At 64.9% G+C, this 53,331-nt stretch carries 61 protein-coding genes and 1 pseudogene (1 of these 62 only partly in view); 31 read left to right on the top strand and 31 right to left on the bottom strand.

What is annotated here, in order from left to right; all coding sequences use genetic code 11:
• Positions 1-1,017, top strand: partial view of a TRAP transporter substrate-binding protein gene (locus tag AB4Z51_RS25910; RefSeq protein ID WP_028151794.1) — the 3' portion only. 75 nt of this gene lie to the left of the window's left edge; 1,017 of the gene's 1,092 nt are visible here — the last part of the coding sequence; its start codon lies beyond the left edge, outside the window; its stop codon occupies positions 1,015-1,017.
• A 129-nt stretch (positions 1,018-1,146) separates the two neighbouring features.
• Here AB4Z51_RS25910 and AB4Z51_RS25905 read toward each other — a convergent pair whose 3' ends face one another.
• The 6 genes from AB4Z51_RS25905 to AB4Z51_RS25880 form a co-directional block, all read right to left on the bottom strand.
• Positions 1,147-1,929 (bottom strand): ABC transporter ATP-binding protein, encoded by a 783-nt coding sequence (locus AB4Z51_RS25905; RefSeq protein ID WP_135216128.1) that lies wholly within the window; start codon positions 1,927-1,929, stop codon positions 1,147-1,149.
• On the bottom strand, positions 1,917-2,972 hold the full coding sequence (locus AB4Z51_RS25900) for a dihydrodipicolinate synthase family protein (RefSeq protein WP_441498264.1): 1,056 nt from the start codon (positions 2,970-2,972) through the stop codon (positions 1,917-1,919). The genes AB4Z51_RS25905 and AB4Z51_RS25900 overlap by 13 nt, the downstream gene beginning before the upstream one ends.
• 6 nt (positions 2,973-2,978) lie before the next feature.
• Entirely contained in the window at positions 2,979-3,800 is an 822-nt protein-coding gene (locus AB4Z51_RS25895; RefSeq protein ID WP_135216130.1) for a GNAT family N-acetyltransferase, read from the bottom strand.
• Positions 3,787-4,824, bottom strand: a complete 1,038-nt coding sequence (locus AB4Z51_RS25890; RefSeq protein WP_135216131.1) for an NAD-dependent epimerase/dehydratase family protein — start codon at positions 4,822-4,824, stop codon at positions 3,787-3,789. The genes AB4Z51_RS25895 and AB4Z51_RS25890 overlap by 14 nt, the downstream gene beginning before the upstream one ends.
• A 30-nt stretch (positions 4,825-4,854) precedes the next feature.
• A complete protein-coding gene (locus AB4Z51_RS25885; RefSeq protein ID WP_441498263.1) occupies positions 4,855-5,625 on the bottom strand; it encodes an ABC transporter permease in 771 nt (256 codons plus the stop codon).
• An 84-nt stretch (positions 5,626-5,709) separates the two neighbouring features.
• Positions 5,710-6,357 carry a TetR/AcrR family transcriptional regulator gene (locus tag AB4Z51_RS25880; protein WP_063983595.1) on the bottom strand — a complete coding sequence of 216 codons (648 nt, stop codon included), beginning with the start codon at positions 6,355-6,357 and terminating at the stop codon, positions 5,710-5,712.
• 99 nt (positions 6,358-6,456) lie between these two features.
• On the opposite strand from AB4Z51_RS25880, the gene AB4Z51_RS25875 reads away from it, so the two are divergent.
• Positions 6,457-7,473 (top strand): ABC transporter substrate-binding protein, encoded by a 1,017-nt coding sequence (locus AB4Z51_RS25875; RefSeq protein ID WP_167768225.1) that lies wholly within the window; start codon positions 6,457-6,459, stop codon positions 7,471-7,473.
• 119 nt (positions 7,474-7,592) lie between these two features.
• On the opposite strand, the gene panB is transcribed toward AB4Z51_RS25875, so the two are convergent.
• Positions 7,593-8,414, bottom strand: coding sequence for a 3-methyl-2-oxobutanoate hydroxymethyltransferase (gene panB / locus AB4Z51_RS25870; RefSeq protein ID WP_135216169.1), 822 nt, complete (start codon positions 8,412-8,414; stop codon positions 7,593-7,595).
• A gap of 371 nt (positions 8,415-8,785) precedes the next feature.
• Between panB and minC the strand changes: the two genes are divergently transcribed.
• From minC to AB4Z51_RS25850, 4 genes are all read left to right on the top strand, one after another.
• Complete coding sequence (minC, locus tag AB4Z51_RS25865) at positions 8,786-9,484, top strand: septum site-determining protein MinC (protein ID WP_063983592.1); 699 nt, start codon at positions 8,786-8,788, stop codon at positions 9,482-9,484.
• Between the two features lie 21 nt (positions 9,485-9,505).
• Complete coding sequence (gene minD / locus AB4Z51_RS25860) at positions 9,506-10,321, top strand: septum site-determining protein MinD (protein WP_441498262.1); 816 nt, start codon at positions 9,506-9,508, stop codon at positions 10,319-10,321.
• Complete coding sequence (gene minE / locus AB4Z51_RS25855) at positions 10,318-10,599, top strand: cell division topological specificity factor MinE (RefSeq protein ID WP_071914453.1); 282 nt, start codon at positions 10,318-10,320, stop codon at positions 10,597-10,599. Before minD ends, minE begins: the two co-directional genes overlap by 4 nt.
• A 212-nt stretch (positions 10,600-10,811) precedes the next feature.
• A complete protein-coding gene (locus AB4Z51_RS25850) occupies positions 10,812-10,997 on the top strand; it encodes a hypothetical protein (protein WP_014495656.1) in 186 nt (61 codons plus the stop codon).
• A 16-nt stretch (positions 10,998-11,013) separates the two neighbouring features.
• Here the strand turns inward: AB4Z51_RS25850 and AB4Z51_RS25845 are convergent, their stop codons facing one another.
• Together AB4Z51_RS25845 and AB4Z51_RS25840 are read right to left on the bottom strand one after the other, a co-directional pair.
• The gene (locus AB4Z51_RS25845) at positions 11,014-11,262 is read right to left on the bottom strand and encodes a hypothetical protein (RefSeq protein WP_208086552.1); all 249 of its coding nucleotides are present in this window, start codon (positions 11,260-11,262) and stop codon (positions 11,014-11,016) included.
• Between the two features lie 111 nt (positions 11,263-11,373).
• Positions 11,374-11,763, bottom strand: coding sequence for a hypothetical protein (locus AB4Z51_RS25840; RefSeq protein ID WP_135216134.1), 390 nt, complete (start codon positions 11,761-11,763; stop codon positions 11,374-11,376).
• Positions 11,764-11,890: 127 nt separating this feature from the next.
• Between AB4Z51_RS25840 and AB4Z51_RS25835 the strand changes: the two genes are divergently transcribed.
• On the top strand, positions 11,891-12,673 hold the full coding sequence (locus AB4Z51_RS25835; RefSeq protein WP_441498261.1) for an SDR family NAD(P)-dependent oxidoreductase: 783 nt from the start codon (positions 11,891-11,893) through the stop codon (positions 12,671-12,673).
• Positions 12,674-12,769: 96 nt separating this feature from the next.
• On the opposite strand, the gene AB4Z51_RS25830 is transcribed toward AB4Z51_RS25835, so the two are convergent.
• Entirely contained in the window at positions 12,770-13,000 is a 231-nt protein-coding gene (locus tag AB4Z51_RS25830) for a DUF6894 family protein (RefSeq protein WP_027530842.1), read from the bottom strand.
• A gap of 360 nt (positions 13,001-13,360) precedes the next feature.
• The gene (locus AB4Z51_RS25825) at positions 13,361-14,386 is read right to left on the bottom strand and encodes a hypothetical protein (RefSeq protein ID WP_441498260.1); all 1,026 of its coding nucleotides are present in this window, start codon (positions 14,384-14,386) and stop codon (positions 13,361-13,363) included.
• Positions 14,387-14,721: 335 nt separating this feature from the next.
• Between AB4Z51_RS25825 and AB4Z51_RS25820 the strand changes: the two genes are divergently transcribed.
• Complete coding sequence (locus AB4Z51_RS25820; protein WP_166105773.1) at positions 14,722-15,339, top strand: L,D-transpeptidase; 618 nt, start codon at positions 14,722-14,724, stop codon at positions 15,337-15,339.
• A gap of 67 nt (positions 15,340-15,406) precedes the next feature.
• On the opposite strand, the gene AB4Z51_RS25815 is transcribed toward AB4Z51_RS25820, so the two are convergent.
• Both AB4Z51_RS25815 and AB4Z51_RS25810 read right to left on the bottom strand, forming a co-directional pair.
• A complete protein-coding gene (locus AB4Z51_RS25815) occupies positions 15,407-15,838 on the bottom strand; it encodes a COG4315 family predicted lipoprotein (protein ID WP_085399034.1) in 432 nt (143 codons plus the stop codon).
• A 121-nt stretch (positions 15,839-15,959) separates the two neighbouring features.
• A complete protein-coding gene (locus tag AB4Z51_RS25810; RefSeq protein ID WP_014495648.1) occupies positions 15,960-16,424 on the bottom strand; it encodes a MarR family winged helix-turn-helix transcriptional regulator in 465 nt (154 codons plus the stop codon).
• Positions 16,425-16,526: 102 nt separating this feature from the next.
• Between AB4Z51_RS25810 and AB4Z51_RS25805 the strand changes: the two genes are divergently transcribed.
• Together AB4Z51_RS25805 and AB4Z51_RS25800 are read left to right on the top strand one after the other, a co-directional pair.
• Positions 16,527-18,449 (top strand): FAD-binding monooxygenase, encoded by a 1,923-nt coding sequence (locus AB4Z51_RS25805; RefSeq protein WP_167768226.1) that lies wholly within the window; start codon positions 16,527-16,529, stop codon positions 18,447-18,449.
• Positions 18,450-18,688: 239 nt separating this feature from the next.
• Positions 18,689-18,916, top strand: coding sequence for a hypothetical protein (locus AB4Z51_RS25800; protein WP_224580733.1), 228 nt, complete (start codon positions 18,689-18,691; stop codon positions 18,914-18,916).
• 15 nt (positions 18,917-18,931) lie between these two features.
• Here the strand turns inward: AB4Z51_RS25800 and AB4Z51_RS25795 are convergent, their stop codons facing one another.
• Positions 18,932-19,210: a DUF3551 domain-containing protein gene (locus tag AB4Z51_RS25795; protein ID WP_193560920.1), complete on the bottom strand. Its 279-nt coding sequence runs from the start codon at positions 19,208-19,210 to the stop codon at positions 18,932-18,934.
• 111 nt (positions 19,211-19,321) lie between these two features.
• Between AB4Z51_RS25795 and AB4Z51_RS25790 the strand changes: the two genes are divergently transcribed.
• Positions 19,322-19,528: a hypothetical protein gene (locus AB4Z51_RS25790; protein WP_167768232.1), complete on the top strand. Its 207-nt coding sequence runs from the start codon at positions 19,322-19,324 to the stop codon at positions 19,526-19,528.
• 118 nt (positions 19,529-19,646) lie between these two features.
• Complete coding sequence (locus tag AB4Z51_RS25785) at positions 19,647-19,979, top strand: hypothetical protein (protein WP_244623323.1); 333 nt, start codon at positions 19,647-19,649, stop codon at positions 19,977-19,979.
• Between the two features lie 12 nt (positions 19,980-19,991).
• Here the strand turns inward: AB4Z51_RS25785 and AB4Z51_RS25780 are convergent, their stop codons facing one another.
• From AB4Z51_RS25780 to AB4Z51_RS25770, 3 genes are all read right to left on the bottom strand, one after another.
• Positions 19,992-20,561, bottom strand: coding sequence for a TetR/AcrR family transcriptional regulator (locus AB4Z51_RS25780; protein ID WP_135216139.1), 570 nt, complete (start codon positions 20,559-20,561; stop codon positions 19,992-19,994).
• Positions 20,561-20,905, bottom strand: coding sequence for a DMT family transporter (locus AB4Z51_RS25775; RefSeq protein ID WP_441498259.1), 345 nt, complete (start codon positions 20,903-20,905; stop codon positions 20,561-20,563). The genes AB4Z51_RS25780 and AB4Z51_RS25775 overlap by 1 nt, the downstream gene beginning before the upstream one ends.
• A 222-nt stretch (positions 20,906-21,127) precedes the next feature.
• On the bottom strand, positions 21,128-21,793 hold the full coding sequence (locus AB4Z51_RS25770; RefSeq protein WP_135216140.1) for an O-methyltransferase: 666 nt from the start codon (positions 21,791-21,793) through the stop codon (positions 21,128-21,130).
• Positions 21,794-21,890: 97 nt separating this feature from the next.
• Here AB4Z51_RS25770 and AB4Z51_RS25765 point away from each other — a divergent pair, with 97 nt between their 5' ends.
• The 3 genes from AB4Z51_RS25765 (at position 21,891) to pdxY (ending at position 24,247) form a co-directional block, all read left to right on the top strand.
• Positions 21,891-22,523 carry a TetR family transcriptional regulator gene (locus AB4Z51_RS25765; RefSeq protein ID WP_208071681.1) on the top strand — a complete coding sequence of 211 codons (633 nt, stop codon included), beginning with the start codon at positions 21,891-21,893 and terminating at the stop codon, positions 22,521-22,523.
• 107 nt (positions 22,524-22,630) lie between these two features.
• Positions 22,631-23,275: an FMN-binding negative transcriptional regulator gene (locus tag AB4Z51_RS25760; RefSeq protein WP_135216141.1), complete on the top strand. Its 645-nt coding sequence runs from the start codon at positions 22,631-22,633 to the stop codon at positions 23,273-23,275.
• A 153-nt stretch (positions 23,276-23,428) separates the two neighbouring features.
• A complete protein-coding gene (gene pdxY, locus AB4Z51_RS25755) occupies positions 23,429-24,247 on the top strand; it encodes a pyridoxal kinase (RefSeq protein WP_135216142.1) in 819 nt (272 codons plus the stop codon).
• Positions 24,248-24,252: 5 nt separating this feature from the next.
• On the opposite strand, the gene AB4Z51_RS25750 is transcribed toward pdxY, so the two are convergent.
• Positions 24,253-25,575, bottom strand: a complete 1,323-nt coding sequence (locus tag AB4Z51_RS25750) for a hypothetical protein (protein ID WP_135216143.1) — start codon at positions 25,573-25,575, stop codon at positions 24,253-24,255.
• A gap of 307 nt (positions 25,576-25,882) precedes the next feature.
• Between AB4Z51_RS25750 and AB4Z51_RS25745 the strand changes: the two genes are divergently transcribed.
• From AB4Z51_RS25745 to AB4Z51_RS25735, 3 genes are all read left to right on the top strand, one after another.
• Positions 25,883-26,047 carry a Flp family type IVb pilin gene (locus AB4Z51_RS25745; RefSeq protein ID WP_166105775.1) on the top strand — a complete coding sequence of 55 codons (165 nt, stop codon included), beginning with the start codon at positions 25,883-25,885 and terminating at the stop codon, positions 26,045-26,047.
• Positions 26,048-26,254: 207 nt separating this feature from the next.
• Positions 26,255-26,509: a hypothetical protein gene (locus AB4Z51_RS25740; protein ID WP_028161188.1), complete on the top strand. Its 255-nt coding sequence runs from the start codon at positions 26,255-26,257 to the stop codon at positions 26,507-26,509.
• Positions 26,510-26,792: 283 nt separating this feature from the next.
• Positions 26,793-26,939: a hypothetical protein gene (locus AB4Z51_RS25735; RefSeq protein ID WP_166096368.1), complete on the top strand. Its 147-nt coding sequence runs from the start codon at positions 26,793-26,795 to the stop codon at positions 26,937-26,939.
• A 25-nt stretch (positions 26,940-26,964) separates the two neighbouring features.
• Here the strand turns inward: AB4Z51_RS25735 and AB4Z51_RS25730 are convergent, their stop codons facing one another.
• Positions 26,965-27,546 carry a bifunctional transcriptional activator/DNA repair enzyme AdaA gene (locus tag AB4Z51_RS25730; protein WP_028151760.1) on the bottom strand — a complete coding sequence of 194 codons (582 nt, stop codon included), beginning with the start codon at positions 27,544-27,546 and terminating at the stop codon, positions 26,965-26,967.
• 122 nt (positions 27,547-27,668) lie between these two features.
• On the opposite strand from AB4Z51_RS25730, the gene AB4Z51_RS25725 reads away from it, so the two are divergent.
• From AB4Z51_RS25725 to AB4Z51_RS25715, 3 genes are all read left to right on the top strand, one after another.
• Positions 27,669-28,085: a nuclear transport factor 2 family protein gene (locus tag AB4Z51_RS25725; protein ID WP_224580735.1), complete on the top strand. Its 417-nt coding sequence runs from the start codon at positions 27,669-27,671 to the stop codon at positions 28,083-28,085.
• A gap of 76 nt (positions 28,086-28,161) precedes the next feature.
• Complete coding sequence (locus tag AB4Z51_RS25720) at positions 28,162-29,082, top strand: DMT family transporter (protein ID WP_135216145.1); 921 nt, start codon at positions 28,162-28,164, stop codon at positions 29,080-29,082.
• Positions 29,083-29,155: 73 nt separating this feature from the next.
• Positions 29,156-29,557 carry a VOC family protein gene (locus tag AB4Z51_RS25715; RefSeq protein WP_028161191.1) on the top strand — a complete coding sequence of 134 codons (402 nt, stop codon included), beginning with the start codon at positions 29,156-29,158 and terminating at the stop codon, positions 29,555-29,557.
• Between the two features lie 20 nt (positions 29,558-29,577).
• Here the strand turns inward: AB4Z51_RS25715 and AB4Z51_RS25710 are convergent, their stop codons facing one another.
• Positions 29,578-29,928, bottom strand: a complete 351-nt coding sequence (locus AB4Z51_RS25710) for a zinc ribbon domain-containing protein YjdM (RefSeq protein WP_135216146.1) — start codon at positions 29,926-29,928, stop codon at positions 29,578-29,580.
• Positions 29,929-30,244: 316 nt separating this feature from the next.
• On the opposite strand from AB4Z51_RS25710, the gene AB4Z51_RS25705 reads away from it, so the two are divergent.
• The 4 genes from AB4Z51_RS25705 (at position 30,245) to AB4Z51_RS25690 (ending at position 32,514) form a co-directional block, all read left to right on the top strand.
• A complete protein-coding gene (locus AB4Z51_RS25705) occupies positions 30,245-30,781 on the top strand; it encodes a helix-turn-helix domain-containing protein (RefSeq protein WP_166353057.1) in 537 nt (178 codons plus the stop codon).
• A gap of 252 nt (positions 30,782-31,033) precedes the next feature.
• Complete coding sequence (locus AB4Z51_RS25700) at positions 31,034-31,723, top strand: cell envelope biogenesis protein TolA (protein WP_135216148.1); 690 nt, start codon at positions 31,034-31,036, stop codon at positions 31,721-31,723.
• A gap of 66 nt (positions 31,724-31,789) precedes the next feature.
• Positions 31,790-32,071 carry a hypothetical protein gene (locus AB4Z51_RS25695; protein WP_071914421.1) on the top strand — a complete coding sequence of 94 codons (282 nt, stop codon included), beginning with the start codon at positions 31,790-31,792 and terminating at the stop codon, positions 32,069-32,071.
• Between the two features lie 155 nt (positions 32,072-32,226).
• Positions 32,227-32,514 carry a hypothetical protein gene (locus tag AB4Z51_RS25690; protein WP_063983572.1) on the top strand — a complete coding sequence of 96 codons (288 nt, stop codon included), beginning with the start codon at positions 32,227-32,229 and terminating at the stop codon, positions 32,512-32,514.
• 259 nt (positions 32,515-32,773) lie between these two features.
• On the opposite strand, the gene AB4Z51_RS25685 is transcribed toward AB4Z51_RS25690, so the two are convergent.
• Positions 32,774-33,568 carry a transglycosylase SLT domain-containing protein gene (locus tag AB4Z51_RS25685; RefSeq protein ID WP_441498258.1) on the bottom strand — a complete coding sequence of 265 codons (795 nt, stop codon included), beginning with the start codon at positions 33,566-33,568 and terminating at the stop codon, positions 32,774-32,776.
• 345 nt (positions 33,569-33,913) lie between these two features.
• On the opposite strand from AB4Z51_RS25685, the gene AB4Z51_RS25680 reads away from it, so the two are divergent.
• Positions 33,914-34,420: a hypothetical protein gene (locus tag AB4Z51_RS25680; protein ID WP_071914417.1), complete on the top strand. Its 507-nt coding sequence runs from the start codon at positions 33,914-33,916 to the stop codon at positions 34,418-34,420.
• A gap of 68 nt (positions 34,421-34,488) precedes the next feature.
• Here the strand turns inward: AB4Z51_RS25680 and AB4Z51_RS25675 are convergent, their stop codons facing one another.
• Positions 34,489-34,713 (bottom strand): GCG_CRPN prefix-to-repeats domain-containing protein, encoded by a 225-nt coding sequence (locus AB4Z51_RS25675; RefSeq protein ID WP_371498184.1) that lies wholly within the window; start codon positions 34,711-34,713, stop codon positions 34,489-34,491.
• Between the two features lie 215 nt (positions 34,714-34,928).
• Positions 34,929-35,975, bottom strand: a complete 1,047-nt coding sequence (locus tag AB4Z51_RS25670; RefSeq protein WP_135216175.1) for a hypothetical protein — start codon at positions 35,973-35,975, stop codon at positions 34,929-34,931.
• A gap of 490 nt (positions 35,976-36,465) precedes the next feature.
• On the opposite strand from AB4Z51_RS25670, the gene AB4Z51_RS25665 reads away from it, so the two are divergent.
• Both AB4Z51_RS25665 and AB4Z51_RS25660 read left to right on the top strand, forming a co-directional pair.
• Positions 36,466-36,762: a hypothetical protein gene (locus AB4Z51_RS25665; RefSeq protein WP_014495618.1), complete on the top strand. Its 297-nt coding sequence runs from the start codon at positions 36,466-36,468 to the stop codon at positions 36,760-36,762.
• 100 nt (positions 36,763-36,862) lie between these two features.
• The gene (locus AB4Z51_RS25660; RefSeq protein ID WP_014495617.1) at positions 36,863-37,060 is read left to right on the top strand and encodes a hypothetical protein; all 198 of its coding nucleotides are present in this window, start codon (positions 36,863-36,865) and stop codon (positions 37,058-37,060) included.
• A 231-nt stretch (positions 37,061-37,291) separates the two neighbouring features.
• Here the strand turns inward: AB4Z51_RS25660 and AB4Z51_RS25655 are convergent, their stop codons facing one another.
• The 6 genes from AB4Z51_RS25655 to AB4Z51_RS25630 form a co-directional block, all read right to left on the bottom strand.
• Positions 37,292-37,984, bottom strand: coding sequence for a phasin family protein (locus tag AB4Z51_RS25655; protein WP_244623327.1), 693 nt, complete (start codon positions 37,982-37,984; stop codon positions 37,292-37,294).
• A gap of 143 nt (positions 37,985-38,127) precedes the next feature.
• Positions 38,128-38,301, bottom strand: a complete 174-nt coding sequence (locus AB4Z51_RS25650; RefSeq protein WP_166096372.1) for a hypothetical protein — start codon at positions 38,299-38,301, stop codon at positions 38,128-38,130.
• 98 nt (positions 38,302-38,399) lie between these two features.
• Positions 38,400-38,633 carry a hypothetical protein gene (locus AB4Z51_RS25645; protein ID WP_441498257.1) on the bottom strand — a complete coding sequence of 78 codons (234 nt, stop codon included), beginning with the start codon at positions 38,631-38,633 and terminating at the stop codon, positions 38,400-38,402.
• Between the two features lie 425 nt (positions 38,634-39,058).
• Complete coding sequence (locus AB4Z51_RS25640) at positions 39,059-39,574, bottom strand: ParB N-terminal domain-containing protein (protein WP_071914406.1); 516 nt, start codon at positions 39,572-39,574, stop codon at positions 39,059-39,061.
• Between the two features lie 216 nt (positions 39,575-39,790).
• Complete coding sequence (locus tag AB4Z51_RS25635) at positions 39,791-40,423, bottom strand: Abi-alpha family protein (RefSeq protein WP_441498256.1); 633 nt, start codon at positions 40,421-40,423, stop codon at positions 39,791-39,793.
• Positions 40,424-40,509: 86 nt separating this feature from the next.
• The gene (locus tag AB4Z51_RS25630) at positions 40,510-44,277 is read right to left on the bottom strand and encodes a vitamin B12-dependent ribonucleotide reductase (protein WP_441498255.1); all 3,768 of its coding nucleotides are present in this window, start codon (positions 44,275-44,277) and stop codon (positions 40,510-40,512) included.
• 745 nt (positions 44,278-45,022) lie between these two features.
• Between AB4Z51_RS25630 and AB4Z51_RS25625 the strand changes: the two genes are divergently transcribed.
• Positions 45,023-45,919 carry a DMT family transporter gene (locus AB4Z51_RS25625; RefSeq protein WP_135216155.1) on the top strand — a complete coding sequence of 299 codons (897 nt, stop codon included), beginning with the start codon at positions 45,023-45,025 and terminating at the stop codon, positions 45,917-45,919.
• A gap of 15 nt (positions 45,920-45,934) precedes the next feature.
• Here the strand turns inward: AB4Z51_RS25625 and AB4Z51_RS25620 are convergent, their stop codons facing one another.
• Positions 45,935-50,296, bottom strand: coding sequence for an autotransporter domain-containing protein (locus tag AB4Z51_RS25620; protein ID WP_441498254.1), 4,362 nt, complete (start codon positions 50,294-50,296; stop codon positions 45,935-45,937).
• A gap of 363 nt (positions 50,297-50,659) precedes the next feature.
• Between AB4Z51_RS25620 and AB4Z51_RS25615 the strand changes: the two are divergent.
• Together AB4Z51_RS25615 and AB4Z51_RS25610 are read left to right on the top strand one after the other, a co-directional pair.
• A pseudogene (locus tag AB4Z51_RS25615) lies at positions 50,660-50,881 on the top strand (EamA family transporter); the annotation flags it as partial.
• A 100-nt stretch (positions 50,882-50,981) separates the two neighbouring features.
• The gene (locus tag AB4Z51_RS25610; RefSeq protein WP_167768229.1) at positions 50,982-52,133 is read left to right on the top strand and encodes a tetratricopeptide repeat protein; all 1,152 of its coding nucleotides are present in this window, start codon (positions 50,982-50,984) and stop codon (positions 52,131-52,133) included.
• Position 52,134: 1 nt separating this feature from the next.
• Here the strand turns inward: AB4Z51_RS25610 and AB4Z51_RS25605 are convergent.
• Positions 52,135-53,331: ATP-binding protein (locus AB4Z51_RS25605; RefSeq protein ID WP_441498253.1), on the bottom strand; the 1,197-nt coding region annotated here is incomplete at its 5' end.

The following is a 53,331-nucleotide window of genomic DNA, read 5'->3' as shown; positions in this document are numbered from 1 at the left end:
CAAGGCGCGCCGGAGATCAAATGGCGCCTGACCTCGAGCTTCCCGAAGTCGCTCGACACCATCTACGGCACGGCGCAGACCTTTGCGAAATACGTTGCGGAAGCCACCGACAACAAATTCCAGATCCAGACCTTTGCGGCCGGCGAGCTCGTCCCCGGCCTCCAGGCGCTCGATGCCGTCAGCGTCGCGTCCGTCGAGATGGCGCAGACGCCGCTGTATTTCTACATCGGCAAGGAGCCGGCGCTGGCCTACGCCACCGGCGCGCCGTTCGGCATGAACCATCGCCACCAGGAATCCTGGTGGTATTTCGGCGGCGGCGCCGACCTCACCAACGAGGCGCTGAAGCCGTTCAAGACGCACGCCATCCTCTGCGGCAATTCCGGCACCCAGATGGGCGGCTGGTTCCGCAAGGAGATCAAGACCGTCGACGATCTCAAGGGCCTCAAATTCCGCATCGCCGGCATGGGCGGCCACGTGCTGGCCAGGCTCGGCATCGTGCCGCAGCAGCTCGCCGGCGGCGACGTCTATGCGGCGCTGGAGAAGGGCTCGATCGACGCCGCTGAATTCGTCGGTCCCTATGACGACGAGAAGCTCGGTTTCCAGAAGGTCGCCAAGTACTATTACTTCCCCGGCTGGTGGGAAGGCGGTGCGATGCTGCACATGATCGTCAATGACGAGAAGTGGGCGAGCTTGCCGAAGCAGTACCAGGCGATCGTCAATCAGGCCGCCTCGGCGGCCGGCGCCTGGATGYTGGAGAAATACGACAGCGTGAATCCGGCGGCGCTGAAGCGCCTGATCGCCAACGGCGCGGAGCTGAAGGCGTTCCCGCAGCCGGTGCTGGAGGCCTGCTACAACGCCACCCAGGAGCACCTGAACGAGCTCGCCGCCAAGAGCGACCTGTTCAAGCGCACCAAGGAGAGCCACGACGCCTATATGAAGGAGCTGCTGTTCTACACGCAGATCGCGGAAAACTTCTACGACAACTATCTGCTCAGCAAGATGCGGAACAAGACCTGAGTGTGAAGGGGGCGCGGTGGTTACGCCGCGCCCCGCTTCCGTAGCCCGGATGGAGCGGAGCGAAATCCGGGATCTCGCACGTCAACGGCACCGCCCCGGATTACGCTTCGCTCCATCCGGGCTACGGACTCAAGCCGCGCCCAGCCCCAGCTTCGCATAGATCCGCCTTGCATAGGCGCCGAACGCGTCGGTCGTCTTCAGCGGCAGGTCGCGCGGGAAGGGCAGGTCGATCGGGAAGTAGTCGGCCATCTTCGCCGGTCCCGCCGTCAGCACGGCGCAGTGCGAGGACAGGAACACGGCTTCCTGGATCGAGTGCGTGACGAAGATGATGGTCTTGCCGCTCTCGCGCCAGATCCGCAGCATCTCCAAATTCATCTGCTCGCGCGTCAAGGCGTCCAGCGCCCCGAACGGCTCGTCCATCAGGATCAGTTTTGGATCGTGAATGAAGGCCCGCGCGATTGCGGTGCGCTGCTGCATGCCGCCCGAGAGCTCTCGCGGATATTTCTGCTCGTAGCCGGCAAGCCCGACCAGGTTGAGCAGATCGCGCGCCCGATCGCGCGCGGCCTTGATCGGCAGGCCAACGATCTCGGCCGGCAACAGCACGTTGTCCAGGATGGTGCGCCACTTCAGCAGCAGCGCCTGCTGGAACACCATGCCGATGTCGCGGGTCGGATCGAACGGGCTCTTGGCATTGCCAATTCTGACGGTGCCGCCGTCGGCGCCGTGCAGGCCGGCCAAAATCTTCATCACCGTGGTCTTGCCGCAGCCGGAGGGGCCGACCAGCGAGACGAGCTCACCTTCCTGCACGTCCATCGTGACGTCGGACACCGCCAGGAACTCGGCGCCGCCGCTGCGATAGACCTTTCGGACGCCGCTCAGGCTGATGAAGGGCTCGGCGCTCATGCCAGCCATTTGCTCAGATTGGCGGCGACGAACGCATCGTCGCCGAGGTCGGCGTGCTCGCGATAGACGCGGTCGATCTCCTCTTTCTGGCCGGGGCTGAGGCCCTCGTTCGGGTCGAGGCACCACAGGCCCTGCATCAGGCCCTGACGCCGCAGCACTTCGTGGCAACCGGCGATGCAGCCGTGAAAATTGTTGGCGACGTCGAAGAAGGCGCTGTTGCAGTCGGTGACGCGGGCATCGAGGGCGAGCAGATCGGCCGGCACGGTCTCCTTGTGCCGCGCCGCCTTGCAGCGCTCGAACTGTTTGATGGCGCTCGCGGTCCACACCGACCAATGGCCGAGCAGGCCGCCTTTGAAGTAGGTGCGCGTGGTGATGCCGTTGTCGCGCAGATCGAACGGCAGCATCAGGTCGAGCAGGATGTGGTCGTCGTTGCCGGTGTAGAGCGCGACGCGGTCGAGCGCACCGGCCGCCGCGACGCCGCGCAGCACGTCGAGTGTGCGATAGCGGTTGAACGGCGCGATCTTGATCGCGATTACATTGTCGATCGCGGCGAAGCGTTGCCAGAACCGGCTCGACAGGACGAGCCCGCCGACGGCCGGCTGGAGATAGAAGCCGACCAGCGGGATCTCGGCGGCGACCGCCGTGCAATGTGCAATGATCTCATCCTCGGAGGCGCTCTTCATCGCGGCGAGGCTGAGGAGCCCTGCGTGATAGCCGATATCGCGCGCGGTGCGGGCCTCAGCCGTTGCCTGCCGGGTCGGGCCGGYGAGGCCCGCGACCATCGCCAGCGGACGCTTGGTCCAGTTCGCAGCGGTCTCGGCGGCGAGCTCGAGCACCGGGCGATAGAGACCGACGTCGCGGATCGCGAATTGCGTGGTGTGGACGCCGACCGCAAGGCCGCCCGAGCCGGCGTCGATGTAGTAGCGCGTCAGCGCGCGCTGATGCGTTTTGTCGAGCTGGCGCTCCGCCGTGAGCGCGAGGGGGTGCGCCGGCAGCACGGTGCCGTCGGCGATCAGCTTGCGGACGTCGCTGTTGATCTGGCTGTGGTGCATGATGTCCTATCCGAATTCAGGGCCGGCGACGGCGAACGGCGTATCCTTGGCAGCGGTGGTGGCGGGGCCGAACCGCATGCGCTGGAACGGCCGCTCGATGGTCCAGCCCGAGGCGGTCAATCCGTCCAGGAACGCGGCTTGCGGCGCAACGGCATCGATCAGAATCGGGCCGGTCTCGGAGCGCACGATCGCATGAACCAGGGCCAGCGCTGGCGCGGCATTGTTGGCAAGCAACGGTCCGATATGGCGCGCGGTTCGGCCGTCGCGAACCAGCGCGATGGCGCCATGCGCGGCGACGATGCGCGAGCCGGAGCGCAGGGCGATGGCGGCGAGGAGTGCGGTGCGGTCGAAACCGGTGGCGCGCCGGTCCCGCGCTCGCAGCGCATCGATGGTCGCCGATGAAGGCGGTGGGGCTTCGGCTCGCCCGGATTTCACCAGCTTCAGCCGACGCAATTGCAGCGTCGGCGTGAAGCCGAGCGGGCCGTAGACGGCGGCGCCGTCGGGCGTCGCGTCGAGCCAACTCGTCAGCCCGTTCTTGCGCGCGGTTTCCAGGCAGGCATCGACGAGACGGGTGGCGAGGCCGCGGCGGCGATGCGTGCCCGATACCAGCACCATGCTGATCCAGGCGTTGTTGCCGGAATAGGGCAGCAGCGCCGCGGTCGCGACCAGCCGTAGGCCGTCGCGAATACCGAACACCACGCCCTCGTGCAGGAAGATTCGCCAGTCCTCCTCGGTCTGGTTCCAGTGCGCTTCCGTCGACAGCACCAGCCCGGCGATCGCGTCGTCGACGCCGAGCTTGAGGATGGGCGAACCGTCAGTAGCGTCCATCGCGCACCTCGTATTTGGTGGGCTTGCCGAGGCTTGGCATGGCGCGGGACACCCAGTCCGCGGTCCAGGCGATCAACTGCTCGGTGTCGACCACCGGCAGGCCGAACAGCTCCACGGCTTTCGACGTGTCGGTCAGCCAGGCCGTCGGCTCTTCCTTGCCTGTCAGCACCGGCGCGCGGCCGAAGCGCGCGCCGAATTTTGCTGCGAGATCTCGCACCGCCAAAATCTCGTGGCCGCTGACGTTGATCGGCGAGGTCGGCGCGGTGCAATGCGAAAGGCACCGCAGCGCCTGCGCGGATGCATCGCCCTGCCAGATGAAATTGACGTGGCCGAGACTGACATCGATCGGCGTTCCCGTGAGCACCTTTGTGGCGATGTCGTGCAGCACGCCATAGCGCATGTCGATCGCGTAATTGAGCCGGAACAGGCGGCCCGGCGTTTCAAACTTGCGCGAAAAATACTCGAACATGCGCTCGCGGCCGACGCAGGACTGGGCGTATTCGCCGGGCGGGTTCGGTGCCATGTCCTCGGTCGCGCCTTTGCCGTCGACGGGGACGAAGGGATAGATGCAGCCAGTCGAGAACGCCACCATGCGCGACGTCGGGAAGGCCTGCGCGACGAGGGCCGGCACATGCGCGTTCATCGCCCAGGTCAGCGACAGGTCACCCTCGGCGCCGAACTTGCGGCCGGCCATGAAGACTATGTTGGATGCCTTCGGCAGGGCCTGAATCGCGCTCTCGTCCATCAGGTCGCAACTGATCGTCTCGACGCCGCGCGCGTGCAGCCAGTCCTTGACGCTCGCGTCGCTGAAGCGGGCGACGCCGATGACGCGGCGATCAGGTGCGGCGGCTTTCGCGAGCCCCGCCAGCGTCGGTCCCATCTTGCCGGCGACGCCGAGGATCATGATGTCGCCCTCGACCTTCTTGAGGTCGTCGATCAGCGCCTGGGTCGGCCGGCACAGGAGATCGTCGAGGGCCGCGATATCCGGGATCGTCTTCGGCAGCGTCTGGCGGGTGAGCAGCATGGATCGGTCCTTGTCGTTAGTTCTGCCGTTTCAAGTTTGCCTCGCATCGCCGACCACGAACATGCGCTCGAGGGCGAGGACCAGGCCGTAGAGAGCGACGCCGAGCAGGGTCAGCAGCACGACGGCCATCACCATCGCGGGCGTGTCGAGCGACGACTGCACCTGGATCATGAGATAGCCGAGCCCGCGCTCGGAGGCGATGAACTCGCCGACGATGGCGCCGGCCACCGCGAGGATCGCGCCGACCTTCATGCCGGAGAACACGTAAGGCAGCGATCCCGGCAACTGGATCTTGCGGAACAGCGTCCAGCGCGAACCCCGCAGCGATTTGACGAGGTCGAGCAGGTCAGGCTCGACCTCGCGCAGGCCGCGCGCGGTGGTCAGCAGGATCGGGAAGAAGCAGATGCTGAAGGCGATCAAGATGTTCGGCACGATGCCGTAGGAGAACCAGACGATGAGGAGCGGGCCGAGCGCGACCTTCGGGATCATGTTCATCGTCACGAACAGCGGCAGCAGCACGAGGCTCAGCAGCGGTGCCCAGCTGAAGATCACGGCCAGCGCGACGCCGACGAACGCGCCGAGGGCGAAGCCGCCGAGGATTTCGATCGCCGTGACCAGCGTGTTGGCGCCCCAGGCATAGCTCGCGGTGCCCAGCGTCTGCACCGTCGCGAGCGGGGAGGGCAGGATGAATTTCGGCACGTGGAAGGCATCGACCGCGACCTGCCAGAGCACGAGCACGGCGAGATGCACGATCAGGATGATCGCAAAGCTGCGCGAGGTGCGTGCGCCGTCTCCGGTCACCGGTTGCTCCCTGTCACTGCGGCGACGATGCCGCTGGAAGTTAAGCCTAGCCGGCCTTTCGGAAAGTTTCAACCAGTTGGTTGATTAGGGCCGGAGCGAATGCAGCAAGAGGTCCACGACATGCCTGCGGCGGGCGCGCCTTGCCGCCCGGCTCGACAGGTCCTTGCCGAAGATCGCCGACAGCGTCGGCGTGTTGGAGAGATAGAAATAGCTGAGGCCGGCGATGGAGATATAGAGCTGGATCGGATCGATCCCCTTGCGGAACACGCCGGTGCGAACGCCCTCGTGGAGGATGTGGGAGACGCTCTTCACCAGCGGCGAATGCATCGCCTCCAGCCGGGTCGAGCCCCGGACGTGGCGGGCGCCACCGCGGTTCTCGTCGTTCAGGAGCACGATAAAATCGGGGTTTGTTGCGAGGTAATCGAACGAGGCCTCGATCAGCTTCCGGATCGCCTTTTCCGGCGGCAGGCCTTCGAGGTTGAGCTGGCGCTCCTGCTCGCGGATGTCGGCGTAGACCCATTCGAGCACAGCGAGATAGAGCGCGTCCTTGTCGCCGAAGTAGTGGTAGACGAGCTGCTTGTTGACGCCGGCGCGCTCCGCGATCTCGTCGACGCGGGCGCCGGCAAAGCCGTGCCGGGCGAACTCCAGGCGCGCCGCGGTGAGCAGCTTCTTGCGGGTGGCGACGGGATCGCGCCGCTGCGGCACGGTGTCGCCTGAACGTTTTGCGGGCATTTCCAACCAGACAGTTGACAAGTCGAGGGCGGCTTGTTGCATTGGTATCCTCACATGGGGAGAGCGACAAGCCGGGTCGCGGCAATGAGGAGGGATGCGATGAAGCGTTTGCAGGCTGCGGGCTCGGCTTTGGCTTTGGCCCTGATGCTCGGTGTGCCGGCGGTGCCGGCGAGCGCGGGCGAGGCGGTCAATCTGATCCTGAACTGGACGCCGACGGCCGACCATTCGCCGTTCTATTACGCCAAGGCGCAGGGCTGGTTCGAGAAGGCCGGCATCGACCTCACCATCGAGGTCGGCAAGGGCTCCGGCGTCTCCGCCGCCAAGGTCGGCTCGGGCGGCTCAGCCTTCGGCGTCGCCGATCTCGCCACGATGCTGGTCGCGAAAAGCAAGGGCGCGGACGATGTCGCGCTGATGAGCATCTACGCCAACACCGGCCAGACGTTTTATTGGCTGAAGAGCTACGGCGTGAATGGCGTCAAGGATTTTCCGAGCCACAAGATCGGCAACCCGCCCGGCGACGCCTCGCGCGTGATGTGGCCGGCCTTTGCCAAGGCCGCAGGCATCGCGCCTGATGCCGTCAGCTTCGTCAATATCGGCCCGACCGCGAAGATCGCCGCGCTGAAGAGCCATACCGTCGACATCATCAGCGATTTCTACAACGAGCACGATCTGAAGGTGACGGAGTTCGGAAGCGATCTCGGCTTCGTCAACTGGAAGGACATCGGGCTCAACCCCTACGGCAATTCGCTGATCGTCAACGGCGCCTATCTGCAGAAGAACCCGAAGCTGGTCGAGGAGTTCGTCCGCATCTCGCAGAAGGCCTTTGCGGCCTGTGTCGCCGACGTCACGCCGTGCCTGAAGGCGCTGCTCGACCAGGTCTCCGGCCACGACAGGGAGAACCAGGAGCGGCAGTGGGAGCGCATCAAGTATTTGATGACCGACGAGTTCACGACCACCAAGGGTCTCGGCTGGATCGACGGCGAGCGGATGAAGAAGGACTATGAGCTGGTCCAGACCTATCTCGGTATGGAGAAGCCGTTCGACGTGACGACGGCGTTCACGACGAAGATGCTGGATCCCGCCGTCAAGATGGATGCGAGCAAGGTGAAGAAGTAGGGGGAGCGGTACGCTTCCGCTTGTAGCCCGGATGGAGCGAAGCGCAATCCGGGAAACCTGCCGCTGAGGATGCGCTGTCCCGGATTTCGCTGCGCTCCATCCGGGCTACGGTGCCACCCTCAGCTCTTTTTCATCTCGTAGACGTGTTCGGGCCCGGGAAAGGTGCGTGACCGCACGTCGGCGGCATAGCCTTCGATCGCCGCTTCGATGGCCGGACCAAGATTGCCGTACCGCCGGACGAATTTCGGGGTTCGCGGCGACAGCCCGAGCATGTCCTCGAGCACGAGCACCTGACCGTCGCAGGCAGCGCTCGCGCCGATGCCTATGGTGGGGATCGCAATCGTCTCCGTAATCCTGCGCGCCAACGGTTCGGCCACGGCTTCGACGACGACCGAGAATGCACCGGCATCGGCGACGGCCTTCGCATCGTCCTCGATCGGGCCCCAGTCCACCTCGTTGCGCCCCTGGGCACGAAACGAACCGAGCGTGTTGATGGATTGCGGTGTCAGACCAATGTGGCCCATCACCGGGATGCCGCGCCCGGACAGGAATGCAATCGTCTCCGCCATGCGAACGCCGCCTTCGAGCTTCACCGCGCCGCATTGCGTTTCCTTCATGATCCGCACCGCGGAGTTGAACGCCTGCTCCCTGGAAGCTTCATACGAGCCGAACGGCATGTCGACGACGACCAGCGCCTGCTTCGAGCCCCGCATCACCGCGGCGCCCTGAAGGATCATCATGTCGAGCGTAACAGGCACCGTCGTCTCGAAGCCGTGCATGACGTTACCAAGGGAATCGCCGACCAGAATGACGTCGCAATGCCGATCCACCAGTGCGGCCGTATGCGCGTGATAGGAGGTCAGCATCACGATCGGTTCGCCCCGCTTGCGTGCACGGATGTCCGGCGCGGTCTTGCGCCTGATGGAAGACTGAATTGACATAATCGGCTCCGTCCACGGGGGAGGCGGATCGAAACCAGATGCCATGAGCATGTCAATCCGGATGGTCGGGCCTGCGATCACAATGGACGGCGTGAGGGCCCACTGTCTCGACATTCTCAGTGTCATCGCCCGCGTAGGCGGGCGATCCAGTATTCCAGAGGCCGTGCCATGATGCGGATAAGCCGCGGCGTACTGGATGCCCCGGTCAAGCCGGGGCATGACAGCGGTGTGTTGCGCGGAAGCGCTCGCCCAAGCCCTTCCGCAGGCCCAGCCCGTCCACACCCCCACGTGACCCACGGATAAATTAACCCGCCGTTAACCAAATCCGCCGCATCGTTAACCATTCAATAACAGGGATCGAGTCGGCCGCTATGGAGGCTGCAGCAAAAGTCCAACGCCAAATGGTTCGCCTGCGCGGGCGCTCCTACGTGGCCTTCGTGTTCGTGCCGACGGTTCCGATCCAGGACTGGCTGCAGGAGATCGACGCCACGATTGCGCGCTCGCCGGGTTTCTTCGCCGGCCGGCCCGTGGTGATCGATCTGTCCTCGGTCGATCTCAGCCAGTCCGGCATCGCCCATCTGCTCACGAGCCTCCAGGATCGCAACATCCGGGTGCTCGGGATCGAGGGGGTGGAGGAGGGCCGGCTGACGCCGACGATGCCGCCGCTGCTCTCGGGAGGGCGCAGCTGCGTGGTCGAGCCGAGCGCGCCGAAGAAGGCCGAGGCGAAGGCCGTAACCAAGCCGACCTCGCTCCTGCTCGATAGCCCGGTGCGCTCGGGCCAGACCGTGATCTTCCCGGAAGGCGACGTCACCATTCTCGGATCGGTCGGCTCCGGCGCCGAAGTCGTCGCCGGCGGTTCCATCCACATCTACGGCGCGCTCCGCGGCCGTGCCATGGCGGGGGTCAATGGGCACACGAGCGCCCGCATCTATTGTCAGAAGATCGAGGCTGAACTGCTTGCAATTGATGGATTTTACCAGACTGCGGACGACATCGACGCCGCTTTGCGCGGCAAGCCGGCGCAGGCCTGGCTGCAGGGGAATACCATGCGAATTACAGCACTGAACTGACCAGCAAAGGAGACATTTCAGATGAGTAAGGTACTGGTCGTGACATCAGGCAAGGGTGGGGTCGGCAAGACCACGACGACCGCCGCACTGGGGGCTGCGCTGGCGCAGCGCGGCGACAAGGTCGTCGTCGTCGATTTCGACGTCGGCCTGCGCAACCTCGACCTCGTCATGGGCGCCGAACGCCGCGTCGTGTTCGATCTCATCAACGTGGTGCAGGGCGTCGCAAAGCTGCCGCAGGCGCTGATCCGCGACAAGCGGCTGGAGAMKCTSTKSCTGCTGCCGGCCTCGCAAACCCGCGACAAGGACGCGTTGACGGAAGAGGGCGTCGGCAAGGTCATCGACGATTTGCGCGACCGCTTCGACTGGGTGATCTGCGACAGCCCGGCCGGCATCGAGCGCGGCGCCTCCATGGCGATGCGCTTTGCGGACGAAGCCGTGATCGTCACCAATCCGGAAGTCTCCTCGGTGCGCGATTCCGACCGCATCATCGGCATGCTCGATTCCAAGACGGTGCGGGCCGAGAAGGGCGAGCACGTCCAGAAGCACATTCTCATCACCCGCTACGATGCCTCGCGCGCCGCGCGCGGCGAGATGCTGACCATCGACGACATCCTCGAAATCCTCGCAACGCCCTTGCTCGGCATCATCCCCGAGAGCCAGGACGTGTTGAAGGCCTCCAATGTCGGCACGCCGGTGACGCTGTCGAACGTGGACGGCGCACCCGCACGGGCCTATATCGACGCGGCGCGGCGGCTGTGCGGCGACACCGTGGCGATGCAGGTTCCGGCCGAGCGCAGGCGCTTCATGGATCGTCTGCTGCGACGGAGGGCTGCATGAGCATGGGTCTGCTTCGGCTTCTCCGCGGCAAGAAGGCCTCTGCCCCGGTCGCTCGCGAGCGATTGCAGATCCTGCTTGCCCATGAACGCGGATTGCGCGGCCAGCCCGATCTGCTCGGCGTGCTGCGCGAGGAAATTCTTGCTGTCGTGTCCAGGCACGTCACGCTGGACCCGACCAAGGTCATCGTCCGGCTCGATCGCGGCGACGAGGTATCGACCCTGGAGGTCGATATCGAGGTGCCGAACGATATCGAGCGCAAGCGCGCGGCGGTCGGGTAGGGGATCCGGCCGGTACACTGCAAATTTGGGGTGGGTGAGAAGGCGGTCCGCTGGGCATAGCGGACCGCCTTTGTCTTGCTTGCTCGTCAGTTCGAATTCCGGGCCTGCCGATGTGATCGGTCGTGGGCGGAACGGGACCTGCGGCGAAATCGTTGTCAGAGGCCGCGGAGCGCCAAGCCAGGCGCTGCGGTTTCCTGAACAGGAGAGCGCCCATGATATCCGAGGTCCAGGTCCACACCATCGCGCGCCAGATGCTGGAAAAACATGGTTTCGCTGCGATTGCGAAGGCCGCCGAGCAGGCCCAGGCCTGTGAGGGCCGCGGCGAGGCCGATGAGGCCAAGGAGTGGCGTCACATCGAGGACGCCATGAAGATCATCCGCGGCCCGCACCAGAGCTGATCCGCGGCCAGCGCGCTCAGCGCTCCCCGCGGTCGGCGCCCGGCTGCGGAGTGCGATTTTGTGTCTGCGGCTGGGGACGCTCGCCTGTCTCTTTGCAGGGCAGCGGTTCCCACGAGCCGTCGGGCGCCTGCTGGTAGGCACTACAGGATGACGAGGTGGATTTTTCCTCGCCTTTCTGGGCATCGGAATTCTTCGCCAGGGCGGGCGCGGTCAGCACCGTGGCGGCCGCAAATGCGCCGGCGAAAACGAAATGGATACTCCGCATGTGGGCTCTCCTGTTCGAATTCGAAGAGGCCGCATGGTGTCGAGGATTATGACGATAGTTAGCCGCCGCGACGGTTCCGCCGCGGCGTGCTTAATGCCCGCGAGAGAGCGCCTAGCCGCCCTTGCTGCGGATCAGGCCGGCGAGGTTGGTCTTCTGGGCCTCGCACCAGCCGGGCATGCCGAGGCGGCGCTGGTCCATGTCGGTCGCCTGCGTCGCGACCGCGACCTCGGCCATCAAATCGTCGTCCTGCTTCTCGCCCATCTTGCCGCCGGTGTGCATCCAGGCGATCGCCTTGCGCACCTTCTCGGTGGTGCCGTCCGGCAGCTGCATCTGCTGCGCCTTCTGCACGAGGTCCTGATAGACGAGATCGGTGTTCGGACATTCCACCTTGGCGGCGAAGGCCTGCAAGACCATCGTCACATAGGTCGAGCGTACACGGTCCGCCGCTTGGGCCGGCGCGGCGAGCAGTAACAGACCTGCGATCAGGAAACCGGTGCGCATCCTTGGTATCTCCTCCGTTTTTTGGAGGCTAGCGTCCGGCAAGCCACTCCGCAATGGTGCCGGGACGTATTTGTCGCTCCCCGGTGCGGTGCGCTATCGTCACCCCGTCCTGGCCACGGAGAGCGACATGAGCCTGTTGAGCACGCCGTTCGACCCCGCACGCGACACGGCTCTCGTCACCGGCGCAGGCAACGGCATCGGCCGCGCGATTGCGCAGGCGCTGGTCGGCGAGGGCGTTCGGACCATGTTCGCCGATATGAGCCTGGAGCGGGTGAGTGCGGCGATCAGCGCGAGCGGCAGGCCTGAACTGGCGGTGCCGTGGGTCGGCGATCTCGCCAGGTCAGACGCTTGCGATGCCCTGCTGGCCGCCGCAGAGGGGATCGGTGGGGTGACGCATTTCGTGCACAGCGCATCGCCGCCGCGGCGTGAGGCCGATCATGCGCTCGCGGTCGACCGCAAGACCTGGCAGGAGATGCATGCCGTCAATCTCGATGCCGGATTCCATCTGGCGCGCGGGCTGGCAAAACGGCTGATCGCTGCGAAACGGCCGGGCTCGTTCCTGTTTCTCACCTCGCTGCACGCGGGCACGCCGCGCAACCTGCCGCATTATTCGACGGCGAAGGCGGGAATGGCGATGCTGGTGAAGGAGCTCGCGAAGACGCTCGGGCGTCACGACATCCGCGTCAACGCGCTGGTGCCCGGCGCGATCGCGGCGGGCGGGTTCGTTGCCGACGCCTCGCTGGCGAAGCACATTCCGCTCGGGCGCCTCGGCGAGGCCAAGGACCTCGCGCCGATGGCGCTTGCGGTGCTGTCGAACAAGCTCTCGGGTTACGTCACCGGCGCAGCCTTCGTCGTCGACGGCGGATTGTCGCTGACGAACTGGTTCGAGCCGCCGGAGCTGGACGGCTAAGGCCACGTTCCGATGACCCGGAACGGTACTTTTGAGTCCCGGATCGACGCGCTTTTTGCGCGAACCGGTTTCCAAATCGCTCGAAAATGCTGTGGCCTAGCGTCGCCAGGCCGGCACGGGATCGAGCGGCGTGCGATAGACCTCGTTGTGATCGCGATCGGTGACGCGCACCGCGCAACCCTTCCGTTGCAGCTCCGGCTTCACCTGCGACAGCTCGGTAGCCAATTGAACGGCGCGATCGGAAGCGACCTCGATGTCTTCGAGGATGATTCCACCCTGGTTCTTGAACTCTTCACCAACCACGAGATCGAAGGAATAGTAGGGCATTCGATTTCCCCGGTGTGACGACGTGAGCTTCAGTGGAAGTCTCAACACATCTCGGATGATACCACTGAGTCGATATTTTCGAATGAACGGGTCGCGCAATCTCTGTGCTTATGGCGCAGAAATCATGTGCAGCATTCAGGTGCGTTAAGATTTTATTAAATATGTCGACGTGATCATAAGGCATGGAATTGCAGCAGAACCGGGCTCCGGGAACCGGCAGCTGCAAGAGAAGGCCGGCGGCATAAATCCCGACGGCCTTTTCTCTTGACGGAAGACGATCGATTGCCCGGACTCAACGCGTCGCATCGACTCGGACAGCTTGGGCGACGTCGCGACAGCGACGCTGCGCCGGCGCCTGGTTTAGCGCAGCGGCATCGGCGGACGCACGACAGGTCCGTCGTCATCGGCAACGGCTTGCGTCGTGGCGACCGGTGCTGCTGTCGGCGCGGCCGCGGCAGCCTGCGAAGGTGCAGGCGGCGCGGGCGAATAGGCCGGCATGTAGGTTTGCGACACGACCGGCTTCGGCTTGCGAACCGGAGGCGCCGGAGATCGCGGCGGGAGCGTGGACACGCGCGCGCGCGGATCGACCGGCTTGGCCTCAGCCACCGGCTTTGGCGCGGGTGGTTTTGCCATCTCGCGCGCCATCTGCTCCTGCCCGGCCTTCAGCTCGGCGATGTTGGCCTTGAGCGCTTCGATCTGCTGCGCCATCGCTGCGAGATCGCGCGTCATCGATTGGACCGATTGCGCGGGATCGGGCTGTGTTGCGACAGGTGCTGCTGCTGCAACCTGAACCGGAGGCGGCGCCGCAGGTTGAGCAGCTTGATCCGCCGCTTGATCCGTTGCGACCGGCTCCGCGGGCGGCGCGGCCTGCGCGGCGGTGACCGGCGCGGCGGTCACCGGTGCCGCCGTTCGCGATGTCGAAGGCAACAGCGAAGTCAACGCAGGTGTCCATTCGGCGAGCATCTGCCTGGCCGTGTCGCCATGTTTCTCCCAGGCGACAGTGGCGGCCGCGCTTCCGCCCGCAAACAAGATCATGACGAACGCGCCGCGAAGCCATTTGCCGGCGGAGGATCGCTTCTGCCGGTTGCGACCATCGCTGGCGGCGACGCGCACGGCGGTGTCGACCGAGGGCGTTGCCGTCTGCGGCTCCAGGACGGAACTGAATTTCGGCTCCGGATTGATGGTGCGCTCCGGCGCGAATTTCGGATCTATTTTCGGCTCTGGACGGGTTGCGATCTCAGGGGCCAACGCGGGCGCACCACTGATGGGGCGCGAAGCCAGCACCATGTCGGGTGAAATCTCAACGGCGTCGTGCGGATCGTTGTCCTTGACCGTGTCCTTCACGATCTCATCGACGATTTGCCTAGAGTTCAGCGTCGCGAGCATCGCAGCTCCTTTGAAGTCCGAGTGTTTAAAGTATGGGCGTCCGCATTGGCGCGAGCCGATCTGTCGAGGTGAACCCATCCCAAATCCGATGAGTCAGCACGATGACCCACGAGTCCAGCCGGGTTTGACCAAAGCAAGGCGAGGGGATGGAGACTGTGCGACGCTTCTCCGCCGTTTGTGGTGATGGAACCAGGCCAGTGGAACACGCGCACGTGTTCCGCACTGCCTTTTTTTCAGCACGATTTGGGCAGCATCTAGTGGGGCTGGGGGCGCTGCTATCCGCTATCGGGGGGCCGGTGGTGCCAAAATCTCTAATCGTATTGTTCGTCATGGCCATGCTTCCGCTCGCCGGCTGCATGCAGACGACGCTTTCTCCATCGACGGATGCGAGCATGACGCCGCGCGACCGGCAGTTGCTTGCGCACACGCCCTACGCGCAGGCGAACGTGCCGGAGCAATATCTCCGTCATATCGTCGACTACCCGCGCAAGGAGCAGCCGGGCACGATCCTGGTCGATACTGATGCGCGCTACCTCTATTTCGTGCTGCCCGAAGGCAAGGCGATCCGCTACGGCGTCGCGGTCGGCGAGGAAGCCATGGCCTTCTCCGGCGTCGCGCGCGTTGGCCGTCTGGCGGAATGGCCCGACTGGGTTCCGACAGCGGAGATCCAGGCGCGGCTCGGACCGTATCCGGCGCGCGTCGCCGGTGGCCCCGCCAATCCGCTGGGCGCGCGGGGCATCTACCTCTACCTCGGCAACAAGGACACGCTCTACCGTATCCACGGCACCAACCAGCCGGAATATATCGGGCAGGCGATCTCGTCCGGCTGCATCCGGATGCGCAACGAGGACGTGATCGATCTGTTCGACCGGGTGAAGCTGAATGCCACGGTGGTGGTGCTGCCGCCCGGGCAGAATGCACGGGTCGACGCGGGGTCTAGCTGGCGCGGCTAAGCGCGGTGCGATCGGTTATTCCACTGCTCACGAGGCTTTCGTCGTGGGCAGGGCTGCCGGTTGAGACCTAGTTCTCAGGCCGGGCGACGCGCCATTGCAGCGTCGTAGCATTGCCGTTGGCATCGCCTGGCGCCTTGTCGGCCGGCGAGGTGTAGAGCGGACGATAGCGGTACGCCCACATCTTGCTGCCGTCGTTGCGGCTGATCACGGTGAAGTCGCCGATGGCCTTGGCGTCGACCGTAGCGGATAGCGGGACCCAGCTTTCGGTACACTTGCCGTTGCAGTTCGACGTCTTGCCGGTGGTGTCGCGCTCGTAAGTGTAGAGCGTCATGCCCTTGAGGTCGACGAGCGTGGGGCCCTGCTTGGTCAGGACCACCTTTGCCGGTGCGGTCGTGGCCTCGGGCTTCGGCGGAGCAGGGTCGCCGCCGCCATGGCCGTTAGCAAGCGCTGGGCCGGCCGAGAGCGCGATGGCCGTCGCCGCAATGAGGAACCTGAACATCCGAAACTCCCGAGCGGCAAAGTAAATCGCGCGTTAAACGCCGAATGTTGCCGACCCTAGCAGCCGAAGGTTAGTTCCAGGTTTCGCGGCACTGCGACAATTACGGATGGAAATACGGGGTTCATGCCTCCAGCTCGCGCAGCGGGGCGCGACTGAGCTCATTGCCGGCGGCAATGGCCTTGCGCAGCAGCCGCATCAGCTCTTCACCTTCCTTCGCGCTGAGGCCGCGCAGCATGACGCGCTGGGCGGACTCCACCGCCGGAGTGATCTTGCGCAGCGTGCGTCGGCCCTCGTCGGTGATTTCGAGCTCGCGGGCGCGGCGGTCGCGGCTGGAGGCGCGGCGCTCGGCAAGGCCTTTCTGGACGAGGCGGTCGATGACCCCGGTGATGGTGGTGCGGTCGTAGGCGATCAATCCTGCGAGCGTCACCTGGTCGAGCCCCGGATTGGCCTTGATGGTCGCAAGGGCCGCGTATTGCACCGGCGTGAGGTCGAAGCCGGCTTCGCCGACTTCGGCCAGAAACACCGCCACCGCGATCTGCTGGAACCGGCGCGCCAGGTGCCCGGGCATGTCGTTGTTGTCTTTCACCGAATTCTCCGTTGCGGCAGGGATTGCGCGGATCGTTGACAAGTATACTGATAGTCAGCATACTGAGCAATATCGAAGAAGACGTTGACGGGAGAGGTGCTCATGCAATTCCATCTCAATGGATTTCAGCCGGGCGATCCTGAAATCGCCGATCCCGCCGAACGTATTCAGGCTTCGGGCGCAGCCGGGGCCGTGCCTGAAGAGGTCGATGTCCTCATCGTCGGCTGCGGCCCTGCGGGCCTGACGCTCGCGGCCCAGCTTGCGCAATTCGGCGACATCAAGACCTGCATCGTCGAGCAGAAGCCGGGCCGTTTGCTGGTCGGGCAGGCCGACGGCATCGCCTGCCGCACCATGGAGATGTTCCACGCCTATGGGTTTAGCGAGCGCGTGCTGAAGGAAGCCTATTGGGTTAACGAGACCACGTTCTGGAAGCCGGACGAACGGAAGCCCGAGACGATCGTCCGCAGCGGGCGTGTGCAGGATGTCGAGGACGGGCTGTCTGAATTCCCGCATGTCATCCTCAACCAGGCGCGCATCCATGACGGCTTTCTCGATCTCATGCGCAAATCGCCGGCCAAGCTCGAACCGCATTACAACCGGCGCCTGCTCGACCTCGAGGTCGATCCGGCGGCAGGTCCCGCCAACCATGCCGTGACGGTGCGCCTCGAACGTGCCGATGCCGGCAATGAGGGGAAGGTGGAGACGATCAGGGCGCGCTACGTCGTCGGCTGCGACGGCGCGCGCAGCACGGTGCGCAAATCGATCGGCCGCGAACTGCATGGCGATTCCGCCAACCACGCCTGGGGCGTGATGGACGTGCTGGCGGTGACCGATTTTCCCGACATCCGCTTCAAGGCCCTGATCCAGTCGGCGAAGGATGGCAGCCTGCTGATCATTCCGCGCGAAGGCGGCTACATGGTCCGCCTCTATGTCGAGCTCGCAAAACTCGATGTCGGCGAGCGCGTCGCCAATCGCAACATCACGGCCGATGACGTGATTGCGAAAGCGCAGCGGATCCTGAAGCCGCACACGCTTGACGTGAAGGAGATCGCGTGGTGGTCGGTCTACGAGATCGGCCAGCGCCTGACCGACAAGTTCGACGACGTGCCGGAGGCCGAGATCGCCTCGCGCCTGCCGCGCATCTTCATCGCCGGCGATGCCTGCCATACCCACAGCCCGAAGGCGGGGCAGGGCATGAACGTCTCGATGCAGGACGCTTTCAATCTCGGCTGGAAGCTCGCGGCCGTCCTCCGGAGGCAGAGTGCGCCGAGCCTCTTGCATTCCTATTCGGCCGAGCGCCAGGCGGTGGCGAAGGAGTTGATCGATTTCGATCGCGAATGGGCAGGAATTCTCGCCTCCGCCGCCAAGGCCGGTGGTGCCGATGCCGCCAGGACGCAGGACTATTTCGTCAGGCACGGGCGCTACACCGCGGGCACCGCGACGCATTACCGGCCGTCGCTCCTCACCGGTGCATCATCCCATCAGCAACTCGCGCAGGGCCTCGTCATCGGCACACGCTTTCATTCCGCGCCGGTGATCCGGCTCGGGGATGCCAAGCCTGTCCATCTCGGCCACGCATCGCAGGCTGATGGCCGCTTCCGCATCTACGCGTTCTCGCCCGCGGAGGATCCCGCCGCCGCGGGATCGGCGATCCGCGCGCTGTGTGATTTTCTCGCAGAGGCCCGTGAATCGCCGGTCCGTCGCCATACGCCCGCTGGAGCCGACATCGACAGCGTGATCGACCTGCGTGCCGTCTTCCAGCAGGATCATCGCGCGCTCGCCGTGGAGGCGATGCCGGCGCTGCTGCTGCCGCGCAAGGGGCGACACGGCTTGATCGACTACGAGAAGATGTTCTGTCCGGACCTCAAGAGCGGCCAGGACGTTTTCACCATGCGCGGTATCGATCGGAGGGCTGGCTGCATCGTCGTGGTGCGCCCCGACCAATATGTCGCGCAGGTTCTTCCGATCGACGCTTTTTCTGCGCTCGCGGCGTACTTCGACGCGTTCATGCTGCAAGCGAGCTGACGCTCAAACAGCCCTGGCGTTGCCAACGAAAGCCCGGTCCTCGCGCCGGGCTTTCCGTTTGGTTCGAGTCAGGTTCCCGGCTTGTCCAATTTAAGAAAGTTCTTCGCGGGCAGATTTCATCGATCGTAATATGTGTACTCAAAGCTGTAAGCATCCACTCGGGGCAGCGGGGCAACGGGAGGATGACGATGAGACAGAGCCAGGCGGAGACGCGCCGCCAAAATGTCGCGAAGCGGTCGATGACCAAGGAGGCCAAACAGCTGTCCAGCCTGATCGCCGGGCTGCGCAAATCCCTCGACGGGATTCACAAGGAGCGGACGAGCACGAAGCTCACCGGTGCCGAGATGGGCATGCTCGACGAGCGCCGCAACAACCTGCTGCTGACCATCGCAGCGCTGGACGACCGTCTCTCGGCGGTGCAGGGGCTGATCGATCTCGGCCGTCCCCATATCATTCGCGTCCACTAAGCGGATCGCGATACCTTAACGGTTCCGTCGCGGCGGCGATGGACCCGGGCCCGGTGGCCGGCTCCGCAGGGCATAAGGGTTGGCGTAGCACTGGGCGGACTGCCCGGAAGCAGTCGCGGCGCACTGCGTGATCGACGTGAAGCTGCAATCGATGCTGCTGCCGTCGATGGTGTAGATCTCGATGCAGACGGGATAGCGCGGATCGTAGGTCTGCGCCCGCGCAGGTGCGGTGGCAAGCAGCGCCACGCCAGGCAAGCCCGCGACAAGCAGAATCGCATTTCTGATGCTGCGCACGATCAATCTCCGTCGCTCAGTTGGAACCAGGGCACAATGCTGCCGTCGATGGCACCAAATTGCCACGCTCCCGGCGAATTGCCGCCAAAGCCCGCTGCCACGAGGGAGCGGGTGCAGGACGACGCAAGGGGATGCGCATTGGCCTATAAGATGGTCGCAGAACGCGACAATGAGAAGTGCAGTTTTGCCCGCGAGAGCCGGTTGCTCATCGTGGCGAAGGCAAAAGTATGGGCGAGCGAGGGATGGAAGGTCGTCATCACCGACCCGGACGGCAAGGCCTACACTCCGCCCGAATTCGATCAGCTGTTGGCGGCGTGAGCGCGCGACGGGGCCGATTCTTCTTTTGACGCGTTTTCTTTACGCGAACCGGAATCCACTTCGCTCGAAAACGCTCTAGGGGACGACATTGATTTCGCTGTTTCGACCGGGGCGCGACGTGATCGCGCCTTTGGTGACTCTCGCAGCCGCGGCGCTGACGGTGACGGTCGCGTCCGCGCAAAACCTCGATGCCGGCAAGCCGGCCGCAAAGCTCTTCGCGGACGGCTGCGCGACCTGCCATCGCAGCCCGCGGGGACTGGCGAAAGGGCGCTTTAGCCTGACGCTCGCCTGGTTCCTGAAGGACCATTACGTAACCAGCGCCGACTCCGCCAAGGCGCTCGCCGCCTATCTGGTGTCCGTCGACGAACCGCCGCCGCGCGCGGCGGCCAAGTCCGGTGCAAAGCCGGCCAAATCCGCGCCGCGTCCGCCCAAGGCAGTGCAGAGCCAATAGCCGTCGTTCCGGTTATCCGCGCCGATAGGTCTGTGCGATCAGGCGGTCGTGCACGGCACGCAAGTCCGCGCCCATGCGCGTCTGTCCCGTCGTGATGTAGGACAGCCAGGCGCCGTCGGCGGCGAGGCGTACGACGTGGAGTTCGGGCGCTGTGTCGGTCGTACCGTGACGCTTCAGGCGCGCCTTCATCCAGTCGTTCCAGAGCCGGCGCAGGGACGGATCTGTGACCACGACCATGCTCAGCGCCGCCCAGGGCGTCGCAAAGCCGAAGGCCTTGCCGGTGAAGACCGCATTGACATAGGCCCGCGTAAAGCTGCCGCGCGGCTTCGGGTCGGCTTCGATAGCGGCGTCGATCTCGGCATCGACGCGGCCGAGGAGATCGGCGAACAGGCCCTCGATCAGCGCCTGCTTGCTGCCGAAATGATGAAACAGCCCGCCCTTGGTGACGCCGGCCGCCGCCGCCACCGCCTGCACCGTGATCCCCGATACGCCGTGATCCATGGCGATCGCCGCGGCATGGTCGAGCAGGGCGCGCCGGACCTGCTCGGGCTGCTTGGCGCGGGAGTAGGCGCTGGCCGGCATCAATGCGCCGTCGTTTGCGAGAACAGGTTGATGACCACGACCCCTGACACGATCAGCCCGATGCCGACGAAGGCCGCGGCGTCCAGCATCTGGCGGAACAGCACGAAGGAGACGGTGGCGGTCAGGATGATGCCGACGCCGCCCCAGATCGCATAGGCGATGCTGAGCGGAATGACCCGGATCACCACCGACAGCGCGTAGAACGAGGCGACGTAGAACAGCACCATGGCCAGCGTCGGCCATGGCCGCGTGAACTGCGCGGACTGCTGCAGGAAGGCGGACGCGGTCACCTCGAAGACGATGGCGAGGGCAAGCGCTGCGTAGGCATTGAAGGCGGAGGTCATGGCCGGCTCGGGATGGGGACGCGAAAGATACCGCGCGGTAGGTATGTTTAGCACGCGAAACATGGCTTTTGGCGGGTGGAGGTATCACGTGTGAGTGACGAGCCTGCGACAGGGCGGAGCCTGTTGGCGGCGGTTTGCCGGAGTTTTGGCTGTTTCGCCGAGAAGACGAAGTCGCCGCGCGACAGATCGCACGACGGCTCAGAGTGTCGATTTTATGCAACGTCAGCTGATCCGCACGGAGAGCTCGACGTCTTCGGCGAAGGGCGTGGACATGTAGCCGCTTGCGGGCCCGCGTACGCGCGCGAGGTAGTCAGGGCTGTCGTCGGCATTGTCGGCGACGATGATCGCGCCCGGCTTGAGATGGCCTTCGACCAGATCGAGGATCTCCGGGTAGAGCGCCTTGGCGCCGTCGAGCAGCACGAGGTCGATCGTGTCGGGCAGATCGGCGCTGAGCGTCTTCAGCGCATCGCCCTCGCGGATTTCGACGAGATCGATCAGCCCACCAGCCGAAAGATTGTCCCGCGCCCGCGCCGCCTTGGACGGCTCGAACTCGCTGGTGATGAGGCGGCCGCCGCCATTGTCGCGCAAGCCTGCGGCAAGGTGCAGGGTCGAGATGCCGAACGAGGTCCCGAACTCGACGATCGCCTTGGCGCGCGAACTGCGCGCCAGCATGTAGAGCAGGTGACCTGTCTCGCGCGAGACCGCGAGCGGTGCGTCCTTCAAGCGTCCGTAGAGGTCGCGGTAATCGGTCTTGCTCCGCATCATCCGCGCCCGGTCTGCGTCGGACAAATCGGCGACGGCGGCATGTGTTGCGCCCCTGGCCGCTTCAGCCTCGTCAAACAGGCGATCCAGCAGCGGCGCAAGCGTTGTGATGGTCGGGGTGGTCATTTGATGTCTCCGGAGTTCGCGAAGAAGCGCGTGCTTGCGCAGGGATTGAGATACGACTAATTCGTCGCATTTCCTATTCGCATTGCCCGAGCACGCCATGGCCGATCGCCGAAGCCGTTCAATTTCCTCACGAAAACAGCCGCAACAGGCCCGATCGAGCGGGCTGGTGGCCGCCATTCTGGATGCCGCTGTTCAGGTCCTGGCAAAGGAAGGGGCGCAGCGTTTCACCACGGCACGGGTGGCCGAGCGGGCCGGTGTGAGCGTCGGATCGCTCTACCAATACTTTCCGAACAAGGCGGCGATTCTGTTCCGTCTCCAGAGCGATGAGTGGCGGAGCACAAGCGAGCTTCTGCGCGGCATTTTGGCGGACCCGACGAAGCCGCCGCCGACGCGGCTGCGCGCGCTGGTCCATGCCTTTATTCGTTCCGAGTGCGAGGAGGCCGCCATTCGCGTCGCGCTCAGTGACGCTGCACCGCTGTATCGCGACGCGCCCGAGGCGCAGGACGCCCGGGCAGCCGGCGAGGGGATCGTCGCCGCGTTCATGCGGGAGGCGCTGCCGAAAGCCTCGGATACGACGCGTATCCTTGCCGGCGAGCTGATCACGGCGACGCTGAGCGAGGTCGGCAAGAGTTTTTCGGAAGAGACGCGGAGCGAGACGGAGATCGCAGCCTATGCCGATGCCATGGCCGACATGTTCTGCGCCTATCTTGCGACGCTGGCGCGGCGCTGAGGCATTGCTGACATCGGCGTTTGCGGGCCGATTATTCTTCAGATCTTGCCGGCTGGTGGGTTAGCCTTCGCTCGCCATTCCCTATTCGAGCCATTGAGACCCGTGCCATGCATGTGCTTCGCCCCCAGTTTCGCATCGAGGAGCAGCGTGCGCTGGAATTTGCCGGGCAACGCGGCTTCGGCATGATCGTCGCGGCGGACGAGCACGGTCCGCGGGCCTCGCATGTGCCGTTCGTGYTGGTCGAGCGCAACGGGCAGGTGATCGTGCAGATCCATTTCACCGCCAAGAATCCGCTCGTGTCGCTCGCAGACGGCACGCGGCGCTTCCTGCTGATCGTTGCCGGCGACGACGCCTACATCTCCAACGACTGGTACTCTTCGCGCGACAATGTCTCGACCTGGCTCTACGAGGCCGTGCACCTGTCGGGCGTGGCGCATCTGCGCGAACTGGACGAGAACCGCGGGCATGGCGATGCGCTGCTTGCGGTGTCCGAGGCACGGTTGCCGAAGCAGCCCTGGGACCTCGCGCAAATGGAGCCGGGCAAGCGCGAGAGCATGCTGGCTGCGATCCGGGTCGTCGATCTCGTGGTCGACACCGTCGAGGGGCAGGCCAAGCTCAATCAGCACAAGAGCGATGCGGACCATATCGCGGTCGCCGACCGGCTGGCGCGGTCGGAGGAGACGGGGCACCGGCGGCTGGCGCGGAAGATGCAGGCGCTGCGGCCGGGGCTGGGGTATGGCGTTGTCCCGTAGCCCGGATGGAGCCAACGGGTCGGCGCGAAGCGGCCGCCCGATGACAGGCTCCGCGCAATCCGGGAATCATGCTGGAATCTCAGACCCCGGCTTACGCTTCGCTCGATCCGGGCTACCTTGCGTCATCCAGTATTTGACCCTACGGACCTCTCAATGCTCGTCATCTCCATTCAAAGCCAGGTGGTTCACGGCCATGTCGGCAACAGCGCGGCGGCCTTTGCCATGCAGGCGGAGGGCGTGAACGTCGCGGCGGTGCCGACGACGCTGCTGTCGAACCATCCGCGTTATCCGACGTTGCGCGGGCGGGTGCTGGAGACCGAGCTCGTCGCCGATCTCCTCAAAGGCGTCGAGGAGCGCGACCTCGTCGATGAGGCCGCGGTGCTCGTCACCGGCTATCTCGGCTCGCCTGGCAACGCGGCTGTGACCGCCGACTTCGTCGAGCGGGCGCTGACGCGGAATTCGAAGCTGGTCTATCTCTGCGATCCCGTGATCGGCGATGACGGCCGCGTCTATGTTGCCGACGGCATTCTGGACGTGGTGCAGCACCGGCTGCTGCCGGCCGCCAACCTGACCACGCCGAACCAGTTCGAGCTCGAGCTGCTGTCGGGCGTCACGATCGCGGACACTCAGAGCCTGCGCACGGCCTGCGCGGCGCTGGCGGGGCAACGTCGCATCGATGTCGTCGCTACTGGCTGCACGCTCGCCGACACGGCAGAAGGGCAGGTGGAGACGATCCTGTGCGCCGACGGCCAGCTGTCGCGCTTTGCGACGCCGCGGTTGCCGATCCGCCCCTCAGGCACCGGCGATCTCCTTACCGGCCTGATTGCGGCGCATCTGGCCAAGGGCAAGGCGATGCAGGCGGCGGTGCGGCTTGCGGTCGAAACCATCTTTGCGGTGCTGGTGCGCACGCAAGACGCAGGCACCGCCGAGATGCGCCTCGTACCGCTGCCGATCCCCGGGCGGAAGCCGTAACAGGGTCAGGTCGCGCGCTTGCCGGCCGATTGCGCCGACTTCTGCGGCTTGGCCAAACTCTTCTGCTCGCGCGCGGCGTGTGTCTTTCGCAGCTTTGCGTGGGCCGCGGCCCGCATCACCTTCTTGGACCTCACGTTGGTCGCTTCCTTGCGATCTCCCGTGCCACGCTTCGAGATGTATTCCTGGCCGTCGACCGGGCCGACATGCGGCGGATCGCGGCCGAGATAGGGCCGGCCAATGCCGAATGCCTTGCCGTTGGCGTCAACCCACTTCCACAGGATTTCGGTCGAGACCCAGCGCTGCGCGCGGTTGTTGCCCTGGGTGCTGACGATGTCGGCCGCCATGCCGTGGCCGTAGCCACCGCGCGTGCTGCCGCCATGATAGGAGCGGTCGGAGGCGGCCTTCAGGCCGCTCGCGATCGACTGGCGGTAGTCGTCGCGGAACGCGCTGGTGATGCCCGGCGACAGGCCGGCGGCCTCGGCTGCGAGCAGCATGCGAAACAGCTTTCGCTTGAAGCTCTTGTCCATGCCGCCGATGACGTAATCCATCATCGGCATGCTGGCGCGATCGGCCGCTTTCGGATCCTTCCAGCCAAAATCCTGATCGACCAGCTTTGTGAAGCTGCGCATCACCGTGACCATCTTGCCCCTGCGCTTGATGGTGACGGGGCGGCGGTCCTCGACCTTGATCGAATCCTCCTTCGCGGTGCGCTGATAGAGCGTCCACAGATAGCGGTCGATGCAGGCGTCCATTACAAAGCACTCATCGAGCACGGCGACGGTGTCGGCCGGCGGCGACGGCTTGCTCGCGGCAGGCGCTGGGCCGGTCGCGATCGCCGCGGGCGACAGCTCATCTGTCGTCACGATCTCGGTGGGATCGGCGGAGGCGAGTTTGACCACGGGCTCCGGCGCCGGTGCGGCCTCTGCTGGTGCAGCCTCGCTGAGGACGGGCGCCGGTCCAGGCGAAATCTGTAGCGCCGGCGGCGCTTCCGCCGGCAAGATCAGGGCCGGATCGGCCGAGGCGAGCTTGATGACGGCGGCGGGCGTCTCGGCTGTTGCGGCCTCGGGGGCCGGATCCGGATTCGGCGTCGCAGCGACAGCGGCCGCGATATCGGCGGTCAGGGCGATGCCATCCTCGATGGCCGCGGCATGCGGGACGTCGGCGAGCTCGAGCCGGCCAAGATCTTTCGCGCGCGACACGGCGGCAGCATTGGCGCTGCTTTTCTCGATGAGGGCCGGAGCGCAGGCGGACAGGGAGAGCACCAGCCAGCCGGCGAGAACGGCCGAGGGGCACGAGACCGCCACCAGAAGAGACCGCCGATCATTCATGATCCCTGCCTCCAAACGGTTCTGTTCGAACCAATCTTGCACAGCCAGGCACGCGACGCGTCAATTGTTCGGAGGATGGTGTGGCGGCGCAATGGCGCAAATGGGCGAAATGGGTCTTTTCGGGCGGGTGTTGCAGAGGCGCAACGCGAATTCCCTGCGGTTTCAGGGGCGGCAAGTGGCTGAAAAGCGGCAGCCATTCATTGTCATCAAATTGAAGGGATTGAATTTACTCAATCTTGGATTGCGACTTGGTATCTCTCCCGTGCCGGCAACGTGCGGTAGAGTTGGAAGGATGCGAGTTGTGAAATTGAAATGCTTGTTGATCGAATTTGCCGCCGATGAATCCGGCGCCACCGCGATCGAATACGGTCTGATTGCAGCCGGTATCGCGCTGGCGATCATCGAGATCATCTATGCGCTCGGCACCAATCTCGTCGCAAAGCTGCAATCGCTGGCGACGGCGTTGAAATAAGCCGCGTGGACGCGGGGCATGTGCTCGGTGCCTGACCGCCGCCCATAAAAGCGTCATGTCGCGTCCGGCGGGGATTCGACCAAGCGCTTGTGCGCATTAAACATATTGCCATGCAGAGGGCGCGCTGTTGCAATGCAACAGAGCATGTCGCAATGCAGCAAAACGCGCTTAAATGTGCTCCGAACCTTCCACTCAGGAGCATCACCAATGAACAAGAAGACTCTGTCGATCGCCGCCGCCATCCTGACGATCGCGGGCAGCACTGCGGCCTTCGCCGCCGAGCTGCCGACCTATGAGGCCAACGGTTTCCCGGTCTCCCCCCTGCAGGTGCGCGTGCTTGGTGCCGCGCATGTCGAGCAGCAGGCAACCGTGCCGACCACGGTCGCTTCGGTCCACCAGGCCCGCGTGCTGACGCCGCGCAAGGTCAAGACCGCGGACGTCACGACGGGCACGGCCCGCTGATCTCAATCGCTTGAAGACATGAAACAGGCTCGTCTCCTCCCGAGCCTGCATGGACCGCGTTCCCTTTCAGGAGCGCGGTCTTTTTTTTGAGAAGCGAGCCACGTTCTGGCGCGGCCGTGCGCGGGTTGAGAAAGTCGCGGCAAGAAAAACCGCCGTCGCGCGCCGATTGTGGACGGCCGTTCAAGACGAGTGTGATCTCTTTAATAGTTGCTTTGCAGATCGCGGCGCCTGATGCGGGCGCCGCTTAGTGGCGGCCAAAAACCGTTTTCATAATGGAGCCGTCATGCCCGTTGCGCAAAAAGCAGTTATTGCCACCACCTCGCCGCGCGCGTTTATTCTCAGACATATTGCATTGTTCGCAGCCGCCGCGCTGTTCGTGTTCGTGCTGAGCCTGACCTATGGGCTCGATCTCAGCCCCGGATTTTTCTGAGCGAACTTGCGCAGCTCGATGCGGGCTACGCATGCTTCGATGAGCGCAGGCTGGACGGCGATCTTCCATAGAGCTCGGCGAACGCGGCGTTGAATCTGCGCAAGCTGCCGAAGCCGGCCTGAAACGCGATGTCGGTCATGGTGTGTTCACCAGCATCGAGCAGGCGTTTTGCGCGCTGGACGCGCAGCGTCTTGGCAAGCTGCTGCGGCGTCGCGCCGACATGGCGCTCGAACAAGCGCGCCAGGTGACGCGAGGAGATGCCGAGCCGCATCGCGAGCGTCACCACCGAATCTTCATCGAGCGCGCCCTCGTTGATCAGCTTCACCGCGCGCGCGACCGTCGAACGCGTGCCGTTCCAGGCCGGGCAGAACGGCGCGGTTTCGGGACGGCAGCGCAGGCAGGGCCGGAATCCCGAGGCTTCGGCCGCGGCCGCCGTGGGGTAATAGACGACGTTGCGCGTCAGCGGCTGCTTGGCCGGACAGACCGGGCGGCAATAGATGCCCGTGGTCTTCACTGCGGTGAAGAAGCGGCCGTCATAGCGGGGATCCCTGCGCAGGCGCGCGGCGTTGCAGTCGTCAAAACTCAGCATGGCCGGATGATAGCGCATGCCCGCGCGGGCGGAAGGGCCGCGGGATGACCGAGTCCGATTGTGGCGAGCCGCAACGCGCATGGTGGCCTAGAAGGCGGCCCTCGATGCAAGCCCCCTCAATGCCAGTTCTGGAGCGCGCCGTGACCAGCCCGAAAGACATCGTTCTCAACGCCTGGAAGACCTTCTCGTCGCGCGATGCCGGCCGCATCGCCGCACTGTTCACCGACGATGCCGAATGGATCGCGCCGAAGGGCAACGCCACCGCCGTCGCGCTCGATCACACCGATCACATGGTGGGCGCGCAAGCGATCGCGCGCTTCATCGCGCAGGAGATGCACAGGATGTTTTCCGAGATCGATATCGCCTTCCGCGGCGTCTACGCCGACGGCGATGTCGTGATCGTGGAGGAGCGGATGCGTGCCACGCTTGCGGGCGGCAAGCCCTACGAGAACGACTATTGCTTCGTGTTCACGGTGGCCGGGGACCGTATTCGCGAAGTGCGGGAATACATGGACACGCGCAACGGATGGCAGATGGTGTTCGGCGAGGAGGCATGATGGTTGGGCTACGCTGCGTGCCAGACCTGCAACGGCGTGGGTTGAGGCGGCTCACGCGCTGACATAAGGCTTGTCGATGGATCAGCGAACGAGCGGCGCTGACGCTCTCATTCAGAAGAACGATGCGGCGCCGGCGTTACTCGGCGTCATCTGCGGCCTGTCGGCTGCGCTGTTCTGGGCGCTGGGCTTTGCCGGCACGCGGCACGGCCTCAAGGTCGGTTTCACCCCGGTCGATCTGCTCGTGCATCGCTATGTCTGGTCGGGCATCGCGTTCCTGCCGCTGGTCGCGCGCGCCGGCATCGGTGATCTCTGCGGCATCGGCTGGGGCAGGGGCCTTGTGCTGATGGTGCTCGGCGGTCCCGTGATGTCGCTGATCTCCTACACTGGATTCCTGTTCGTGCCGCTCGGCCACGGCAGCGTGATCCAGCCCTCCTGCGCGACGCTCGGCGGCCTCCTGCTCGCGGCAGTCGTGCTGAAGGAGCACATCTCCGCGTCGCGCCTTGCCGGCGCCCTGGTCATCGTCGGCGGCCTCTGCGTGATCGGCGCGGAATCGATCGGCCATATCGGGTCTGATGGTGTGCTCGGCGATCTGACCTTCGTGCTCACCGGATTCATGTTCGCCGGTTTTGGCGCGCTGCTGCGGCACTGGCGCGTCTCCGCCGTGTCGGCCGCGCTCGTCATCAACGTGCTGTCGCTGCTGCTGTTGCCGATCTATCTCGCCACCGTCGGTCTCGCCCATGTCGCGGCGATCGGTGTGACCGAGAATGCCATTCAGGCGCTGGCGCAGGGCGTGCTCGCCGGCCCCGCCGCGCTTTATCTGTTCGCCGTCTCGGTCCAGCGCCTCGGCGTCGCCCGCGCCGCCGTGATCCCGGCCTGCGTGCCGGCGCTGACGCTCCTGGTCGGTTGGCTGCTGCTCGGCGAGCCGCCGACGATGTTGCAGGTGGCGGGTCTGGTCACGGTGCTGTGCGGGTTCTATCTGGCGCAGCGGCAGCGGTGATCGCATAGCGCGACCGGAGGTGCGGCAAGATTCCGGATTATGCGTCCGCTCCGTCCGGGTTACGCTGCCCGTCATGACCATCCTGCTCAACATCGACGTTCCCGACGCAGCGCAAGCGACCACCTTCTACACCGCCGCCTTCGGCCTCACGGTCGGCCGCCGCTTCGGCACCGACTTCGTCGAGCTGCTGGGCTGGCCCGCGCCGCTGTATCTTCTGACCAAGCAGGCCGGCACACCGGGCGCGGGCAGCGACCGCCGCCGCTACGAGCGGCACTGGACGCCGCTGCATATCGACGTCGTCGTTGACGACGTCGATGCCGCCGTCGCGCGCGCACTTGCCGCCGGTGCGATCCTCGAGGCGCCCGCGTGCGATGCGCCCTATGGCCGGATCGCCATGCTGGCCGATCCGTTCGGGCACGGGTTTTGTCTTCTGGCGTTCAGCGCGAAGGGGTATGACGCGCTGCTGGAGGAATAGCGCGAGCGGACGCGGGCGGCTCAGGCCTTCTTCACGAACTCCGATTTCAAATTCATCGCGCCGATGCCGTCGATCTTGCAGGCGATGTTGTGGCCGTCGGTGGCGTCCTGGAGGCGGATGTTCCTGACCTTCGTGCCGCCCTTGACGACCGACGACGACCCCTTGACCTTGAGGTCCTTCATCACGATGACGCTGTCGCCATCGGCGAGCGCATTGCCATGCGCATCGCGCACCCCGGCCTCCTGCGGAGCCGGCGCGGCCGCATCGCCCCCAGCGCGCCATTCATGGGCGCATTCCGGACAGACCCAGAGATCGCGGTCCTGATAGGCGTGCTCCGACTTACAGTTCGGGCATTTCATCGATTCGGTCATTGCTTGCCTCGTCACCCCCTAGAGCCTTTCCCGTTCCGATGGAATCGGAACGGGAAAGGCTCCAGGTTTTTGTTTTGGCGCGTTTTCTTTACGCGAACCGGTATCCACTTCGCTCGAAAACGCTCTCACGGGCGCGCCGCACGCATTCCGCCGGAAAAGATGGATTGGGAGCAAATCCTTTACCATGGCGTCCGGTCCCGGTTGAAGTGCCGGAGCCTTAGGAGTTCGGGAAAAATTCCGCGGTATCCATGTCCTGATCATACGGATACGTCGGATCCGCCGTTCGACGCTGCCGCAAGCTTTGGGAGTCCAGGTCATGAGCGAGCATCGTGCCGCTGCCAGACATCAGACGTTGCGAACCGGGATTGTCGAGTTCGACAACGGCACCGGCAGYCTCATCAGCGTGCCCTGCACGATCCGCGATGTCTCCGGCACCGGCGCCCGCCTGCAGCTCAACTCGTCGCTCTGGGTCGCCGAGCAGTTCACGTTGGTCTTCAGCAGCGGATTGCGCAAGGACTGCCGCGTCGCCTGGCGCAAGGGCAGACTGATCGGCACCGCGTTCGCCGAGGGTTATGCGAGCCCGGACGAGCAGGCCGTCATGATGACCGCGGACGAGCAGTCCCGGCATCGGCTCGGGATCGGTGCGCGCGTCAGAGCGGCGCGCGAGACCCGCGGCTACACCGAAGTCCAGCTCGCCGAGCGCATCGGCGTCACGCCCGCCTTCCTGGCGCTGGCCGAAAACGGCGAGGCCGACATTCCGCTCTACCAGCTGATGCACATTGCCGATTTGCTGATGGTCGGCCTCGACGGGCTCGTGGCAGGTCCGGCGCCTGAGGACGTCGACGCGGCGTAGGGAGACACTCGCGGAACTGCGCGGCCAACAAAAATGTCGAAAACAACCCCACGCACCGTAGAAAACTCGCGTGATTTCAGGGGTCTGCGGGACCGAATATTGTGCTGCTCCGTCGGCAATCCCGGTCGTTGCTTGCCTCGCATCGATTTCGGTGATCCCGAATAAAATTTGACTCGTCGGGCGAAACAGGGGCACTATGGCATGGTGGCGCCGGTGCGACGGACAGGTGCGTCGCCGGGGCCGCGGGGCGACATGCCGAAAAAACCGAAAAGCGAAGCGACAAGAAAACCGCAAAGAAAACTGAAGACCTACCAGACCTCGCTCGGCTTCTACGACCAGGCGGTCGCCGCACCCTCGATGAAGGCGGCGCTGGAGGCCTGGGGCGCCAGCTCCAACCTCTTCCATCAGGGCGCCGCGAAGGAGACCGACGACCCCGACATCGTCGCGGCGACCATGGCAAGCCCGGGCGTCGTGCTCCGGCGCCCGGTCGGCTCCGGCGGCCCGTTCACCGAGAGCGCCGCGCTGCCGACCGATCTCGCCGACGATGAGGCCAAGCGAAAACCCAAACCCAACTCCAAGTCCAAGCCCGAGTCCAAATCCAAGTCGAAGCAGCGTCCGGCCGAGGGCGTAACAAAACAGTCACGCAAGATTGACGATCAAGACGCGCGCAAAGCCGCCGCGGCGTTCGAGAAGGAAGAGCGGCGGCGAGACGCCGAGCGACGCAAGGAAGAGGTCGCCCTCGCCAAGGAGCGCGCGCGCCGCGACAAGGCGGTCGCCATGGCCCAGGCGGCGCTGGACGCGGCGAGGCGGGAGCACGCCGCGAAGGCGGAGGCGATCGAAGCCGAGCGTGCCGCGCTCGACGAACGCGCCGAGGCCGAGCAGGGCCGGTGGGACAAGCAAAGGAAAAAGCTGGAGGAGGCTCTGCGCCGCGCGCGCACGTAGCGCGAGCGAATTTAGCTTGCCTTGCCTTGCGTCCTTTTGCACTCTTCCAGGGAAGGAGACCAACGCATGAAGATCATCACCGCCGCGTGTGCGCTCGGAACGGCCCTGGTGCTGTGCAACCTCGGGATATCGGGCGCTGAGGCCCGGACGCGGAAGGCCCAAGTGGTTCGCGAACCACAGCAGAGGCTTATCGTCACGGCGCCCGTGCTCAGGCCGACGCCGTGGGATTACTACATTGTTCCACGATATCGTTATCGCCCTGAAGACGACCGGGTCGATCCGAACGGCCCGCCCTATGTGTCGTCATGGGTCCGCTATGAGGGATGGCGGTGGCCGTACTGGTGGTAAAGGCCATCGACGGACGCGGAGCGGAATAGACGAGAAGCGAAGCCCATCGATAGCTGTCGCGGCACGATGGGTTTCGCAAGCGCTCCACCCATCCTGCGCGCTGCTCCTCGAGGCATCCCCGAGACGTGCTATGCTCCTGGGCGGGAGGAATCAGCATGAGAGTCCCTACCGCGATACTCGCCCTGCTTCTTTCAAGCCCGGCCGCCGCCCAGGAGTGCCAGACATGCTCAATGGCCGACGCCTGCATGAAGGAGTACTCTAAGGCAACGTTGGAGGCCCAAAGGGCCACGAAGCAAGCAATCCGGGACTGGAAGCAGAATCTGGACCGAAAGGCCTCCGCCGAATTGTCCAGCAGGGGCATACTCGCATTGCAGGACGCGATGGAGGCGCAGGTTCGTTCCGAGCTGGAGCGGCTGAAGGAGTGCCTGGCGAAGATCAGGTAGGGCGAAGCGCGCGGCGGAAAGCACCCGCATATAGGGACGGGTTGAGCCTTTGCCAAAACGCATGATATTCGTGGCTGGCAAGGCACTGGTTGCGCCTTCTTCGCGGCAAGCCTCGCATAAGCGCGCGTTGGGAAAGCGATGAGTGTTGGAAGGATATCAACGCGCCTCAAAGCGCCGGCCAGCCCGCTGAAGCGCGCGCCCTCGCGACAATGAATGTCTAGGCTGATGCACTGCGCTTCGCGCTGCAGGCAAACCCACCCTACGGGTCATCCGCCGATAGTCGCAGGAACTGCCGCTTCATCGCGTTGACCCTGGCGATATAGCTTGCAACCGAGTGATCGCCGCAGCGTTCGTCGGCGATCATCTGAAACTTGCGGCGCGCGTAGGCTGTGGCGGGGCCTGCGCCGCAGAGATGGATGAAGGCGGCCAGATCCTGCTTCTGCTCGCGGCTTGCCTTCACATCGCCCGCGCGGGCGAGAACGTCAGCCACGTTGCGGTCCAGGTACACCGATGCAAGCTCGATGGCGTGGCTCGGGATCGCGCGGGTATAGAGGCCCGTGAACCCGCAACCAGTCTCCGTAACCGCGTTGCCGCGGACACAGAACCGTGCGGCGTCGGCGAAAGCCGGATCGGTCATCTGGTAGAGGCCGACGGCGCTGGAGGCGGGCCGGTAGATTGCGAGCGGATTGAGGCTCAATCGCCAGCGCCAGTAGGTGCGCGCCACCGGATTGCCCGAACTCTCGACCTGCGCCAGCGCGGCCAGCAATTCGGGCGTGATCGTCGCGGTGGAATAGGCGCGAAAGAGCGGCCCGTATTGCCGCCAGTTCTCGGCCGGCTCCTTGTCGAGCGCGTTGCCGACGAAGACGAACAGCTCGGTCGGCTTGCGGATGACGTGATAGACGATGTTCAGAAGGGCTGCGACCGCAAGCAGGATCGCCACGCTGCCTGCGATCCGAACCATCCGCGGTGCGCGCGCGAACCTCTTTCGCATCCACCGGGCGCCTCGCCGGACGCTGCGAAGGCGGGGGAGGAGGCGTTTGCTTTTTCGTGGCATGGGTCTGGTGGGAGCGCGTGGATGAGTTGAGGCTTTGCGAAATCCATCACCTGACGGGGTCGATGGGGATCGACTCGCTCCACCCATCCTATGGATCGTGTGGGGTATCACTGCAACGATTCGTCCCTGTCCTCCGAGAGTTGGGTGCACCGTCACCGCAATTCGAACCGCAACTATGAGAGGTTGAGCGCTGATGACATCCATCATCGCTGCGTGCCGGGGCGGAAACTGCACAAAAATGGCAAAACTGCGACTGTCAACGACATATCTGATTAGAAGGTCGCTTATCCACGTAATACACTCAGCGCCGTTTGGGGTACGGGGAGCGTATTGGGAGGGTCAATCATGGCAAGTGTCGAACAATTGCGCAGACGTGAAGGCGTAAACCTGGTCCAGCTCGAGGCGGACATTGCATCGGTGCGCACGGGAAGCTCGATTGCTTCAATTGCGCTGCCCGATTACGTCGAGCACACCGAGGGGGTCACGCGCGTGGGCGCGCTCAGTGCTGAGGCGGTCATTCGTGACTATGAGTCCGCTGCAAAGGAGATCGAGGCCATGGGCGCCGAGCTGATCGATGCCGCGCGAAAATGCGAGGCGCTGACAGCCCAGGTCCATGATGCGATCGCCTTCATGCGCGAGACGGCAGCGGGGTATCGCGACGAGGGGCGGAAGATCTTCAAACGCATCGAGGAATGCGCGCTCTTCACGGAAGACGTCCGCAAGACGTGCGAGCAGGTCAAGCGCAGGATGAAGGACGTCTCGGTCGGCGAGTACTGCAGCGAGGAGCTTGCGACGGAAGAGCTCGAGCCGACCGGGATCGAAGCCAAGGTGTCGGTGTGCGAGGTACGGTGAGGCGGGCGTAGAGCGTCGTTCGCAGGATGGGGTGAGCGCTCGCGCGCCCCCATTCTGCGGGCTGAGCTTCAAAGCCAATCGCGCGTCGACGGGAAACAAGCCCGTTTGCGAGAGTCCCAGACGTAATCCGAACCGCCGCAAGGCGGACGCGCACGCGACGTGGCCGGACATTGATTCCAGACCCGCGCACCCGTTGCCCAGCCATCGACCACGCACGCGCCGGAAACGGTGGCGTGGCAACCGGTGCCGCAGCCGTCTGCGGCGCTGGCCGCGCAGACTGCAAACAGAAGCATCATTGGGGTCAACAGGATGCGTGAAAGGTGCCTGGTCATGGGCTTGCTCCTTCATGCCGAGGCCCGTCGTGACGTCGCACAGATCTGGCCGAGGGCCTGCCGGCCGATCACCGCGCAGCATAGCACCAAGGTTCTTGGCACCAAGGTTCTTGGCACCAAGGTTCTTGGCACCAAGGCTCTTGGCACCAAGCCTCTTGGCCGAGAACGCTGACGGCTTACCAATCCGGATCGTAGGGGTCGGCCATATAGGGCGGGGGCATCCAGCGTCCTCGCGGCGGCGGTGGCCTGGGCCGCCGGGGGGCGGTCGCTTGCACGTGCGGCCGTGCAGGCGCAGCCGTCTCGTTGCTCGTCGCGCTCCGCACGACCGGTTTCGCGGGTGCAGGCGCGGCTGACGTCGTCAGTTGCGTTTGCAGCGCCTGGACCTGTGCGGCGAGGCGCGCATTGTCCGCGGCATCCTTCTCCTGCGCCGCCTTGAGCTGTTGAATGGTGTCGGCCTGCTCGCGCAGCGTCTGCTCGTTGCGGCTTTTCAGTTGCTCGAGCTTTCCGTTGATGCTCGCAAGCTCGCTGGTGATGGTCTTGAGCGATTGCGCGAGATCGGACGATGACGGATCAGGCGCCGTGGCGCCGGTTCTTGGCGCGTCAGGTCTTGCAGCGTCAGGTTTTGGAGCCTCAGCTCTTGGAGCGTCAGTTCTTGGAGCGCTTTCCGTTTCCTTGCCGAGCGGCGGCGCGGGCACCGGACTGGGCCCATCCGCAGCAGCCAGTTGCACGGCCGGCGGTTGCGCCGGACTTTCGACCACGGACGCTCGCGCGGGTTCGCTCGCGGCCGGCGGAGCCCATCGCGCCATGATGGACCTGGTCATCGACTTGGCCTCATCGCGATATTGCGAAGCGAAGGCGGCGCCGAGAAGGCCGATCGCCAGCACGAGGCCAACCAGGGCACGCAGCATGGTCCGATCTCCCTTCAGGCCTTGATTGCCCACCTTGCTAACCGGTGCCGGCGCCTTGTCCCTGGGAGCCTCGGCTGCCTTCGCACCGGCGCTGGCCTGCGAGGCCCGCGGGACTTCGTTGCCGCGTTCCATTCCGGAAACCAGCCGGTCCAGCCGCGCAAGGTCCTGCTCTGCGCTCTTGATCTGGTCATAGGCCCGCGCCAGCCCGCCATCGGCGCGCACCTCGTCCGGCTTGGCGGCCTCAGGCTTTTGGGCCTCAGGCTTGTCGGTATCAGGCTTGGGGTCGTTCGCTTCAGGCACCGATGCGCGCTCCATCCAGTCGGGCGTCAATGGGAGTGCGGCAGTCCGAACGTCGGAAGGATAGGCCTCACCGTTGTCCAACACAACGCGCGTGCGAAGGAGAAATTATGGCGGGCTACGGTTGCTGAAGCAGCCGGGCGCTGCTCCCCCCGGGGCATCCCTGCGACGTGCTGTGCTATCGCGGGAGGAAGCGCCATGAGGGTCTCTACCGCGACACTCGCCCTGCTTCTTTCAGGTCCGGCCGCGGCCCGGGAGTGCCAGACATGCTCAATGGCCGACGCCTGCATGAAGGAGTACGTTAAGACGACGTCGGAGGCCCAAAAGGCCACCAAGCAAGCCATCCGGGATTGGAAGCAGAATCTGGACAGAAAGGCCTCCGCAGAATTGTCCAGCAGGGGCATACTCGCATTGCAAGACGCCATGGAGGCGCAGGTTCGTACGGAGCTGGAGCGCCTGAAGGAGTCCTGGCGAAGATCAGGTAGGGAGGGGCGCAAAGGAGGATCCAATGAAATCGCTTCTGCTGCTCACGGCGAGCGGTCCGCTGCTCATTCTCACCTCGCACCAGTCCCTGGACGACCAGAAGCTCCTAGGGGTGCTCAGGCAAAAAGGTATCGGCAAGTTCGTCGCGTTCGAGGTTCCCTTGTCGCTCGCCAGAGAGCGCTACGGCGGGCACTTTCACGCGGTCGAAAGCAATCTGCACGAGACCGATGATTTGAGAGTGCTCGACTTCAACGGCCAGCGGGTCTTTCAGCTCTTTCATTTCGAAGAGCTCGGTTCACCGATCCTGATAGAGCGGTCGTGATCCGGCTTTATTCGGCGGCGAAAGGGGATGTGTTGAGCAGGGCTGTTCCGAAGAGACGCCGATTGAGGTACGGTGGAAGCCTGGACCCGTGGAGTCTGCCATGACGTCATATACTGTCGGGTTGAAGCTCGGGGTGCGTGCCAAGGTGCTCACGATCGAAGCCGAGGACGCATTGGTCGCGGCGCTGAAGATCAAGCTCGAGAACCCCGAGGCACTCGTCACCTACGTTCGCAAGTCAAACCGGCGTGGCGATCGTCGTCACCCGCACGAAGTGCAGCGGGCCAAGACAACTGGCTAAAGCGCGATGAGATTGAGATGAATCGTCATCGCGCTTTAGGTTGTTGTTTGAGCATGATCTTTTCGGAAAACCGCTTCGCACTTTTCCGGATCATGCGTTAGCCGATGCCGAGACCGCGGCAGGTAGCCCGGATTTCGCTTCCGCCTTCGCTCTTCGAGCTACGGCGGACAAGTCGCTCCATCCGGGCTACGCTCGCTCCCCCCCCCGCTGTGTCGGAATACGCAGTTGTCGTTAGTGACGTGTCGCGCGAATTTCGAGCGTCGTCTGGGTGAGCTTGGCCACGAACCCCTCAAAATGCATGACCCTTTGTCTGGTCAATTGTCCATGCAACTCGGCGATCTTCTGGGATTCGGCGATCAACGATCCGCACACCTGTTTCGCGTACTCCATCTGAAGCTCAAAGGCCTCGACGGGTGAGCGCGCCGCCGCGAGCTTTCCCAGGAAGTTCCAGGCGTGCTCAAGCGACGTCCTCGTGTAGTCGCTATAGGCATCGGCAATCGCCTGCGGGCTGGCCTGGGAGGGTTCCACCGGTGCGACGGGCGCGCTTGCAGCGATCTCCATCCCGGAAGCCTCGCCTGGCAAGGCTGCAGCCGAGGGTACCTGAGCACTGATCTCTCGGCTCGTCTCTTGCCTTATCTCTTGCTCGGCCTCTTGCCTGTTCTCTTGGGTGCTCTCTTGCTTGTTCTCTTGGCTGATCTCCGCCGAGGCATCCGGCAATTGATGGGCCGCAGTTGCGTGTTGCTCGCCGGCCCTGGTCCGTTGCCCGGCCTTCTTCTTCGCGCCGCGMCGGCCGGATTTTCCCGTTGTCTTATTTTCGCCCGCACTCAACATTGCAAATAACTCCTGAATATCGCTGAAGCCGCAAGCCTCCGTCGTGTTTGCGCTGAAATCGCGATTGTGGGTTGTCGCTTGCGTGGCGGCCATGTGGTGAGATTTTGCCGGGCACCGGCCAGGCGCAATTCGCGGGTGACGGCCTGGACTGCTTCGCAGAGCCTGTCATCGGGCCGCGCTCCGCGCGGACCCGGTGGCTCGCAATGACGGGCGTCCTGGTCCTCGCGCGTTCGTCGTCACCCGAACAGGGCGACATAGACCACGTAGAGCCAGCCCAAGATGCCGTGGATGATCGCCCACAGGATCGAATGATTGTTGGTGTAGGAGATTGCGATGGCGAGTGCGGAGCCAAAACCCACGCCGTATTTGGCGCCCTCGACCCGAACCCCGTAGTAGCGATTGCCGTTCATGGCGGTCCTTCCTGCGGGCCACGCTTGCTCATCACGCCTTATAAAAGTCTTCCGGTCGTTGTGAAATGGCACACAGACGGCAGCCCCCAGGTCTGCTTCTATGGCGCCGACACCAGACCCTCGTGCGCTGCTTGGTGATGCGCATCGGGTGGGTCGGCATTTGGCAATTTCGGGATGATCACTATGGGCGTTTTCAATCGCACGGCCATGCTTTGCAGCTCTTTCATCGTGTCCACCATGAGCGGGTGAACCGAGAGATTTTCGCGTGCGCGCAACGGCGCGTGCAGGGATTTTTCTTGAGGCCCCGCCGGTGACGGACGGGGCCTTTCCATTTTTCATGTCAGCCCACGACTGCCCGGCGGTGCCTTCGCGAAGAAGGATGCAGGGTCATGTGGGAGTATTTTGGACCCGATTTCGCTTTTGACGTGGTGAAGGGATTTGTCGCCGGCGTTGCCTCCATGGCGTTTCAGGTCGTGGCGCCGCGGGCGTTTCATGCCGCGAAGCGATTTCGCGAGCACTGGGTTGCCAGAAAAGACGCAAGGCAAGCACGCCGCAACGCGCCGGCGAATGATGAGCCGTGAGGTCTCTGAGCGAAGCGAAACCCATCAATAGCCGTCATGGCACGATGGGTTTCGCAAGTGCTCTGCCCATCCTGCGAGCTAAAAGTTGAGTGCACTGTCACCGTAATTCTGAAACGGTGACGAATGGTCCCTAAGCCTGAAGATTTGAGTGCACTGTCACCTCTTGGGGCCGGCAATCAATAGCGGCCGCCGCTGCCTTTTTGCTGCGTGATCCAGTCCGACAATGTTTTCGGTGTCGATTTCGCAGTCCGGCCCGGTGATGCCTTCGGATTGTCGCGGACGCCTTTGGTCGGACGGGCGCGCGGCGCTTCCGTTGCGTTGACGCCCTTCAGGGCAGCCGTCGATGCCTCTGCGGCTTCCCTCTCGAGGCGCAACTGTTTCAATCGCGCCATCTTGATGCGCTCTGCCTCGACTTCGGGGCGTTCGGCGAGTTGCGGCTTGTGTTGAGCAAGCTCCGCCGGGACCAGGACACCGAGTATGGTGGTTTCGCCGAGCGCCTTGCAGGCTTCGAGCCGATGCAGTCCCTCGACCAGAACGAGGCGGTCTCCGTCGAGCCGAACGGAAATGGGCGTCTGTTGTCCGATGTCCAGAATACTTTCCGCGATCTCACCGACGATCTCGGGCTTGATGGCCTTCTTCATTTTCGTGGGAACGAAAATCTTCTCGATCGGGAAGCCCTCCGGTTTGGGCATAACTTGACTCCACTTCTACCGGGCCCGTCGGAACCCATGCCGGTGAGGTCAGGAGTTTAGGGGGGAAGGGCCCGACCGCAAAGGCAATTCAGACGAGTGCGGTTTGCACTTAATAAGGGACGCATGCCAAAGTTAAGCCCGCAGGATAGGTGGAGCGAAGCGAACCCCATCACTGGTCGTTGCAGAAGGATGAGTTTCGCAAGGACTCAACCCATCCTACGAGCTGAGAGCTTTGAGGAGAGCGATTCCACGTGGCGACGTTTTATAGGCATAGGTGCCGTTCGGTGCTTGCTCTACACATTTGAGGTCGAGCAGATAGAGAATCGAAGTTGCCGTGTCGTTGGTCTCCAGGTGCTGCGCCAGTGCCAGTTGGTGCGGGTTTATGAAATTGCCTACCCCTGTGAGCCGTTGGAGGACTAGTGCGTCGAGCGGATTGAGTTGCTTCAATACCGTCACAAACTCTATGCGCACCTTGCTTTGGGTGGCTTCATCCATCGCATTTGCCAGCAGTTGAGCCCAGAGTTCTCGCAACTCGTCTCGAGTTTCGTCTTGAGCTGCCTCGAGAATATCCAGCGCAATGCGCGGCGGAGCGCCCTTCAATTTTTTCGCATCACGCTTTGCTAGGATCTCGTCGACGCGTCTGCTGTACCAGTCGAGAGACAGGGTGCGCACGAACCGCAGCGGGTCGCCTATCGTTATTCCGACGGCGTCAACGATCGGATTTCCGAGCACACGATTGAAAAAGCTGGCTAGGTCGCGCGCCGCATCAATCGCATTGTCAGTTGTTTTTGCTATTTCTTGTGCGGCTTTCGCCGTTTCTTTGCCGAATGGCTCAGGCCCGTCCGTCATGTTGGACCACTTTTCTCAAAAGAGCCCGCTCTCGAATGAGAGCGGGCTCTTAGTGGTTGTCATTGCTAGTTTAGCAAGGCTCTATCTCACGAACACCCCGTCGTGCTGCCGCAAGTATCGCACTTCATGCAGGTGCCGTTCCGCACCAGCGTGAAGTTGCCGCACTCTGAGCACATCTCGCCTTCGTAGCCCTTGGCCTTGRCTTCCGCGCGGCGCTCGGCCTTGGTGGGGACGAGCGTCTGTGCGGTGCTGCCGGCCTTGCTCCACTGGAGCGCCTCTAGCTTCTCCGTGGGGGAGAGGTCGTGGCTGGCCTCCTGCTTCAGGGCGACGGCGCCTTCGATGGCATCGCCGGCGCGGGCCGAGGTGCCGTGCGAGGCGAGGGCGGTGACCTTGCTGCCGCCGGTCGGGGCGCTGTCGTTGCCCTGGGCGACCGCGGCGGAGCCGCCGCGCATCACGACGAGGTTGTCGGTGCGGGAGCGGGTGAGGCCGCGCGAGACCAGCTTGGTCGCGTGCTGGGTCTCGTCCGGCTCCTTGCCTTCCTCGACGCCCTTGCCGAGCGCGTCGAAGTTCGACTCGGTCGGATCGACATGGGCGAGATCGAAGCGCGACATGTAGCTCACCGCCAGCTCGCGGAAGACGTAGTCGAGGATCGAGGTCGCGTACTTGATGCTGTCGTTGCCCTGCACGGGGCCCGCCGGCTCGAAGCGGGTGAAGGTGAAGGCGTCGACATATTCGTCGAGCGGCACGCCGTACTGGAGGCCCAGCGACACCGCGATGGCGAAGTTGTTGATGAAGGAGCGCAGTGCCGCACCTTCCTTGTGCATGTCGATGAAGATCTCGCCGAGACGGCCGTCGTCATACTCGCCGGTTCGGAGATAGACCTTGTGGCCGCCGACGACCGCCTTCTGGGTGTAGCCCTTGCGGCGATCCGGCATCTTCTCGCGCTCGCGCATCACGATGATGCGCTCGACCAGCTTCTCGACGATCTTTTCCGAGACCTGGGTGGCACGCGCCGCCATCGGCTTCTCGTAGAGCGACTCGACCGCATCCTCCTCGTCCTCATCGTCGGCGATGAGCTGCGAGTTGAGCGGCTGGGAGAGCTTGGAGCCGTCGCGATAGAGCGCGTTGGCCTTCAGCGCGAGCTTCCACGACAGCATGTAGGCGGACTTGCAGTCCTCCACCGTGGCGTCGTTCGGCATGTTGATGGTCTTGGAGATCGCGCCCGAGATGAAGGGCTGGGCCGCCGCCATCATGCGGATGTGGCTCTCGACCGACAGATAGCGCTTGCCGATCTTGCCGCAGGGGTTGGCGCAGTCGAACACCGAATAGTGCTCGGCCTTGAGGTGCGGGGCACCTTCCACCGTCATCGCGCCACAGATGTGGACGTTGGCCGCCTCGATCTCGCGCTTGGTGAAGCCCACGGCCTGGAGCAGGTCGAAGCCGGGGGCTGCGATCGCCTCGGCGCCGATGCCGAGCTGGTCGCGGATGAAATCCTCGCCAAAGGTCCACTTGTTGAAGGCGAACTTGATGTCGAAGGCGGTCGGCAGGGCCTTTTCGACCTTGGCGATGGCTTCATCGGTGAAGCCTTTGGCCTTCAGCGTCGAGGCGTTGATGGCCGGCGCGTTGGAGAGCGAGCCGTGGCCGACGGCGTAGGCCTCGATCTCCGCGATCTCGCTCTCGCGATAACCGAGCGCGCGCAGCGCCGCGGGGACCGCGCGGTTGATGATCTTGAAGTAGCCGCCGCCGGCGAGCTTCTTGAATTTCACCAGCGCGAAGTCGGGCTCGATGCCGGTGGTGTCGCAATCCATGACGAGGCCGATGGTGCCGGTCGGCGCGATCACCGTGGTCTGGGCATTGCGATAGCCGTGCTTCTCGCCGAGCTCGAGCGCCGCATCCCAGGCTGCCTGAGCTCGCGTGACGATGTCAGCCTGCGGGCAGGACACGAGGTCCATCGGCACCGGGTTCACCGAGAGCGCCTCGTAGCCGTTGGACTGGCCGTGGGCGGCGCGGCGGTGGTTGCGGATCACGCGCAGCATGTGCGCGGCGTTCTTCTTGTAGCCGGGGAAGGTGCCCAGTTCAGCAGCCATTTCCGCGGAGGTCTTGTAGGTGATGCCGGTCATCACAGCGGTGAGGGCGCCGCAGAGCGCGCGGCCTTCCTTGCTGTCATAGGACAGGCCCATGGTCATCAGCAGGCCGCCGATGTTGGCATAGCCGAGGCCGAGCGTGCGGAACTCGTAGGAGAGCTCGGCGATCGCACGGGACGGGAACTGCGCCATCATCACGGAGATTTCGAGCACGATAGTCCAGAGCTGGCAGAGGTGCTCGTAGCCGGCGACGTCGAACTGCTTGGTCTCGGTGTTGTAGAAGGTCAGCAGGTTGGCGGAGGCGAGGTTGCACGCCGTATCGTCCAGGAACATGTATTCCGAGCACGGATTGGACGCGCGGATGTCGCCGGACGCCTTGCAGGTGTGCCAGTCGTTCATGGTGGTGTTGAAGTGCAGGCCGGGATCGGCCGACGCCCAGGCGGCGTAGCCGATCTTCTCCCAGAGGTCGCGCGCCTTCAGCGTCTTGGTGATCTTCTTCGTCGTGCGTCCCACGAGGTTCCAGTCGCCATCGGTTTCCACGGCGCGGAGGAAGTCGTCCTTCAGCGAGACCGAGTTGTTGGAGTTCTGGCCTGATACCGTGAGGTAGGCTTCCGAATCCCAGTCGGTGTCATAGACGTCGAACTGGATGTCCTTGTAGCCCTGCTTGGCGAACTGCATCACGCGCTTGATGTAATTGTCAGGCACGAGGCTGCGGCGCGCGAGCTTGATCTCGCGGCGGAGCGCCGGGTTCTTCTCGGGGTCGAAGCAATCGTCGCCCGAGCCTTCGCAGTTCACGCAGGCCTTCAGCACCGCCTTGAGGTGCTTCTGGTTGATCTTGGATCCGGTGACGAGAGCCGCGACCTTCTGCTCCTCCTTCACCTTCCAGTCGATATAGGTCTCGATGTCGGGGTGATCGACGTCGACGACGACCATCTTGGCGGCGCGGCGCGTGGTGCCGCCCGACTTGATCGCGCCGGCGGCGCGGTCGCCGATCTTGAGGAAGCTCATCAGGCCGCTCGAGCGGCCGCCGCCGGAGAGCTTCTCGCCTTCGCCGCGCAGGCGGGAGAAGTTGGAGCCGGTGCCGGAGCCGTATTTGAACAGGCGGGCTTCGCGGACCCAGAGGTCCATGATGCCGCCCTCGTTGACGAGATCGTCACCGACGCCCTGGATGAAGCAGGCGTGCGGCTGCGGGTGCTCGTAGGCCGACTTGGACTTGGTCAGCTTGCCGGTGAAGGGGTCGACGTAATAGTGGCCCTGGCCCGGGCCGTCGATGCCATAGGCCCAGTGCAGGCCGGTGTTGAACCATTGCGGCGAGTTCGGCGCGACCATCTGCATGGCGAGCATGTAGCGGATCTCGTCATAGAAGGTCTGGGCGTCCTCGTCGGAGGAGAAGTAGTTGCCCTTCCAGCCCCAATAGGTCCAGCAGCCGGCGAGGCGATCGAACACCTGCTTGGCCGAGAGCTCGCTGACGAAGCGCTCTTTCTCGGGGAGAGCGGCGAGCGCCTCGGTGTCGGGCACGGAGCGCCACAGGAAGGAGGGGACGGACTCCTCCTCGACCTTCTTCAGGCGCGCGGCGACGCCGGCCTTGCGGAAATACTTCTGGGCGAGCACGTCGGAGGCGACCTGCGACCACTCGGTCGGCACCTCGACGTTCTCAAGCTTGAACACGACCGAGCCGTCGGGATTCCGGATCTCCGACGTGGTCAGCCGGAAATCGATCCCGGCGTAAGGTGACTGTCCCGAAGTGGTGTGGCGCCGCTCAATCCGCATGGTCTTGCCCCGTCCTTTTATCTGCCGGACTGCCTCCGCAAGGCGCCCGGGTCGCTATTTCGGTTCGCGATTCCTCCAAGGACCTCATCGGCCCAAAGGCTTCGCAGTTCAGCCGGTGGATCCGGCCCAGTTTCTCCCGGCGCGATGGTTCTCATCCGCCGGCATGTCCACACCCATCCGCCCCCAAGGGGATGTGCGCGACATGCGTTCAACGCCCCACACGCCACTTCAACCAATGCCATCCGAGCCTGTTGCCGGCCCGTTCTGGCGCCCGAAGGTCTGCATTTCGAGGGCAGACAAGCCCTCATCCGCGGCCTTTGGCTGGCTTGGCGGAGTGACGATTTGCGAGACCCTTTGGGGGAGTGCCGGCGGGACGCAAACTCACTCGCGCCGAACGGACCGAAAGCTAGGACTCTCCGTTGCGCCCGTCAAGAACTAGTGCGAGTTCCTGAATCAAATACTAAATATGGTGGATTGCGGGGGATAACAGGGGGCAAGCCCGCGCCTGTTGTTGAGCCAAGTATCAGTGAGTCCTCAGGGATTCCCAACCAAAAAAATTTGCATCCCGTGACGATACGGACCCTTCACCCCACTGTTCACAGGGCAGGTATATTTTTCGGGACCGGGCTTGCCTCAGCGGGACTCACGTAGGGCTACGGAAGGTGAGGGCAGGCATGCCCGCCGGGGTGGTGGTGGCGCGTACGAATCCGCGCCAAGCTGACCGCGATTTTGCCGGGTACCCCACATGCTTGATTCGACTCGCCGGGATGCGCGACCGCGCATCGCCCCGGCCGGCCTGATGTTCCTCGCCATCACCTCGATCGGCTGGGGCTTCAACTGGCCGGTGACGAAATTCCTGCTGTCCGAGCTGCCGCCGCTGACGCTGCGCGGGGTGACCGGCGTGCTGGGCGCGGTGCTGCTCGCCGCCCTCGCGCTGATCCGCCGGCAGAGCCTTAAGGTGGGGCCGGGGATCTGGCCGCGCTTACTGACCGCCGCCGTCCTCAACGTCACCGGCTGGATGGTGCTGATGGGCCTGGCGCTGCTCTGGCTGCCGGCCAGCGAGGCGGCGCTGATCGCCTACACCATGCCGGTCTGGGCCTCGCTGATCGCCTGGCCGGTGCTGGGCGAGCGGCCGACCGTGCTGCGCACGCTGGGGCTGGTGATGGCCTTCGTCGGCCTGGCCTCGATCATGGGCGGCAACGGCTTTGCCGCAAGCGTGGAGAAGCTGCCGGGCATCATCATGGCGCTGGCCGGCGCGCTCGGCTTCGCCATCGGCACGGTGTTCTCGAAGAAGTACCCGATCCATCTGCCGCCGATCACGGCCGCGGCCTGGCAGATCGGGATCGGCTGCCTGCCGATCTCGATCATCGGCCTCTTGGTCGAGACCACGCATCTTTCGCTGGTGACGCCGGTCGGCTGGTGGCTGCTGGTCTATTCCACCGTGGTGCAGTTCTGCATCGCCTATGTCAGCTGGTTCGCGGCACTGGCGCGGCTGCCGGCCTCGGTCGCCGCGATCGGCACCATGGCCGTGCCTGTCATTGGCGTGGTCGCCTCCGCGCTGGCGCTGGGCGAGCCGCTGGGGCCGGGCCAGATCGCCGCGCTGATCTTCACGCTGGCAGCCGTGGTGCTGGCGACGCGCTAGCTCGAGAACCAGGCATTACCATGCGTAGCGGATCGCGCCCTTGCCGGCATAGCTTTGCATGACATTCGAGAACTCGCCCTCGAACGTCGCGGCGGCAGACCAGCCGTTGGTCCACTGCCATTCGGCCGAGGCCGTGGTCAGCGCGGAGTCGGGCGCCTGCGCCGCACCGTTGACGACGAAGCTTGCGCCCGGCAGCGACTGGAAGGTCGGGGCAATCGAACGATCCGGATTAAAATCATGCGCCCATGCAAGGCGGCCGCGCAGCGTGACGATGCCGTTCTGCATGGCGAATGATTTGTCGGTGCGAATGCCGAGCTCGCTGCGCGTGTCGGTCACGCTCTTGGCGGCATAGGTCTGTGCAAACAACAGCGAACCGGCGACGACACTTTCGGCATAGGCCGGCAGGTCGAATGTGGTGAATTGCCCTGCGGCGTAAGGGGTGATGCCGAGACCGCCCAGCGTCGGCATGACGAAGCGGTAGCCACTCTCAACGCGACCCGAATACGCGTTCGCATTGAACTCGGCGCGCAGGTGGTCGATGCCGGCGACCGTGACGATGCGGTTGGTCGTGATGTCCTGCCAGCCATAAGCCAGCGCAGCAATGATGTAGGCCGCACCGATATTATGGCGAACGAAGGCGCCGGCCTGGAACAGGTCGGAGCTGCCATAGCCGAGGCCGTTGACGTTGAAGCCGGTGCGGCCGCCCGCCAGCGCAAATCCCGCGAGCGTGTCCGGCGAGACCTGATAGTCCGCACCGACCGCGATGCCGTAGATGCTGCTCGCGCTGTTGTTCGAGCCGATGATGGCGTTGCCGGCCGTGGTCTGCGAGCCGCCGAAGCCGGCGGCCCATACGCTCCAGCGCTGTTCGAAGGTCGGAACTGCCAGCGCCTTGGTGGACATCGCCGCATAAGCGTCGCGCTCGCCGACAGTTCGACCGCGTGCCGCGTAGGCCGAGCTGTCCTCGGCATACGCATTAGGCGGGCCGTCGGCGCTGACGGGACCTCTGCGACCGGAGATGAATGGATCCGTCATCACGCCGATGAACTGGTTCATCGCGTTGAACGTCGTCTGCTGAGAGCCGGTGGCGCTCTCGCCGGAGACCTGGGTCAAGCCGGCGGGACCGAGTCCGAAGAAGCCCATCGGAAGGCCGCCGTTGTTGTTGAAGGCGTTGGTCAGCGCGTTGGCGACGTTCTGCTGGTTGACGTTGAGGCCGGTGTAATTGGTGAAGGCGGCGGTCAGGTTCAGATAGGCGTTGTTGGCGTCATAGCTCAGCGTATCGCTCGCGCCCGTCGGCAGTCCGACATTGGTGATGCCCGCGAACGTCGTGCCGCCACGTCCGCCGGCCGCGGTCACGATCGTGTATGTCTTTGAGACATAGCTGCCGGGCAGGAAATTCGCGACCACGGTCGCGCCCGTCAACGTCGCCGCGCCCGTGACATTGGCGAAGCTCGACGTCGATGGATTGACCGCAACGACGTAGAGCGCGCCCGATTGGAAGGCCAGATTGCCGGCGACCGTCGTCGACGTCCCCGGCGTGTTGACGGCTCCAGGCATGAACGTGCCACCGGCATTGATCGTCGTTGCGCCGATAGTGCCCGTGCCGCCAAGCGTGCCGCCGGCGTTCACGGTCATGGTCGAATTGGCCAGCGAGCCGTTCACCAGCAGCGTGCCGGCGGCGATCGACCACGGCAATGCAGCGCTATTGGTGCCGCTTAGCGCCCAGGTCGAGGCGCCCGTCTTCTCGAAGCTCGCGAAGCCCTGATACTGCGCAGCGGCGCCGATCAGCGAAACGTCGAAAGAAGCAGTGGGGTTGGTGTTGCCGCCGAACTGCAAGGCGCCGTTGCCGGTTTGATCGACGACGTTGCCGCTGAAGCTGTAGCCGGCCTGAAGCTGCAGCGTGTTCGCGCCGCCGGTGAAGGTGATGGCGTTGGCACGCGTGACGCCGTCGCCGGCGAGACCGCCTGAAATCGATCCGCTGTTGATGATGCTGAGATTGGTGCCGATGACGCCGGCGCCGCCTGCACCGACCGCGCCGGAGACCCCGGCGGTGACGGTGCTGCTGCCGGAGCTACCGCTCGCGCCGGCGCTGCCGCTCACGCCGGAGAAGCCGTTCGTCCCTGTGGTGCCGTTCGTGCCGCCGCTGGCGGCCAAGGCCCCGGCACCGCCGACGCCGCCGGAGCCGCCGACACCACCGCTGCCGGCGCTGCCCGCGGTGCCGCCGAGGCCACCCATGCCCGCGGCCCCGGCGATGCCGCCATTGCCGCCGGTGATCGTGCCGCGATTGATCAGCGTGCCGCCGTTGGAGAAGGCGGCGCCAACGCCGCCGGTGCCACCATAGCCGCCATCGCCGCCGCGGCTCGAGGCGCTGCCACCGTTGCCGGCATTGCCGCCGGCACCGCCAAATCCGCCGGTCCCGCCGTTGCCGCCATTGCCGCCATCGGTCGAGCCGACCACGTTGACGCCAGCGGTGCCGTTGCCGCCAGCGCCGCCAACGCCGCCGACACCGCCGTTGCCCGCATTGCCACCGGCGCCGCCGTTGCCGCCACTGCCTGCGGTGCCGCCGCGGCCGCCATCGCCGCCGGTGATGATGCCTTGATTGGTCAGCGTGCCACCGTTTGAAATGGTCGCGCCGGCGCCGCCGGCGCCGCCATGACCACCTACGCCGGCATCGCCGGCGCTTCCTCCGCTCCCGCCGTTGCCACCCATTCCGCCGGCGGCGCCGCTGCCGCCGCTGCCGCCAGCGACGGCCGGGAGAAGGGCACTCGCGCCAGCACCGCCGGTGCCCGCTGTGCCGGCGTCACTGCCGTTGCCCCCGGCGGCGCCGTTGCCGGCATTGCCGCCGGAGCCGCCAATCCCGCCGGCGCCACCAGCGATGTTGCCCGAAACTGTAACGGTCCCGCCGTTCGTGAGCTGGACACCATCGCCGCCGCTGGATCCGCTACCGCCAATGCCGCCATTTCCGCCGGCGCCACCATTCCCGCCGTTGCCGCCAGCGCCACCAACCAGACCGTTGTTGCCATTGAGAAAGCCGGAGCCGGAGGACCCGTTGGCGCCATTGTCGCCTGTGCCGCCGGCGCCGCCGATCCCGCTTGCGCCGCCATTGGCGCCGTTGCCGCCAGCGCCGCCATTGCCACCGGCGCCTCCCATGATCGTTTGGGAAATTGAGAGCGTGCCACCGCTCGTCACCTGCAGACCAACGCCACCGTCGGCACCATTGGCGCCATCGCCTGCGTGGGCGCTGGCGCTGCCGCCGGTGCCACCATTGCCACCGCGCCCGCCGGCTACGCCGAGCCCGATGCTGGATCCCGCGTTGCCGCCGTTGCCGGCCATGCCGCCGGCGCTGCCTGCACCGCCAGCGCCACCGCTGCCGCCGGTACCTGCCGTGACGCTTTGCAAAATCGTCACGGTGCCGCCACCCGTGACCTGGATGCCGTCGCCACCGCTGCCGCCGATCGCACCATTGCCGCCGGCACCAACCCCGCTATTGCCGCCGTTTCCACCGGTCCCGCCATCGAGCGCGCCGAGAACATTGGCGCCGGAAGCGCCCGCACCACCACTCCCGCCGTGACCCGCTGTACCGCCGCGCCCGCCGCTGCCGCCATCGCCGCCGGCGACCGTTTGCTGGACCGTCGTGGTGCCTGCGCTGGTGACCTGCACGGCGGTGCCGCCATTGCCGCCGCCGCCGGCAGCGCCCCCGCTGCCGAGGACGTTGCCACCGGTCCCGCCGGTCACACCAGCGACGCCCAGGGAGAGAGCACTGGCTCCATTGCCGCCGCTCCCGCCGGCGCCGCCACTGCCACCAACCCCACCCGCGCCGCCGGTCGCCGCTATCGAAAGGGTGCTGCCTCCGACGCTGACCTGCACGCCGGCGCCACCCGCACCACCGCCGCCACCGACGCCGCCGCTGCCCGTTCCCGCGCTGGCATCAAGGCCACCAATGACAGCAGAACCATCGGCGCCGCTCGCGCTGGCGCCGCCGTGACCGCCGGCGCCACCCGCTCCACCGGAGCCGGCACCGAGCGCACCTTCGCCGCCACCGCCGCCGCCACCGCCACTACCCGCAGTCAGGGCTGAGTTGCCGTTGCCGCCATTGCCACCGCTGCCACCGACAATGTTGCCGCCGTCACCGCCTAGTCCGCCGTTGCCGCCTGAGGTCGCCGTGCCCCCGGAGCCTCCGGTGCCGCCTGCGGCAGCGCCGCCGCCGCCGCCCGCGCCTTGTCCGATCGCGTTGTCACCGCCATTTCCACCGTTAGGAGAGGCGCTGGTACCGGCAGCGCCACCGCCGCCGCCCGTGCCATTGCCACCGGCTCCGCCAGCGCCGCCGTCGGCGCGCGCCGACATGATCGTCAGCGCCAGTGCGACAGCCGTGCTCGCCAACAATGTGGGGAGCCTGAAACGGCGCCGGGTCGGACAAGAACCAATTCTCGATTCAATTATCAATTTTATTACCGGCAGACTTGGCACCGACCCGCAGGCCATTCCGAGGTGAAATCCTCAGAAACAGACCGCAACATATTCGCTCGCCGAAGCGGCTCAACGAGAATGGTCTTGCCTGCCAGGAATACCGTTTGATTTCGGTCGCCTGTCACCCGGAAACAACATCGGCCCCCGCTGCGAGACCGCCGATGACGTCAGTGAGCATTCGTAATTCAGTGCAGTTCTCAGCCGGGCGCACACACAATCCGGGCGCTGTCGAAGCCGTGCCAGGCCTCGCATCCGGAGCAGGTGACGACGCTCGGCTGGGCAGCCGTCTATTCGACCGTGGTGCAGTTCTGCATCGCCTATGTCAGCTGGTTCGCGGCGTTAGCGCGCCTGCCGGCGTCTGTGGCGGCGATCGGGACGATGGCGGTACCCGTGATCGGCGTCGTCGCCTCGGCACTGGCGCTGCACGAGCCGTTGGGGCCGGGGCAGATCGCCGCGCTGGTCTTCACGCTGGCGGCCGTGGTGCTGGCGACGCGCTAGACAGCGGTCTCTTGCGCGAAGCCGCGCTGCACCTCTAGATAGTTTCCCGCAATTCACCTCGCTCCAGGGGCAACGCATGAGAGTCATCGCGCTGGCCGTCGTGCTCGGCCTGATCCCGTCCCTTGGATTGGCTCAAGCCGATCAGGACCGGTTATCTTGCAATGCATCCAACGATGCTCCGGAAGCGGCCGTGATTTCGGCCTGCACGCGCCTGATCGAGGCCGGCACGCCAGGCCACGATGAACGTGCGGGCTTTTTTCATGATCGGGGCAACGCCCACTGGCGCAGCGGCGACTACAAGGCGGCCGTCGCCGATGAGAGCGAGGCCATCGCCATCAATCCAGCCTTCGCCGACGCGTATATGAGGCGGGGTGCAGCCAATTTCGACGACGGCAATGTCGATCAGTCGATCGCCGACTCGACGAAAGCCATCGAGATCGATCCGCAGAATTTTCGCGCCTACACCAACCGGGGTATCGCCCGCGCGAGGAAGGGCGATCGGCGCGGTGCCATCGCGGACGAATCCAGGGCGATCGAGATCAACCCGAGATGGATCGCAGCCTATCTTGCCCGGCAAGACAGCCGCAATCACATCGGCGACCGCGCCGGCGCGTCGTCCGATCTTGCCAGCGCGCTTGGCATCGAACCGGACGGCGGTTTCGACGGATATCGATACCGGGCTGTGGCGTTCAGGCGAAAGAAGGACTACGGCCACGCCATCGCCGACATCGATCACTGGATCAGCATGAATCCGGGCAGTGCGGCGGCTTACGAGAGTCGCGCCGACGCTCGTTTACGCCAGGATGACTTCGCGCATGCGATTGCCGACGCCAGCAAGGCGCTCGAGCTGAATCCGAAGCGTTCGTATTCGTTCAGCATCCGTGGCTCGGCCTATCTGCACACGCGCGATCTCGACGCGGCCATCGCCGATTTCGACGCCAGCATCGCAGCCGACGCCAGGATCGGATACGTCTACGGGCTTCGCGGCCGCGCCTACGCGCTCAAGGACGATCAGGACCGGGCCATTGCCGACTTCACAAAGCAGATCGAACTCGATCCGGACAATGAACAAGCCTATCGCGCACGCAGCGCGGCCTACGAGAAAAAGCACGACGCTGCCGCCGCGAGCGCCGATTTCGAAAAGGCATGGGCGATAGAAAGCGCGCGATCGCGTGCGCCTGGGGCGATGCCTCCGGATGTCGCGAAGGTGTTCGAGGCAAAGCGGCGGAAGCCGCCGCAGAACAATCCTTGAACTAGCCCGCCGTCATCCCGCCGCCGTTCAGCGCTTTCCGGATCATCTCGGCGAGCTGGTTGCGGCGGTAGGGCTTGGTCAGCAGCAGCACGCCGTCGTCGAGCTTGCCGTGGTGGACGATGGCGTTGTCGGTGTAGCCGGAGGTGTAGAGCACCCTCACGCCCGGCCGGCGCTTGGCCACCTCTTCGGCGAGCTCGCGGCCGCTCATGCCGCCGGGGATGACGACGTCGGTGAACAGGAGGTCGAAGCCCTGGCCGGCCTCGATCATGTCCAGCGCGGCCCGGCTGTCGGGCGCGGCGACCGTGTCGTAGCCGAGGCTCTGCAGCTGCGCGGTGACGAAGTTGCGCACCAGCGTGTCGTCCTCGACCACGAAAATGGTCTCGGCGCCGCCTTCGGCCTGCGGCGCCACTGGGGCCGCCGCATCCGTCATGCCGTCGCCCGGCGGCAGATAGAGCTTGATCGTGGTGCCGTGGCCTTCCTCGCTGTAGATCTTGATGTGGCCGCCGGACTGCTTGACGAAGCCGTAGACCATGGAGAGGCCGAGGCCCGAGCCCTTGCCGACCTCCTTGGTGGTGAAGAACGGCTCGAAGGCCTTCTGCTGGATGTCCGCTGACATGCCTGTGCCGGTGTCGCTGACCGCGAGCATCACGTAGGGGCCGGGCTGCACCTCGGCGTGGGCCTGCGCATAGGCCTCGTCGAGTACGACGTGGTGGGTCTCGAGCAGCAGCTTGCCGCCGTTCGGCATGGCGTCGCGGGCGTTGATCGCCATGTTGAGCACGGCATTGGTGAGGCGGGACGGATCGATATGCGCGGTCATCGGTCCCTGTTCCAGCACGGTCTCGATCTGGATCTGCTCGCCGAGGGTGGGGCGCAGCAGCTTGGCGATATCGGCGATCGCGCCGTTGATCTCGACATTGCGCGGCTGGAGCGGCTGCCTTCGTGCAAAGGCGAGCAGATGCTGGATCAGCTCGGCGCAGCGCTCGGCGGCATCGTCGATCAGGCGGGCCACGCGCTGGAGCTCGGGCTGCTGCTTCAGGCTCGCCACCAGCGTCTCGGTATTGCCTGATATCACCGTGAGCATGTTGTTGAAGTCGTGCGCGACGCCGCCRGTCAGCTTGCCGATCGCATCCAGCTTCTGCGACTGGTGCAGCTGTCGCTCGGTTTCGCGCGAAGTGGTCGCGTCGTGATAGACCAGCAC

Origin of the sequence: Bradyrhizobium sp. 2TAF36 (assembly GCF_052114925.1) — a bacterium.
Lineage (GTDB): Bacteria > Pseudomonadota > Alphaproteobacteria > Rhizobiales > Xanthobacteraceae > Bradyrhizobium > Bradyrhizobium barranii.
The sequence above is the reverse complement of the archived record's forward strand: the minus strand, read 5'-3'. Positions and strand labels throughout refer to the sequence as shown.

Excerpts from the sequence above, each read along its gene's own strand:
- AB4Z51_RS25905 (WP_135216128.1), bottom strand. The coding sequence starts at position 1,929 with ATGGCTGGCATGAGCGCCGAGCCCTTCATCAGCCTGAGCGGCGTCCGA.
- AB4Z51_RS25895 (WP_135216130.1), bottom strand. The coding sequence starts at position 3,800 with ATGGACGCTACTGACGGTTCGCCCATCCTCAAGCTCGGCGTCGACGAC.
- AB4Z51_RS25890 (WP_135216131.1), bottom strand. The coding sequence starts at position 4,824 with ATGCTGCTCACCCGCCAGACGCTGCCGAAGACGATCCCGGATATCGCG.
- AB4Z51_RS25880 (WP_063983595.1), bottom strand. The coding sequence starts at position 6,357 with ATGCCCGCAAAACGTTCAGGCGACACCGTGCCGCAGCGGCGCGATCCC.
- AB4Z51_RS25875 (WP_167768225.1), top strand. The coding sequence starts at position 6,457 with ATGAAGCGTTTGCAGGCTGCGGGCTCGGCTTTGGCTTTGGCCCTGATG.
- panB (WP_135216169.1), bottom strand. The coding sequence starts at position 8,414 with ATGTCAATTCAGTCTTCCATCAGGCGCAAGACCGCGCCGGACATCCGT.
- minC (WP_063983592.1), top strand. The coding sequence starts at position 8,786 with ATGGAGGCTGCAGCAAAAGTCCAACGCCAAATGGTTCGCCTGCGCGGG.
- minE (WP_071914453.1), top strand. The coding sequence starts at position 10,318 with ATGAGCATGGGTCTGCTTCGGCTTCTCCGCGGCAAGAAGGCCTCTGCC.
- AB4Z51_RS25850 (WP_014495656.1), top strand. The coding sequence starts at position 10,812 with ATGATATCCGAGGTCCAGGTCCACACCATCGCGCGCCAGATGCTGGAA.
- AB4Z51_RS25845 (WP_208086552.1), bottom strand. The coding sequence starts at position 11,262 with ATGCGGAGTATCCATTTCGTTTTCGCCGGCGCATTTGCGGCCGCCACG.
- AB4Z51_RS25840 (WP_135216134.1), bottom strand. The coding sequence starts at position 11,763 with ATGCGCACCGGTTTCCTGATCGCAGGTCTGTTACTGCTCGCCGCGCCG.
- AB4Z51_RS25835 (WP_441498261.1), top strand. The coding sequence starts at position 11,891 with ATGAGCCTGTTGAGCACGCCGTTCGACCCCGCACGCGACACGGCTCTC.
- AB4Z51_RS25830 (WP_027530842.1), bottom strand. The coding sequence starts at position 13,000 with ATGCCCTACTATTCCTTCGATCTCGTGGTTGGTGAAGAGTTCAAGAAC.
- AB4Z51_RS25825 (WP_441498260.1), bottom strand. The coding sequence starts at position 14,386 with ATGCTCGCGACGCTGAACTCTAGGCAAATCGTCGATGAGATCGTGAAG.
- AB4Z51_RS25820 (WP_166105773.1), top strand. The coding sequence starts at position 14,722 with ATGCTTCCGCTCGCCGGCTGCATGCAGACGACGCTTTCTCCATCGACG.
- AB4Z51_RS25815 (WP_085399034.1), bottom strand. The coding sequence starts at position 15,838 with ATGTTCAGGTTCCTCATTGCGGCGACGGCCATCGCGCTCTCGGCCGGC.
- AB4Z51_RS25805 (WP_167768226.1), top strand. The coding sequence starts at position 16,527 with ATGCAATTCCATCTCAATGGATTTCAGCCGGGCGATCCTGAAATCGCC.
- AB4Z51_RS25800 (WP_224580733.1), top strand. The coding sequence starts at position 18,689 with ATGACCAAGGAGGCCAAACAGCTGTCCAGCCTGATCGCCGGGCTGCGC.
- AB4Z51_RS25780 (WP_135216139.1), bottom strand. The coding sequence starts at position 20,561 with ATGCCGGCCAGCGCCTACTCCCGCGCCAAGCAGCCCGAGCAGGTCCGG.
- AB4Z51_RS25775 (WP_441498259.1), bottom strand. The coding sequence starts at position 20,905 with ATGACCTCCGCCTTCAATGCCTACGCAGCGCTTGCCCTCGCCATCGTC.
- AB4Z51_RS25770 (WP_135216140.1), bottom strand. The coding sequence starts at position 21,793 with ATGACCACCCCGACCATCACAACGCTTGCGCCGCTGCTGGATCGCCTG.
- AB4Z51_RS25765 (WP_208071681.1), top strand. The coding sequence starts at position 21,891 with ATGGCCGATCGCCGAAGCCGTTCAATTTCCTCACGAAAACAGCCGCAA.
- pdxY (WP_135216142.1), top strand. The coding sequence starts at position 23,429 with ATGCTCGTCATCTCCATTCAAAGCCAGGTGGTTCACGGCCATGTCGGC.
- AB4Z51_RS25750 (WP_135216143.1), bottom strand. The coding sequence starts at position 25,575 with ATGAATGATCGGCGGTCTCTTCTGGTGGCGGTCTCGTGCCCCTCGGCC.
- AB4Z51_RS25740 (WP_028161188.1), top strand. The coding sequence starts at position 26,255 with ATGAACAAGAAGACTCTGTCGATCGCCGCCGCCATCCTGACGATCGCG.
- AB4Z51_RS25735 (WP_166096368.1), top strand. The coding sequence starts at position 26,793 with ATGCCCGTTGCGCAAAAAGCAGTTATTGCCACCACCTCGCCGCGCGCG.
- AB4Z51_RS25730 (WP_028151760.1), bottom strand. The coding sequence starts at position 27,546 with ATGCGCTATCATCCGGCCATGCTGAGTTTTGACGACTGCAACGCCGCG.
- AB4Z51_RS25720 (WP_135216145.1), top strand. The coding sequence starts at position 28,162 with ATGGATCAGCGAACGAGCGGCGCTGACGCTCTCATTCAGAAGAACGAT.
- AB4Z51_RS25715 (WP_028161191.1), top strand. The coding sequence starts at position 29,156 with ATGACCATCCTGCTCAACATCGACGTTCCCGACGCAGCGCAAGCGACC.
- AB4Z51_RS25710 (WP_135216146.1), bottom strand. The coding sequence starts at position 29,928 with ATGACCGAATCGATGAAATGCCCGAACTGTAAGTCGGAGCACGCCTAT.
- AB4Z51_RS25700 (WP_135216148.1), top strand. The coding sequence starts at position 31,034 with ATGCCGAAAAAACCGAAAAGCGAAGCGACAAGAAAACCGCAAAGAAAA.
- AB4Z51_RS25695 (WP_071914421.1), top strand. The coding sequence starts at position 31,790 with ATGAAGATCATCACCGCCGCGTGTGCGCTCGGAACGGCCCTGGTGCTG.
- AB4Z51_RS25690 (WP_063983572.1), top strand. The coding sequence starts at position 32,227 with ATGAGAGTCCCTACCGCGATACTCGCCCTGCTTCTTTCAAGCCCGGCC.
- AB4Z51_RS25685 (WP_441498258.1), bottom strand. The coding sequence starts at position 33,568 with ATGCCACGAAAAAGCAAACGCCTCCTCCCCCGCCTTCGCAGCGTCCGG.
- AB4Z51_RS25680 (WP_071914417.1), top strand. The coding sequence starts at position 33,914 with ATGGCAAGTGTCGAACAATTGCGCAGACGTGAAGGCGTAAACCTGGTC.
- AB4Z51_RS25675 (WP_371498184.1), bottom strand. The coding sequence starts at position 34,713 with ATGCTTCTGTTTGCAGTCTGCGCGGCCAGCGCCGCAGACGGCTGCGGC.
- AB4Z51_RS25670 (WP_135216175.1), bottom strand. The coding sequence starts at position 35,975 with ATGGAGCGCGCATCGGTGCCTGAAGCGAACGACCCCAAGCCTGATACC.
- AB4Z51_RS25665 (WP_014495618.1), top strand. The coding sequence starts at position 36,466 with ATGAAATCGCTTCTGCTGCTCACGGCGAGCGGTCCGCTGCTCATTCTC.
- AB4Z51_RS25660 (WP_014495617.1), top strand. The coding sequence starts at position 36,863 with ATGACGTCATATACTGTCGGGTTGAAGCTCGGGGTGCGTGCCAAGGTG.
- AB4Z51_RS25650 (WP_166096372.1), bottom strand. The coding sequence starts at position 38,301 with ATGAACGGCAATCGCTACTACGGGGTTCGGGTCGAGGGCGCCAAATAC.
- AB4Z51_RS25645 (WP_441498257.1), bottom strand. The coding sequence starts at position 38,633 with ATGGAAAGGCCCCGTCCGTCACCGGCGGGGCCTCAAGAAAAATCCCTG.
- AB4Z51_RS25640 (WP_071914406.1), bottom strand. The coding sequence starts at position 39,574 with ATGCCCAAACCGGAGGGCTTCCCGATCGAGAAGATTTTCGTTCCCACG.
- AB4Z51_RS25635 (WP_441498256.1), bottom strand. The coding sequence starts at position 40,423 with ATGACGGACGGGCCTGAGCCATTCGGCAAAGAAACGGCGAAAGCCGCA.
- AB4Z51_RS25625 (WP_135216155.1), top strand. The coding sequence starts at position 45,023 with ATGCTTGATTCGACTCGCCGGGATGCGCGACCGCGCATCGCCCCGGCC.